This window comes from Nitratireductor kimnyeongensis, from assembly GCF_019891395.1.
GTDB lineage: Bacteria > Pseudomonadota > Alphaproteobacteria > Rhizobiales > Rhizobiaceae > Nitratireductor > Nitratireductor kimnyeongensis.
Map to the genome: position 1 here is coordinate 1,881,773 of NZ_CP078143.1, position 48,228 is coordinate 1,930,000.

Annotated in this window: 45 protein-coding genes (2 of these 45 only partly in view); 26 read left to right on the plus strand and 19 right to left on the minus strand. The window is 61.8% G+C overall.

The features are described from left to right. From KW403_RS08965 to KW403_RS08980, 4 genes are all read left to right on the plus strand, one after another. Positions 1 to 675: the 3' portion of a TRAP transporter substrate-binding protein gene (locus KW403_RS08965; RefSeq protein WP_223022349.1), read on the plus strand. It extends 345 nt beyond the left edge of the window; 675 of the gene's 1,020 nt are visible here — the last part of the coding sequence; its start codon lies beyond the left edge, outside the window; its stop codon occupies positions 673 to 675. Between the two features lie 84 nt (positions 676 to 759). After that, a complete protein-coding gene (locus KW403_RS08970; protein WP_246637936.1) occupies positions 760 to 1,350 on the plus strand; it encodes a TRAP transporter small permease in 591 nt (196 codons plus the stop codon). A 14-nt stretch (positions 1,351 to 1,364) separates the two neighbouring features. Continuing rightward, a complete protein-coding gene (locus KW403_RS08975) occupies positions 1,365 to 2,648 on the plus strand; it encodes a TRAP transporter large permease (RefSeq protein WP_223022351.1) in 1,284 nt (427 codons plus the stop codon). A 10-nt stretch (positions 2,649 to 2,658) separates the two neighbouring features. Further along, positions 2,659 to 3,096 (plus strand): universal stress protein, encoded by a 438-nt coding sequence (locus KW403_RS08980; RefSeq protein ID WP_223022352.1) that lies wholly within the window; start codon positions 2,659 to 2,661, stop codon positions 3,094 to 3,096. A gap of 101 nt (positions 3,097 to 3,197) precedes the next feature. Here KW403_RS08980 and KW403_RS08985 read toward each other — a convergent pair whose 3' ends face one another. Then, positions 3,198 to 3,377 carry a hypothetical protein gene (locus tag KW403_RS08985; protein ID WP_223022353.1) on the minus strand — a complete coding sequence of 60 codons (180 nt, stop codon included), beginning with the start codon at positions 3,375 to 3,377 and terminating at the stop codon, positions 3,198 to 3,200. A gap of 162 nt (positions 3,378 to 3,539) precedes the next feature. Here KW403_RS08985 and KW403_RS08990 point away from each other — a divergent pair, with 162 nt between their 5' ends. Then, complete coding sequence (locus KW403_RS08990) at positions 3,540 to 4,460, plus strand: LysR family transcriptional regulator (protein WP_223022354.1); 921 nt, start codon at positions 3,540 to 3,542, stop codon at positions 4,458 to 4,460. Positions 4,461 to 4,574: 114 nt separating this feature from the next. Here KW403_RS08990 and KW403_RS08995 read toward each other — a convergent pair whose 3' ends face one another. Genes KW403_RS08995 through KW403_RS09015 form a run of 5 tightly spaced genes read right to left on the minus strand, consistent with a single transcriptional unit; the run spans position 4,575 to position 9,858 of the window. Then, positions 4,575 to 5,402 (minus strand): ABC transporter ATP-binding protein, encoded by an 828-nt coding sequence (locus tag KW403_RS08995; RefSeq protein WP_223022355.1) that lies wholly within the window; start codon positions 5,400 to 5,402, stop codon positions 4,575 to 4,577. Beyond that, positions 5,399 to 6,259, minus strand: coding sequence for an ABC transporter ATP-binding protein (locus KW403_RS09000; protein ID WP_223022356.1), 861 nt, complete (start codon positions 6,257 to 6,259; stop codon positions 5,399 to 5,401). The genes KW403_RS08995 and KW403_RS09000 overlap by 4 nt, the downstream gene beginning before the upstream one ends. A gap of 1 nt (position 6,260) precedes the next feature. Next, a complete protein-coding gene (locus KW403_RS09005; protein ID WP_246637937.1) occupies positions 6,261 to 7,196 on the minus strand; it encodes an ABC transporter permease subunit in 936 nt (311 codons plus the stop codon). A gap of 2 nt (positions 7,197 to 7,198) precedes the next feature. Beyond that, a complete protein-coding gene (locus tag KW403_RS09010) occupies positions 7,199 to 8,203 on the minus strand; it encodes an ABC transporter permease subunit (RefSeq protein WP_223022357.1) in 1,005 nt (334 codons plus the stop codon). 59 nt (positions 8,204 to 8,262) lie between these two features. Beyond that, positions 8,263 to 9,858: an ABC transporter substrate-binding protein gene (locus KW403_RS09015; protein ID WP_223022358.1), complete on the minus strand. Its 1,596-nt coding sequence runs from the start codon at positions 9,856 to 9,858 to the stop codon at positions 8,263 to 8,265. Positions 9,859 to 10,087: 229 nt separating this feature from the next. On the opposite strand from KW403_RS09015, the gene KW403_RS09020 reads away from it, so the two are divergent. Together KW403_RS09020 and KW403_RS09025 are read left to right on the plus strand one after the other, a co-directional pair. Next, entirely contained in the window at positions 10,088 to 10,639 is a 552-nt protein-coding gene (locus KW403_RS09020) for a DUF924 family protein (RefSeq protein WP_223022359.1), read from the plus strand. Positions 10,640 to 10,848: 209 nt separating this feature from the next. Next, positions 10,849 to 12,744, plus strand: coding sequence for a long-chain-fatty-acid--CoA ligase (locus KW403_RS09025; RefSeq protein ID WP_223022360.1), 1,896 nt, complete (start codon positions 10,849 to 10,851; stop codon positions 12,742 to 12,744). Positions 12,745 to 13,000: 256 nt separating this feature from the next. On the opposite strand, the gene KW403_RS09030 is transcribed toward KW403_RS09025, so the two are convergent. Both KW403_RS09030 and murA read right to left on the minus strand, forming a co-directional pair. Next, positions 13,001 to 13,894, minus strand: a complete 894-nt coding sequence (locus tag KW403_RS09030) for a glucosamine kinase nucleotide-binding domain-containing protein (RefSeq protein WP_223022361.1) — start codon at positions 13,892 to 13,894, stop codon at positions 13,001 to 13,003. Next, positions 13,891 to 15,147, minus strand: coding sequence for a UDP-N-acetylglucosamine 1-carboxyvinyltransferase (murA, locus tag KW403_RS09035; protein ID WP_223019180.1), 1,257 nt, complete (start codon positions 15,145 to 15,147; stop codon positions 13,891 to 13,893). Before murA ends, KW403_RS09030 begins: the two co-directional genes overlap by 4 nt. A 164-nt stretch (positions 15,148 to 15,311) precedes the next feature. Between murA and KW403_RS09040 the strand changes: the two genes are divergently transcribed. Beyond that, positions 15,312 to 16,172, plus strand: coding sequence for a MurR/RpiR family transcriptional regulator (locus KW403_RS09040; protein ID WP_223019181.1), 861 nt, complete (start codon positions 15,312 to 15,314; stop codon positions 16,170 to 16,172). Between the two features lie 4 nt (positions 16,173 to 16,176). On the opposite strand, the gene KW403_RS09045 is transcribed toward KW403_RS09040, so the two are convergent. Then, positions 16,177 to 17,133, minus strand: coding sequence for an AraC family transcriptional regulator (locus tag KW403_RS09045; protein WP_246637735.1), 957 nt, complete (start codon positions 17,131 to 17,133; stop codon positions 16,177 to 16,179). Positions 17,134 to 17,331: 198 nt separating this feature from the next. Between KW403_RS09045 and KW403_RS09050 the strand changes: the two genes are divergently transcribed. The 3 genes from KW403_RS09050 (at position 17,332) to pyrC (ending at position 20,614) form a co-directional block, all read left to right on the plus strand. Next, complete coding sequence (locus tag KW403_RS09050; protein ID WP_007008783.1) at positions 17,332 to 17,784, plus strand: cupin domain-containing protein; 453 nt, start codon at positions 17,332 to 17,334, stop codon at positions 17,782 to 17,784. 143 nt (positions 17,785 to 17,927) lie between these two features. Further along, the gene (locus tag KW403_RS09055; RefSeq protein WP_223019183.1) at positions 17,928 to 19,418 is read left to right on the plus strand and encodes a flavin-containing monooxygenase; all 1,491 of its coding nucleotides are present in this window, start codon (positions 17,928 to 17,930) and stop codon (positions 19,416 to 19,418) included. A 143-nt stretch (positions 19,419 to 19,561) separates the two neighbouring features. Then, a complete protein-coding gene (gene pyrC / locus KW403_RS09060; protein ID WP_223019184.1) occupies positions 19,562 to 20,614 on the plus strand; it encodes a dihydroorotase in 1,053 nt (350 codons plus the stop codon). A gap of 2 nt (positions 20,615 to 20,616) precedes the next feature. Here pyrC and KW403_RS09065 read toward each other — a convergent pair whose 3' ends face one another. The 6 genes from KW403_RS09065 to KW403_RS09090 form a co-directional block, all read right to left on the minus strand. After that, entirely contained in the window at positions 20,617 to 20,862 is a 246-nt protein-coding gene (locus KW403_RS09065) for a formate dehydrogenase subunit delta (protein WP_223019185.1), read from the minus strand. Then, a complete protein-coding gene (gene fdhD, locus KW403_RS09070) occupies positions 20,852 to 21,679 on the minus strand; it encodes a formate dehydrogenase accessory sulfurtransferase FdhD (RefSeq protein ID WP_223019186.1) in 828 nt (275 codons plus the stop codon). The genes KW403_RS09065 and fdhD overlap by 11 nt, the downstream gene beginning before the upstream one ends. Before the next feature lie 16 nt (positions 21,680 to 21,695). Next, positions 21,696 to 24,584: a formate dehydrogenase subunit alpha gene (gene fdhF, locus KW403_RS09075; protein ID WP_223019187.1), complete on the minus strand. Its 2,889-nt coding sequence runs from the start codon at positions 24,582 to 24,584 to the stop codon at positions 21,696 to 21,698. A gap of 9 nt (positions 24,585 to 24,593) precedes the next feature. Beyond that, positions 24,594 to 26,150: a formate dehydrogenase beta subunit gene (locus KW403_RS09080; protein ID WP_223019188.1), complete on the minus strand. Its 1,557-nt coding sequence runs from the start codon at positions 26,148 to 26,150 to the stop codon at positions 24,594 to 24,596. After that, the gene (locus tag KW403_RS09085; protein WP_223019189.1) at positions 26,147 to 26,620 is read right to left on the minus strand and encodes a formate dehydrogenase subunit gamma; all 474 of its coding nucleotides are present in this window, start codon (positions 26,618 to 26,620) and stop codon (positions 26,147 to 26,149) included. Before KW403_RS09085 ends, KW403_RS09080 begins: the two co-directional genes overlap by 4 nt. A gap of 94 nt (positions 26,621 to 26,714) precedes the next feature. Beyond that, entirely contained in the window at positions 26,715 to 27,614 is a 900-nt protein-coding gene (locus KW403_RS09090; RefSeq protein WP_223019190.1) for a LysR family transcriptional regulator, read from the minus strand. Positions 27,615 to 27,745: 131 nt separating this feature from the next. Here KW403_RS09090 and KW403_RS09095 point away from each other — a divergent pair, with 131 nt between their 5' ends. Together KW403_RS09095 and paaG are read left to right on the plus strand one after the other, a co-directional pair. Beyond that, positions 27,746 to 28,921, plus strand: a complete 1,176-nt coding sequence (locus KW403_RS09095; RefSeq protein WP_223019191.1) for an Mrp/NBP35 family ATP-binding protein — start codon at positions 27,746 to 27,748, stop codon at positions 28,919 to 28,921. Positions 28,922 to 28,992: 71 nt separating this feature from the next. Further along, positions 28,993 to 29,790 carry a 2-(1,2-epoxy-1,2-dihydrophenyl)acetyl-CoA isomerase PaaG gene (paaG, locus tag KW403_RS09100; protein WP_223019192.1) on the plus strand — a complete coding sequence of 266 codons (798 nt, stop codon included), beginning with the start codon at positions 28,993 to 28,995 and terminating at the stop codon, positions 29,788 to 29,790. Between the two features lie 23 nt (positions 29,791 to 29,813). Here the strand turns inward: paaG and KW403_RS09105 are convergent, their stop codons facing one another. Next, positions 29,814 to 30,290, minus strand: coding sequence for an SRPBCC family protein (locus KW403_RS09105; protein WP_223019193.1), 477 nt, complete (start codon positions 30,288 to 30,290; stop codon positions 29,814 to 29,816). Between the two features lie 147 nt (positions 30,291 to 30,437). On the opposite strand from KW403_RS09105, the gene chrA reads away from it, so the two are divergent. Further along, on the plus strand, positions 30,438 to 31,646 hold the full coding sequence (chrA, locus tag KW403_RS09110; RefSeq protein ID WP_223019194.1) for a chromate efflux transporter: 1,209 nt from the start codon (positions 30,438 to 30,440) through the stop codon (positions 31,644 to 31,646). A gap of 12 nt (positions 31,647 to 31,658) precedes the next feature. On the opposite strand, the gene pdxR is transcribed toward chrA, so the two are convergent. Continuing rightward, positions 31,659 to 33,152, minus strand: a complete 1,494-nt coding sequence (pdxR, locus tag KW403_RS09115) for a MocR-like pyridoxine biosynthesis transcription factor PdxR (RefSeq protein ID WP_223019195.1) — start codon at positions 33,150 to 33,152, stop codon at positions 31,659 to 31,661. Between the two features lie 162 nt (positions 33,153 to 33,314). On the opposite strand from pdxR, the gene pgi reads away from it, so the two are divergent. From pgi to KW403_RS09155, 8 genes are all read left to right on the plus strand, one after another. Further along, positions 33,315 to 34,955: a glucose-6-phosphate isomerase gene (gene pgi, locus KW403_RS09120; protein WP_223019196.1), complete on the plus strand. Its 1,641-nt coding sequence runs from the start codon at positions 33,315 to 33,317 to the stop codon at positions 34,953 to 34,955. Between the two features lie 209 nt (positions 34,956 to 35,164). Beyond that, entirely contained in the window at positions 35,165 to 36,103 is a 939-nt protein-coding gene (murQ, locus tag KW403_RS09125) for an N-acetylmuramic acid 6-phosphate etherase (RefSeq protein ID WP_223019197.1), read from the plus strand. 67 nt (positions 36,104 to 36,170) lie between these two features. Continuing rightward, a complete protein-coding gene (locus KW403_RS09130) occupies positions 36,171 to 37,694 on the plus strand; it encodes an ABC transporter substrate-binding protein (protein WP_223019198.1) in 1,524 nt (507 codons plus the stop codon). Positions 37,695 to 37,857: 163 nt separating this feature from the next. Next, a complete protein-coding gene (locus KW403_RS09135; RefSeq protein WP_223019199.1) occupies positions 37,858 to 38,817 on the plus strand; it encodes an ABC transporter permease in 960 nt (319 codons plus the stop codon). Beyond that, positions 38,817 to 39,656: an ABC transporter permease gene (locus KW403_RS09140; protein WP_007010541.1), complete on the plus strand. Its 840-nt coding sequence runs from the start codon at positions 38,817 to 38,819 to the stop codon at positions 39,654 to 39,656. Before KW403_RS09135 ends, KW403_RS09140 begins: the two co-directional genes overlap by 1 nt. Then, a complete protein-coding gene (locus KW403_RS09145; RefSeq protein ID WP_223019200.1) occupies positions 39,653 to 41,398 on the plus strand; it encodes an ABC transporter ATP-binding protein in 1,746 nt (581 codons plus the stop codon). Before KW403_RS09140 ends, KW403_RS09145 begins: the two co-directional genes overlap by 4 nt. Positions 41,399 to 41,400: 2 nt before the next feature. After that, positions 41,401 to 42,414 (plus strand): serine hydrolase domain-containing protein, encoded by a 1,014-nt coding sequence (locus KW403_RS09150; protein WP_223019201.1) that lies wholly within the window; start codon positions 41,401 to 41,403, stop codon positions 42,412 to 42,414. A gap of 8 nt (positions 42,415 to 42,422) precedes the next feature. Further along, positions 42,423 to 43,550 (plus strand): anhydro-N-acetylmuramic acid kinase, encoded by a 1,128-nt coding sequence (locus KW403_RS09155; RefSeq protein WP_223019202.1) that lies wholly within the window; start codon positions 42,423 to 42,425, stop codon positions 43,548 to 43,550. On the opposite strand, the gene KW403_RS09160 is transcribed toward KW403_RS09155, so the two are convergent. Beyond that, a complete protein-coding gene (locus KW403_RS09160; protein ID WP_223019203.1) occupies positions 43,547 to 43,984 on the minus strand; it encodes a GNAT family N-acetyltransferase in 438 nt (145 codons plus the stop codon). The genes KW403_RS09155 and KW403_RS09160 overlap by 4 nt on opposite strands. A gap of 80 nt (positions 43,985 to 44,064) precedes the next feature. Next, positions 44,065 to 44,961 (minus strand): dihydrodipicolinate synthase family protein, encoded by an 897-nt coding sequence (locus tag KW403_RS09165; protein ID WP_223019204.1) that lies wholly within the window; start codon positions 44,959 to 44,961, stop codon positions 44,065 to 44,067. A 194-nt stretch (positions 44,962 to 45,155) separates the two neighbouring features. Here KW403_RS09165 and KW403_RS09170 point away from each other — a divergent pair, with 194 nt between their 5' ends. The 4 genes in view from KW403_RS09170 to KW403_RS09185 are tightly spaced (at most 56 nt apart) and all read left to right on the plus strand, a layout consistent with a single transcriptional unit that may run on beyond the window. Further along, positions 45,156 to 45,911: an FCD domain-containing protein gene (locus tag KW403_RS09170; protein ID WP_246637736.1), complete on the plus strand. Its 756-nt coding sequence runs from the start codon at positions 45,156 to 45,158 to the stop codon at positions 45,909 to 45,911. A gap of 45 nt (positions 45,912 to 45,956) precedes the next feature. Then, the gene (locus KW403_RS09175) at positions 45,957 to 46,919 is read left to right on the plus strand and encodes a sialic acid TRAP transporter substrate-binding protein SiaP (protein WP_223019205.1); all 963 of its coding nucleotides are present in this window, start codon (positions 45,957 to 45,959) and stop codon (positions 46,917 to 46,919) included. A gap of 56 nt (positions 46,920 to 46,975) precedes the next feature. Further along, complete coding sequence (locus tag KW403_RS09180; RefSeq protein ID WP_223019206.1) at positions 46,976 to 47,455, plus strand: TRAP transporter small permease; 480 nt, start codon at positions 46,976 to 46,978, stop codon at positions 47,453 to 47,455. Then, on the plus strand, positions 47,452 to 48,228 hold the 5' portion of the coding sequence (locus KW403_RS09185) for a TRAP transporter large permease (RefSeq protein ID WP_223019207.1). Its footprint extends 498 nt past the window's final position; 777 of the gene's 1,275 nt are visible here — the first part of the coding sequence; its start codon is at positions 47,452 to 47,454; its stop codon lies beyond the right edge, outside the window. The genes KW403_RS09180 and KW403_RS09185 overlap by 4 nt, the downstream gene beginning before the upstream one ends.

Below are 48,228 nucleotides of genomic sequence, written 5' to 3' on the forward strand. Positions count from 1 at the left end.
GATCTGGGAGATTTCTTCCGCAACTCTAAGGCCATCAATGAGATGTTCCCCGAGCTTTATGCGGAACAGGGTCTCGAGCTTCTGAAGATGTTTCCCGAGGGTGAAGTGGTGATGAACACCAAGGACCCGGTGGAAAAACCTGAAGACCTCAACGAGGTGAAGTTCCGTGTAATGACCAACCCGCTTCTGGTGGAAAGCTACAAGGCATTTGGCGCAACGCCGACGCCGCTTCCCTGGGGCGAGGTCTATGGCGGTCTCCAGACAAATATCATCCAGGGCCAGGAAAACCCGCTCTTCTGGGTCGAGTCCACGAAGATGTACGAGGTGACCGGCGCCATCACGCTGACCGGGCACAACAACTTCACCACCGCTGTCATGGCCAACAAGGAGTTTTATGACGGCCTGAGCGACGAGGACAAGAAGGTCATTCAGGACGCTACCGAGGCGGCGTTCGAACATATCCTCGAATACCAGAAGGGTCTCAGCGAGGAATCGCTCGCCAAGATCAAGGAAGCCAAGCCCGAGATGACAATCAGTGATCTCACCGAAGAGCAGCGCGCGCCTTTCAAGGAAGCGGCCGCCAAGGTGGAGGCCAAGTTCATCGAAATGACGGGTGATAGTGGCAAGAAGATCCTTGACCAAATGAAGGAAGACCTGAAGGCGGCCACGCAATAAGCTGCTGCCTTGAGCAAAAAATAATCTGGACCCTGCGGCCCGTATCGGCCGCAGGGTTCCGTCATCTCATTGAGGGGAATGAAGATGGGCAGTGAAGACGACAAATCTGACCCGCACAGCGAACACTATGACTCCACACTGCCTGGCGTGATCGGCATTTTCGACAATGCCATCAGTCGCATAGAATCGGTGATGCTCGCGCTCGGCGTGATGCTCATGGCGGTCAACACGATCGCCAATGTGGTCAGCCGGGCGATCGGCAGCACGATCTTCTTCTCCGAGGAACTCAACCGCATCCTCATCATTCTCATCACCTTTGCCGGCATCGGCTATGCCGCGCGTCATGGCCGTCACATCCGCATGTCGGCGATCTACGATGCGCTGCCGGGCAAAACCCGCAAAGTCCTGATGATCATCATCACGGTGATCACTGCGCTCACCATGTTCGCGCTCTGCTATTTCGCCGTCGGCTATATCAGCAAGGTGGCCACGTCCGGCCGTGTTCTCCCGGCCATGCAGATCCCCGTCTACTGGATCTATCTCTGGGTCCCGGTCGGTTTCTTCATCACCGGTGTGCAATATGCGCTCACCGCGCTGAAGAATGTCGTCCAGAAGGACATCTATCTCTCCACCCATGTGCTGGAGGGATATGAAGAAGACGAAATCGAGATCTGAGCGGGGCGACGACCATGACACTCAAAATATCCACCATCATGATCGTGTTGCTCTTGTTCGGCTTCCCGATGATGATCCCGCTCATTCTGGGCGCGACCTACGGCTTTTACGGCCTCTTCGGCGGCTTCGACCGCATGGATTTCATGGTGCAGCAGATGCTGGCGGGCATTCGCCCGGCCTCGCTCATCGCGGTGCCCATGTTCATCCTCGCCGCCGACATCATGACGCGCGGCCAGTCGGCAGACCGGCTGATCGACATGGTCATGAAGTTCATCGGCCACATCAAGGGCGGCCTTGCCGTCTCGACTGCCACTGCGTGCACGCTGTTTGGCGCTGTGTCCGGCTCCACGCAGGCGACGGTGGTTGCCGTCGGCTCGCCGCTGCGTCCGCGCATGCTGAAGGCCGGCTACAATGATTCCTTCGTTTTGGCGCTGATCATCAATGCCAGCGACATCGCCTTTCTGATCCCGCCCTCCATTGGCATGATCATCTATGGCGTCGTCTCCAAGACTTCGATTGCAGAGCTATTCATCGCCGGCATTGGCCCCGGGCTTTTGCTGCTGGTGCTGTTCTCGGCCTATTGCATTGTCTACGCCATCGTGAAGGGCGTGCCGACCGAGCCCAAGGCACCTTGGTCGGAGCGTGTGGCTGCGGTGCGAGCCGCCATTTGGCCCCTGTTCTTCCCGGTGATCATCGTCGGCGGCATCTATGGCGGCTTTGTCAGCCCTACCGAGGCTGCGGCCATCTGCGTAGCTTACGCGCTGTTCCTGGAATTGGTGATCTTCCGTTCGCTCAGCCTCTCCGACATCTACAAGATCTCCAAATCCACCGGGCTGATCACGGCCGTGGTCTTCATCCTTGTTGCTGCCGGCACGGCCTTTTCCTGGGTGATCTCCTTCGCGCAGATCCCGCAGCAGATCCTGGGCGCCATCGGTATTGATGAAATGGGCCCGAAGATGGTGCTCGCCGTCATCTCGATCGCCTTCTTCGTCGGGTGCATGTTTGTCGATCCGATCGTGGTCATTCTCGTTCTGGTGCCGATCTTCGCGCCGGTGGTGGATTCGGTCGGTCTCGACAAGGTTCTGGTCGGCACGATCATCACACTGCAGGTGGCCATCGGCTCAGCCACGCCACCCTTCGGGTGTGACATCTTCACGGCGATAGCCATCTTCAAGCGACCTTATATGGACGTGATCCGAGGCATTCCACCCTTCACGCTCATCCTGCTCGGCGTTTCGGCAGCACTGATCTTCTTCCCGCAGATCGCGCTGTTCCTGCCCAGTCTGGCATTCGATTAGGAGAGCCCCGATGTTCAAAAGGATACTCGTCCCGGTCGATGGCTCGGAAAATTCGCTCAAGGCGCTGAAGATGGCGGTCGAGATGCAAAAGACCACCGGTGCGGAGCTTATGACATTGACCGTGTTCCGGCATCACAGCCTGCTCGAGGCATCCATGTCCATGGTGCGGCCGGACGACCCCCAGAATCTGGACGATGCGATGCGGGACCACGCGAAGGAGATCGCCGATGCGGCCAAGAAGGCCGCGTTGGAGCTGGGGGCGCAAACCCCGCGCGCCTTCGTAAAAAGCGGTCAGCCGGCGCGCACCATCGTGAAGTTCAGCAAAGAGCGGGAGGCAGACCTGATCGTGCTTGGCAGCCGCGGGCTTGGCGATCTGGAAGGCTATTTGCTGGGCAGCGTGTCCCACAAGGTCACGAGCCTCGCAAGCTGCCCCGTCATGGTGGTGTGATCGGAACGGAACTCCAGATACAACAAGGGCCGGATCCGCTGGCGGGTCCGGCCCTTATTCGTCGTGTTCCAAAAGCGTCTCGGCGCTCTTTCCAGGCGGTCTCAAACCGGGTCAGCTCCACCAATTGGCGGCGTGCCTGTCGGCCTACGCCAGATGTGCCCGAGCCGCATGCCGAGAGCGGTCATGGCGTGCTTCAGCGCCGTGGAACGGGCCTTGTTCGCCTGCCGCGCATAGCGCTGCAATTCAGGGCTGGAACCAACGCCCACAGTGTAGTGTGACATCAGTACCTCCATGAGAGGGTTGGCAATGTAGAGAGTCTGTAGCGCTGTGCCGCCAGCTTCTGCCGGTCAACCCATCGCTACAATTCCTATTTGGTCTCTAAAGCAGATTTACACAATAGAAATTATTCTTCCCGTTGTGTGCGTTTATGTTACGCTAAGCGAATGAGACATCGTTTGCCCAATCTCAATGCCGTCAGGGCCTTCGATGCGGCAGCCCGGCACCAGAGTTTTTCGCGGGCCGCGAAAGAGCTTGGTGTTACCCACGCCTCTGTCAGCCGTCACATCAAGAACCTCGAAGCCGATCTCGGCATGCCCCTGTTCGAGCGGCGCCACCGGCAAGTGGCGCTCACTCCCGGCGGGGCCCGCTATGCGGAAATCGTCGCCGATGCCTTGATGCTCATCTCGCTGGACACGGGCACGCGGGCCACGCGCAACGCCAAAGGGCGGGTGGTGCTGGAGTCGGATTCCGATCTGGCTGCGCTTTGGCTCATGCCGCTTCTCACGGATCAGGTGCTGGAGGATCTGGGCATCGAGCTTGAACTGCGCTCCTATCCCGAACCGCCGCGCACTATTGCGCCCGACACCGATCTGGCGATTACCTGGGGGCGGCTGGATGTTCCCGGTTATACGCGCGAACCATTTCTGGATTTCACTATCTTCCCGGTCTGCGCGCCCCATCGCGCCGACCATGTGCGCACGCACGGCCTCATTGCCAACAAGCTGATCTATGATCGTGGGGTGAACACGTGGGACGAGCTTTTGCGGCGGCAGGGCACGAGCCTCAGCGCCGCATCGGGGCATCTCATTTTTCACCGCACGCAGCTTTGTCTGGAAGCGGCTGCGCGCGGGCTTGGCGTGGCGCTGGGCGACGATGTCTCAGCGGCTGCCATGCTGCGCGATGGTCGGCTGGTGCGCCCGTGCGGGCCATCGGTCGCCGGTCGCAACAGCTATTACCTTTCCTCCGTCTCGCGTGGGCCGGTCAGCCCTTCGGCGATGGCGGTGCGCGCATGGCTGCTGGAGAAGGCGGCCGAACATGTGCGCTGGGCCGAGGACGCAGGCTATGCGCTGCCCAAGGAGGGGTAGTGAACGCGGGGCCATGAGGCAGCGCACACGTCACCCCGGATCGCCCTTCGGCTTCCGGGTTGACGCTTTCGCAAGGCTTTCAGGGTTGCGCGCTCATGCCACCAGTTGGATGGTCTACGCTGCCTTCTCCGCCAGCCGCTTCCGAATGCTGTCCGCATCGGCGCGCGGCGTGGCAGCAAACAGCGTGCGGGTGTATTCGTGTTGCGGATCGGTAAACACCGCATCTCGGGTGCCATACTCCACCGCCTCGCCGAAATACATCACCATCACCTCGTCGGCTATGTAACGCACCACCGAAAGGTCATGACTGATAAAGACATAGGTGAGGCCGAACTCTTCCTGCAGGTCCGCCAGAAGGTTCAACACCTGCGCCTGCACGGATAGATCGAGCGCGGAGACCGGCTCGTCCAGCACGAGAAGGCGTGGCCTCAGCATCAGCGCGCGCGCAATGGCGATGCGCTGGCGTTGGCCGCCGGAGAACATGTGCGGATAGCGGTTGAAGTGCTCGGCCTGAAGGCCCACCTTCAAAAGCATTTCCATGGCGCGTTCACGCCGCTCTTTCACCGGAACGTTCTCGTTGATGACCAGCGGCTCCATCAACACATCGCCGATCTTCTGGCGCGGGTTCAGCGAGCCATAGGGGTTCTGGAAAACGATCTGCACCTTGCGGCGCATTTCCGAATCCACGCCCTTCTTGCCGATCTCCACCGGCTTGCCGTCGATCAGCAACTCGCCGGAGGTGGGGGCATCGATCATCGTCATGATGCGGGCAAGGGTGGATTTCCCGCAGCCCGATTCGCCGACGATGGCCAGCGTCTTGCCCTTTTCGACCTTCAGGTCGATGCCTTTCAGCGCATTGATGATGCGGCCCTTGCCGAAAAGGCCGCCGCCGATGTGATAGTCGCGCGTGATGCCGCGCGTCTCCAGGACGATCTCGCTCATGGGCGGGCTCCCGTCTGCGGCGCTTCATCGAACACGAAGTCGGAAACGGTCGGCAGGCGGTCGCCCGTCGCGTTCTCCGGCAGGGCCGAAAGCAGCGCCTTGGTGTAGGGGTGCTGGGGCTTTTCAAAGAGAGAGAGCACGTCGGCCTCCTCCATCTTCTTGCCCTTGTACTGCACGATCACGCGGTCAGCCGTTTCCGCCACCACGCCCATGTCATGGGTGATCATGATCATGCCCATGTTCTTCTCGGCCTGGATCGACACCAGAAGATCGAGAATCTGCTTCTGGATCGTCACGTCGAGCGCGGTGGTCGGCTCGTCGGCAATCAGGAGCTTGGGATTACAGGCAATGGCCATGGCGATCATCACGCGCTGGCATTGGCCACCCGACATCTGGTGCGGGTAGGCATTCACCCGGTCGGCCGCATTCGGCAGACCCACCGCCTCGAAGAGTTCCACCGTCCGGTCACGACGCTGGCGGGCCGAAAGATCGGTGTGCATCTTCAGTGTCTCGTCGATCTGGAAACCGACGGTGAAACACGGGTTGAGGCTGGCGATCGGCTCCTGAAAGATCATGGCAATGTCCTTGCCGACGATCTTGCGACGTTCGGATGGCGACAGGTTGAGAATGTCGCGGCCCTGAAAGGACATGGCGTCCGCCGTGACCTTCGCCGTCCAGGGCAGAAGCCCCATCACCGCCAGCATCGAGACGGATTTGCCCGAGCCCGATTCGCCGACAATGGCCAGCACTTCGCGCGCGTCGACGGATAGCGAAACACCATCCACCGCGCGCAGCGTGCCGCCCGCCGTTTCGAATTCGACGCTCAGATTGCGGATGTCGAGAAGAGCTTCACTCATGTCACGACCTCTTCAGCTTGGGATCAAGCGCATCGCGAAGACCGTCGCCCATCAGATTGATGGCCAGAACGGTGATCAGGATGGCAAGTCCGGGGAAGGTGACGACCCACCACGCACGCAGGATGAACTCGCGCGCTTCGGCCAGCATCGTGCCCCATTCGGGTGTGGGCGGTTGTGCACCCATGCCGAGGAAGCCAAGCGCTGCCGCATCCAGGATCGCGGTCGAGAAGGAGAGCGCCGCCTGCACGATCAACGGTGCGGTGCAGTTCGGCAGGATGGTCTTGAACATCAACCTGATGTTGCTCGCCCCGGCAACACGTGCCGCCGTCACATAGTCGCGTCCTTTCTCCGACATCACCGCAGCGCGCGTCAGGCGTACATAGTGCGGCTGCTGCACCAGCGCGATGGCGATCATCGCGTTGACGAGGCCCGGCCCCAGAATGGCGACCAGAACCAGCGCCAGAAGCAGCGAGGGGAAGGCGAGGATGATGTCCATCACGCGCATGATGACCGTGTCCACCGCGCCGCGGAAATAGCCGGCGATGAGGCCGATCAGAATACCCACCGAGACGGCGACCGAAACCACCACCACGCCGATGAACAGCGAGAAGCGCGCGCCATAGATCAGGCGTGAGAGCAGGTCGCGGCCCACCGCATCCGTGCCGAGTATGAACGACCAGCTTCCGCCTTCCTGCCAGACCGGGGGCAGGAGGAAGGAGCCGCGGTTCTGCATGCTCGGGCTGTGCGGCGCGATCACCGGCGCCAGAAGCGCGATGACGACGATGGCGAGGAAAACGTAAAGGCCGATCACGGCGCCGCGGTTCTGGCTGAAATAGTACCAGAACTCCGCGAGGCGGGCGCGCCGCGTGACCGCGATGACCGTGCCGCCTTCGAGACCGACGGCGGCATTCGGAACTTTTGTGTTTGTCGAGCTCATGGTCAGTGCCTGATTCTCGGATTGATCAGACCGTAGAGGACGTCCACGATCAGGTTCACGATCATGATGATGGCGGCAATGAGCAGAAGCCCGCCCTGCACCACGGCATAATCGCGTTTGAATACGCTATCGACCATCCACTTGCCGATGCCCGGCCAGGAGAAGATCGTCTCGGTGAGGATCGCACCGGCCAGCAGCACGCCCACCTGGAGACCGATCGTGGTCACCACGGGGATGAGCGCGTTGCGCAGCGCATGGAGGCCGATCACCCGGCGCGGCGGCAGGCCCTTGGAGCGCGCCGTGCGCACATAGTCCTCGCCCAGCACCTCAAGCATGGCCGAGCGCGTCTGGCGGGCGATCACCGCAAGCGGAATCGTGGCGAGCACGATGGTCGGCAGAATGAGATGCGAAAGCGCCGATCTGAACGCACCCGCCTGCCCCGAAAGAAGACTGTCGATCAGCATGAAGCCGGTGACAGGCGGGAAGAAGTAGAGCAGCGAGATACGGCCTGAGACCGGTGTCCAGCCCAGAATGCCGGAAAAGAAGATGATCAGGAGCAGGCCCCACCAGAAGATCGGCATGGAATAGCCGACAAGGGCCGCCCCCATCACCGTCTGATCAAGCCAGGAGCCGCGCCGGACGGCGGCGATCACACCGAGCGGAACGCCCACCGCCACCGCGACAATGATCGCACAGAGAGAGAGCTCGATCGTCGCCGGGAACAGGGTCAGGAACTCCTGCAGAACCGGCCGTTTGGTGACGATGGAGGTGCCGAAATCACCCTGCAGCAGGTCCGTCATGTAGTTGAAATACTGAACGAAAAGCGGCTGGTCGAAACCATAGAGCGCCTGAAGCTGCTGATAGCGCTCCTCGCTCATGCCGCGTTCGCCGGCCAGAAGCATGATCGGATCGCCGGGCAGGAGGCGAATGAAGGAAAAGGCGACGATGGACACCCCGATGAAGGTGGGGATCAGTAGCGCCAGCCTGGAGAGAAAGAAACGGAACATCTAATACACGACCGGCGACAGCTCGCGCTGCCGCCGGTTCCTGTTTCTGGTGAAGGGGCCTATTCGGCGATGTCGACGCCTTCAAAGGCGTGGCCGCCGAGCGGGTCCATCTTGTAGCCGGTCACTTCCTTGCGCATGGGCATATGGACGACCGAGTGAGCGATGGTTGCCCACGGAGCTTCACGCTTGAAGACGACCTGAGCCTCTTCATAGAGCTTGGCGCGCTCTTCCTGCGAGGAAAGCGTCTTGGCTTTCTGGATCAGGCCGTCGAACTCCTCGTTGCACCACTGGGCGCGGTTGGCACCGCCCACGGCATCGCAGCCGAGCAGCACGGCGAGGAAGTTGTCCGGATCGCCATTGTCACCGGTCCAGCCGAGCAGAACCGCACCGTCGCGGTCTTCCGCCTTGGAGCGCTCGAGATACTCGCCCCATTCGTAGGAAACGATCTCGACATTGACGCCGACCTTGGAGAAGTCCTCCTGGATCAGCTCGGCCATGCGGCGCGCATTCGGGTTGTAAGGACGCTGCACCGGCATCGCCCAGACCTTCATGGAGAGGTCCGAAACGCCCTCTTCCTCAAGCACCTTCTTGGCTGCTTCCGGATCGTAGCCATCGTCCTCGACCGCGTCGTTATACGACCACATCGTCGGCGGGATCGGGTTCTTGGCGGCCTGACCAGCACCCTGGAACACGGCGTCGAGAATGGCTTCCTTGTTGATGGCCATGTTCAGCGCCTTGCGGACCTTCGCATTGTCGAAGGGCGCAACCTTGGTGTTGTAGGCGAGGTAGCCGACGTTCAGGCCTTCCTGCTCGTCAACCTTCAAAGCCTCATTGGACTTCAGGCTCTCGATATCTGCCGGGTTCGGGTAAGGCGTGATGTGGCATTCACCGGCAATCAGCTTCTGCTGACGCACGGATGCCTCGGTGGTGATGGCGAACACGAGGTCGTCGATCGGCTGCTTGCCGTTCCAGTAGTCCGGATGCGCCTTGTAGCGGATCACGGCGTCAGGCTGGTAGGCCACAAACTGGAAGGGGCCGGTGCCGACCGGCTTCTGGTTCAGGTCCGAAAGATTGCCGGCCTCGGAAAGCTGATCGGCATATTCCTTTGAAAAGATGGAAGCAAAATCCATGGCCAGATTGGCGATGAACGGCGCTTCCGGTCGGTTCAGCACGAACTTCACCGTATGGTCGTCGACCTTTTCGATGGACTTCACGAGGTCCGGCATGGACATGCCGTTGAAGTATTCCCAGGAGGCACCCTCCACATAGGCGTGGTAGGGATGATCTTCCTGAAGCTGACGGTTGAAGGAAAACAGCACGTCATCAGCGTTGAAGTCACGGCTCGGCGTGAAGAAGTCGGTGGTGTGGAACTTGACACCCTGACGCAGCTTGAAGGTGACCTCGAGACCATCGTCGGACACTTCCCAGCTCTCTGCGAGACCGGGAACGGTTTTCGTTGTGCCTGCCTCGAACTGGACGAGGCGGTTGTAGACCGGCTTCGACGATGCGTCAAACGTGGTGCCTGCGGTGTAGAGCGCCGGATCAAAGCCTTCCGGGCTTCCTTCCGAGCAGTAGACAAGCGTCTTCGCGCCCGCCGCGCCGCTCAGCACCGTAGCGGCCAGCAGTGCAGCCGCAAAGGTCAATTTGCTTTTCATTGAGGTCTCCCTGATTCTCGCATGGGCCTACTCCCGAAGCCCTGGAAGCTGGCATATAAGCAAAGATCGAATTGAGAGGGAACACCCTCGATCACTTTGCCGCCGTAAATGCAATTATTTGTCGAATTTGAACCGATTAATGCAATAAAGCACCACGCGCGCTCTTGTACTGTGAGCGTAGGGGAAACCATATCAGCATCTAGGATCGTAGTTTCGAGGAGGAAAGCGTATGAGCGGCACATGGCAGCGCGAGGTACTGGAATTCTGGTTTGAGACGCTGACACCCAAAGACTGGTTCACGGTGAGCGAGAAGACGGATGCATTGATCCGTGACCGCTTTGGAGCATTGCATGAGCGTTTGGTGCGCGAACTCCCGCCGGAGGTGTTCGATGACCCCAAAGCTGCCCTGGCCGCGGTCATCGTGCTCGATCAGTTTCCGCGCAACATTCATCGCCGGCAGCCTGCCGCTTTCGCATCGGATGAGCTCGCGTTGAGTGTCGCCGGCAATGCTATCGAAAAAGGGTTGGATGAAGGGATGAGCGTTCCGGAGCGCCAATTTCTGTACATGCCTTACATGCATTCGGAAGTGCTGGCAGATCAGGAGCGCGCCGTCATGCTGTTCAGGTCGCTCGGTCAGGAAGAGGCGTTGAAATATGCGATCGAACACCGGGACATCGTTGCCAGGTTCGGGCGTTTCCCGCACCGCAATCGTGTGCTTGGCCGGGAGAGCGGGCCGGAGGAACTTGCCTTTCTGAAGGGGCATGAAGGCTATGGCCAGTAGAGCCCATGTCGCGTCCTGTGTTCAGGATGAGGCGCCGGCGCGTAAACGCACTTGTGGAGGTCAGGGATGAAGCCCTACACTCGCCTTTTTGAGGGGGGAGATCATCATGATGCAGTACGCTTGCCCAAACCTTCAATGACGGTTTGTGTTGCGTCTGGTATTACGTGAACGTAAACGTTATAACTGGTTTTTCGTTCTGGGAGGAGCAGTTGGGAAAAAGCGCAAAGACGCCCGCCAAGGGTGATGAGAAGGCCGCGCGCACCGCTAAAGGCGGATCGGGCAGCAAAACGTCAGCCAAGAAGGCGGCATCCACGGCAAAAAAGCCGGCCGCGAAATCGGCAGCCGGTTCATCAAAGAAGTCAGCACCGAAGGCAGCGGCTAAACCTGCGGCACCAGCCCGCAAGACCGCGCCGAAAAAAGCACCGGCATCCGGCAAGGCCAAGATCGCGCGGCCGTGGGTGGAGCATTATCCCGAGGGCGTTCCTGCGGAAATGGGAGACTTTCCCAACAGTTCGCTTGGCGAGTTGCTGGTGGATGCCTGCAAGAGCTTCGGTGATCGCCCTGCCTTCACCTGTATGGGCAAGTCGCTGAGCTACAGCGGCCTTGAGGAGATGTCGCGGCACTTCGCAGGCTATCTGCAAACGCTGGGGCTCAAACGCGGTGCGCGCATTGCGTTGATGATGCCCAACGTGCTGCAGTATCCCGTTGCCATGATGGCTGTTTTGCGCGCTGGTTATGTTGTGGTGAATGTCAATCCGCTCTACACGCCGCGTGAGCTGGAACACCAGCTCAACGATGCCGGCGCGGAAGCCATCGTCATCCTCGAAAATTTCGCCCACACGCTGGAAGCCATTGCTTCGAAAACGTCGGTCAAACACGTGGTCGTTGCCTCGATGGGCGAGCTTCTGGGACTCAAGGGCCACATCGTCAATTTCGTGGTCCGCCGGGTCAAGAAAATGGTGCCGGCATGGTCTTTGCCGGGACATGTCTCTTTCAAGGAGGCGGTCAAGAAAGGCGCTTCCACAGGCTACAGGCCGGTGGAGATCGCGCTGTCGGAGAATGCCTTCCTGCAGTATACGGGCGGCACGACAGGCGTCTCCAAGGGAGCGACGCTCACGCACAGCAATGTTCTGGCCAATGTAATCCAGAACGAACTGTGGTTCCGCAGCGCCTATATCGGCAAGGCGAAACCCGAGGCGCCGGTGCTCATCTGTGCCTTGCCGCTCTATCACATCTACGCGCTCACGGTGAACGCGCTGATGGGCATGAAGCTTGGCGGGAACAACGTCCTGATTCCCAATCCGCGCGACATTCCCGCCTTCGTAAAAGAGCTGCAGAAATACGACTTCCACATCTTTCCGGGGCTCAACACGCTGTTCAACGCGCTCCTGAACAATGAGGATTTCTGCAAGCTGCCTTTCAAGAGTTTGCTCGTCACCTTCGGTGGCGGCATGGCGGTGCAACGCGCTGTTGCCGAGCGTTGGCAGAAGCTCACCGGCTGCGTGATATCGCAGGGCTATGGTCTGTCGGAAACCTCACCGGTAGCGACGGTAAACAGCTTTGCGGCAAAGGAGTTCACCGGCACGATCGGCTATCCGATTTCGTCCACTGACGTCGTCATCCGTGACGACAAGGGCAAGAACCTGCCCTTCGGCAAGGTCGGCGAAATCTGCATTCGCGGCCCGCAGGTCATGGCCGGCTACTGGAATCGCCCGGACGAGACCGCCAAGGTCATGACCGAGGATGGGTTTTTCCGCTCCGGTGACATGGGCACGATGGATGAGACCGGCCAGGTCACCATTGTCGATCGCAAGAAGGACATGATCGTTGTCTCCGGCTTCAAGGTCTTCCCCAACGAGGTGGAAGACGTGATCGCCAATCATCCGGGCGTGCTGGAAGCGGCGATTATCGGCGTGGAGGATGAGCATTCCGGCGAGGTTCCGAAGCTCTTCGTGGTCCGCAAGGATGCGAACCTGACGGAAGAGGACCTCAAGGCGTTCTGCAAGGAAAACCTCACCGGCTACAAGCGCCCGAAATATGTTGAGTTCCGCGACGAACTGCCGAAATCCAATGTCGGCAAGATCCTGCGCAAGGAATTGCGCTGAAACGTAAAGGCCCGCGCCCGGTTTGAATTGACCCTTAAAGTTGCGCGGGCCTTCATTTTCGTGGCTCTGGCGTTGTGCGTGGTTCGACAAGCTCACCATGAGGGAGGATGAAGCTGGCGGGATCGGTGGCCACCGCTAGGAGCGTTTCATTTGCGTTGTCTCATGATCGGATTTCGCATGGCGCAACCAGCCACCTTCCTCATGGTGAGTTGTCGAACCACGCACCGCGTTGATGCAACGCGGTTGCCCTGATCGTTTAAAGCGCCACCCGCCCCTCCGCCGCCCTTCGAGCGAGAATGATCGCGCCGTCCACAGCATCGCCGTCGGCGGGTTTCAGGCGGCGGCGCACATCGGGCGAGAGCCAGGGCTCCAGCGGGCCTGAAAGCCCTCCAAGCAGCGTCACGCGCGGTGCGTTCTGGTCGAAAAGCGTGCGCACAAGCATGTCGATCTGCGCTGCTGCATTCTGCACGATGCGCCTGGCGGCGGCGTCGCCCTGATCGGCGTGGCGCAGCACCATGGGCGCGAAAGTGGCATAATCGGTTGCGCTTGCTCCGTCCATCCAGGCAACAACGTCTGCCGGATCATCCTCGAAGCGGCGCATCACTTCGGTCAGAAGCGCGCTTTGCGGAATGCGTCCGTCATGGCCCTGCAGTGCGGCACGCACGGCATTGAGGCCGATATCAGCACCGCTTCCCTCATCGGAAATCGGAAAACCGTAGCCGCCAATGCGCAGATGCTTTCCATCCACGATGCCAAGCCCCACCGAACCTGTTCCCGCAATGGCGATAGCGCCATCGAGACCCGAATGCGCGCCGAGACACGCCGTGTCGCTATCGCTGGCAAAAACGATGCTGGCGAAGGGGTGCGATAGCGCCTGAAACGCCTCGATGGCCCCCTTGCGGCGCATGCCGGCAAGACCGATCCCGGCATGAATGCGGGCGATCTCTGCCTCGCCAAAGCCCGCTTCCTCGATTGCGGCGTCCACTGCGCGCCGGACCGAGGCCCAGGCCGCTTCAACGCCGAGCCTCGTGGTGGCCGGGCCGGAAAGGCCCTGACCGAGCACGGCACCTGCTACATCCTCTATGCGGGCCCGGCAGCCCGTACCGCCACCATCGACGCCGAGATAAAAATGGCTCGTCCCGCCGCTCATTTCTGCAACCGCTCGATTGTCGCGCCGCATTGCGCCAGTTTTCGGTCAAGCTGCTCATAGCCGCGGTCGAGGTGGTAGACGCGGTTGATAATGGTTTCGCCTTTCGCGGCAAGCGCTGCAAGCACAAGGCAGACCGAGGCGCGCAGATCCGTTGCCATCACCTGCGCCCCTTTGAGCGGCTTGCCACCCCGGACCACGGCAGTCGTGCCCTGTAGGGTGATGTCGGCACCGAGCCGCGCCAGTTCCGGCACATGCATGAACCGGTTCTCGAAAATCGTCTCGCGGATGAGCGATGTTCCGTCGACGCAGCAGGCGAGCGCCATGAACTGCGCCTGAAGGTCTGTCGGAAAGCCCGGATAGGGTTCTGTGGTGAGGTCGGTCGTGCGCAGCGCGCCGCTTCTCGAAACCACCAGGCCCCGGTCGCTCGGCCACACATTCACGCCCATCACCTCCAGCGCCTGGATCACGGCAGCGAGGTTTTCCATGCGCGCGTTCACCAGTTCCAGCGCCCCGCCGGTGATGGCTGCCGCCACCGCATAGGTCCCGGCCTCGATCCGGTCGGGGATGACGTGATGCGCCGCCTTCTTCCATTGAGCGCCGCCCTCGATGATGATGCGATGAGTCCCGGCCCCGTCAATCTTTGCGCCCATGGCGTTGAGGCAGGCGGCAAGGTCAGTCACTTCGGGCTCGCGCGCCGCGTTCAGGATTTCGGTTTCGCCGTGCGCTGCAGTCGCCGCCATCATTGCCGTCTCCGTCGCGCCCACCGAAGGTGAACTCAGGATGACCCGCGTACCCCGCAGCCCGCTGGCTGCACGAGCGACGATCAGCCCTTCCTCAATGCCGATCTCCGCCCCCAGCATTTCAAGCGCTTTCAGGTGCATGTCCACCGGACGCGCGCCGATGGCGCAGCCACCGGGCAGCGAAACCCGCGCCTCGCCGAACCGCGCCAGCAATGGCCCGAGAAACAGGACCGTGGCCCGCATCCGGCGCACGGTTTCATAGGAGACTTCGCAAGAAACCATCGCACTGGCGTCTATCGCCGCCGAGTGGGCGTTGCGCTTCACCGACGCACCGTAGAGCTCGGCGACCCTGAGCATGTTCTCCACATCTGATACCAGCGGAAGATTCGACAGTTCCAGAGGGTATGGGCTCAAAAGCGCAGCCGCGATCTGCGGCAGTGCCGCATTCTTTGCACCGGCGATGGCGACGGTCCCGTAAAGCGGATGGCCGCCTGTAATTTTCAGTCTGTCCATGATCGCGGCTCCGAGAACGCCGAATGTCAGAGCGCAGTCTCTATCGGGGAATTCCTTTGATCAAGCCCATCTGGGAATATATTATTCCATTTCTCAATTCCTACGGGATTCCCCTGAGGACGAAACTGTTCTAGCCTCGCAACAACGATCCCCGAAAGGAAGCCATGTCTGTCCTGAAGATCATCGACGCGCAGCTTGAGACCATGGCGCCGGCCGACCGGCAGATCGGCCAGTTCATCGTCGACAATCCCGACCGCGTGCTCAGGCTCTCCTCCGCGGCCTTGGCGGAAGAGACCGGCCGCAGCCAGTCGAGCGTGGTGAAGTTCAGCCAGAAACTCGGCTTCTCGGGTTATCAGGATCTGAAGCTGGCGGTCAGCAAGGCCAAGGCGCAGGAATGGCAGGTGCCGCCGGGCATGATCCACTCCACCATCGAGATTGGCGACAGCCACGCCACGATTTCGCAGAAGCTGATCTCAAGCAAGCTTCTCTCCATGCAGCAGACCATCGCCGCCAATCACGAGCCGGAGATAGCGCGAGCGCTTGAGTCATTGGATGCCGCGCGCCGCATTCACATTGCCGGTGTCGGTGCGTCTTCACTGGTCGCGCGCGACTTTTCCTACAAGCTGCAAAAGCTTGGCCGCAATGCCCTGCATGACAGCGACAGTCACGTGCAGATGGCCAATGTTTCCTCGCTGGGCGAAGAGGATGTGCTCTTTGCACTGTCTTACTCCGGGACCAGCATCGAGACGGTGCGCATTGCCGAGCTCGCAAAGGCGCGCGGCGCGACTGTCATCTCCGTCACCGGCCTGCAGCAGAATCCGCTGATGCGCGTTGCCGACATTCGCCTGCACACGGTGGCCGACGAGGAACGGGTGCGCTCCTCCGCCATCACGTCGCGCGATGCGCAGCTCACTTTGATGGACTTCCTGTTCATCCTCATCCTGCAGCGCCAGCCGGATGCGAACGACTATGTCCACGACAGCGAAGCGTCGGTGTCCGCACTGAAGATGCCGGCGGCAAAGTAGAAGATCAGTAGGTGGCTTTGCGGGCGGTCTCGCTGGGGCGCTCACCGAAGGTCTTGCGGTAGTCGGCGGCAAAGCGTCCGAGATGGCTGAACCCCCAGCGCAGCGCTGTTTCCGTTACCGAAATTTCCCCTTGAGCATTTTCCAGATCGAACCGCACGCGGCGCAGACGCTCAAGCGTCAGCGCGTGCATGGGCGAAAGACCATGCGTGCGTTTGTAGGCAAGCTGCAGCGCTCGTGCGCCGACACCCGATGCCGCCGCGATGGCGGTCAGGGTGATCGGGCGGTGCGCATTCTCCCTGATGAACGCGTCGGCCCGCTTCACCTGCCGCGGCGCCGCCTCGTGCCTTGTGTCAAAGAAAGCGGAGAGATTGTGCGGCTGGAGTCTCAGAAGCGCCTCGAGAATGCGCTGCTCGTGGAACGCGGCGCAAAGGTTCAGAACCTGCTTTTCGGGCTTGTTGGCGGCGCGGAACATCGCATTGACCAGATTGCGCCATGAAGCAAGCTCGGGTCGTGTGAAATCGATCACCGGATCGAACACCACCGGTCCCGGCAGCGGGCGCTCGCAGAGCTGCTCGGCGAAGCCCATGAACGAGGCTTTGGGGATCTGCACCAGAACCTGTTCGCACCCGGCCCACCAGCGCATGGAGGTTTCGCGGTCGGCATTGAGCAACGCCGCCCTGCCGCCATCGCTCAGAAACTCCTTCCGGTTGTGTTTGATGGTCGCGCAGCCGGAAATCGGCAGTTGGATCAGATAGAAGGTTTCGAGCGCGCCGGGGTCGATCAGAACATCGGCACCGTAGCTGATATAGTTGAGGGAAACGAGGAGGCCCGGCTGGTGGTTTTGCTCCGCGCGAAACCGTCCGCCACCGACCACTTCCAGCCGGTGGTTGCAGAATTTCCGGGCAACCTTCTCCCGTGCACAGTCCAGATCGTCCGTTTGAAAAAGGGCGTGGCTGGACAACGGGCGGTCGCCCCACTCCTCCCGGGCGATCACCATTCCCGGAGTTTAGCAGCTGTTTTGGTTTCTCCAAGATTTGTCCTGGTTTCTCGCCAAAACCGGTCTGTTTTTTTCGTTTTTCGGATATTCGGTTCAGTTTCCGGATATTTTTCCCGATCGCTTACAGGCACCATGAAACTCCGTGATCAAGGGAGGAAAATCATGGAAAAGGAACTCGAAAAAGGCGTCACCGCGAACGGTGAAGGCTATGCCGGCAAGGAATGGAACATTCTCGGTCAGGTCTATTTTCCCAAGGCCACCTGCGATTCCACCTTCGCCTTTGAGACCAACAGCGACCCGGGCCAGTTCGTGCCGGTTCATGTTCATCCCACGCAGGAAGAGTTCATTCTTGTGCAGGAGGGCGAGCTGGATCTGAAGCTCGACGGCAAGTGGATGAAGGCAAAGGCGGGCGATTTGGTGCGCATGCCGCGCGGCGTTCCGCATGGCTATTTCAACAAGTCCGACAAGCCGGCCCGCGCTCTCTTCTGGGTTTCGCCGGCGCGCAAGCTCGAAGCCCTGTTCGAGACGCTGCACAACATGACCGACCCGGAAGAGGTGGTGAAGGTTTCGGCCCTTCACGAAGTGGATTTCCTGCCACCGGAAGCAAACGACTAGCGCCAGGCGCTTTGGCCGGGTCCTGAAGGGAGCCGGCCCGAACCCGATAACAATCAAGGCCGGCAAGGGACCTTTGGCGACGTGGCAACACGCGGCGCGGGGAGGCGCGCGTCCAGAATTTGCCGGACGGGAGGAACGACAACATGACAACACGAAAGCATGTCTGCGTGATCGGCGCCGGCGTCAGCGGTCTTGCCGCCGCCCGCTCCTTCAAGAAGCGGGGCCACCGGGTGACCGTTCTTGAACGCAGCCACGAACTGGGCGGGGTCTGGGAGCCCTCACGCTCCTATCCGGATGTACAGACGCAGAGCCCCAAGGATCTCTATCGCTACACCGACAAGGCGATGCCGAAGGATTTTCCCGAATGGCCGAAGGGCCCGCAGGTCTTCTCCTACCTGTCGGATTATGCAGACGACCACGGCTTACGACCGCTGATCCGATTCAACACCACAGTGTCGGCCATGCGCCGCCGCGACGATGGTGAACCCGGCTGGGAACTCGATCTCGAAACGGCGAATGGCGAGAAAGCCAGCGAAACCTTCGATTTTGTCGCCGTCTGCACCGGCCAGTTCAGTGAGAAGAACATTCTCACCCATCCGGGCCAGGAGGAGTTCGAGGCGGCGGGAGGGACCGTGATCCACTCGTCCGAATACACCGATCCAGAAATGGTGAAGGGTAAGAACGTCACGGTTCTCGGTTTCTCGAAATCGGCGACCGACATTGCCGTGAGCGCGGTGAAATCGGGTGCTCGCTCCGTCACCATCGTCTATCTGGAATCGGTCTGGCGCATTCCCTACTTTGTCGGCGGGCTGATCAACTTCAAGCGCATCCTCTATATCCGCGCGCAGGAGAAGATGTTTCCGGGCTGGAGCCGGAGCGGATTCGCCCGCTTCAACCATGCCGTTGCCCGGCCCTTCATCTGGGCCCACTGGCGCGCGCTGGAAGCGCTTCTGACCGTACAGCTCAAGCTCAACAAGACCGGGCTGAAGCCCAAAGAGCCCATCGAAGGTGGCGTGAACTGCTCGGTTCCCATCGCTACGCCGGGCTTTTTCGAGATGGTGGCAGACGGGCGCATCAAGGCCGTGCAGGGTACCTTCGCGAGCTATGAACCCGGCGCGATCAGGTTGACTGGCGGCGAGCTGATCAAGGCCGACATGGCGATCCTCGCCGTTGGCTGGAAACTCGGCGTTCCCTACCTGCCGGCGGAATACCGCGAAAAGCTGGTGGAGCCGGACGGGCAGTACCGACTCTATCGCCTGATTGCCAATCCGGACATTCCCGATCTCGGCTTTGTCGGTTTCAACTCGTCGTTCTGCACCGTTTTGTGTGCCGACCTCGCCGCCGAATGGTTGGTGCGCTACGCGGACGGAAAACTGGCGAAACAACCGACCCCGGAGGAAATGCGCGCCAACATGGACATGATGCTCCACTGGCGACGCAACGAGCGACCGGCCGCGAAAATCTATGGCGGCCTGTGCGTGGCGCCCTATCACTTCAAGCATTTCGACGAGTTGATCGACGACATCGGCGCGCGGGTGAAACGCCGCAACCCGCTGGCGGAAAATCTCTCGCCTCCGGATGCCGATGCCTATGCCCGCTATCTGCGCTCCGTACCTGATTATCAGGTGACGTGAGGCAGCGCCGCGCCGGCCTCCTCCCCGGCGCGGCGCAGCCCCCGTCTCTTTTGGCACACACTTGAAATCCATGGCGGCATGGGCGAAGGAAAAGGAAGCACAGACCGTGCGCAACGATTTTTCCTGTCCGGAGTAGACGTTCCGTGAAAACCCTGACCATCCGCCGCCCCGACGACTGGCATCTGCATCTGCGCGATGGCGCGGTTCTGGAGGCGGTTCTGCCGCATTCTTCCGCTGATTTCGCCCGCGCGATCATCATGCCCAATCTGGTGCCGCCGGTGGTGACGGTGAAGGATGCGCTGGCCTACCGCGACCGCATCATGGCGGCAAAGCCCGAAGGACATGACTTCGCGCCGCTGATGACGCTTTACCTGACCGAGCAGACGGATCCCGACGACGTGGCGGCCGGCCACCGAGACGGGCACATCACGGCGGTGAAGCTCTATCCGGCGGGTGCGACCACCAATTCCCAGAGCGGCGTGCGCGATCTGATGAAGGTGCAGCCGGTGCTGGAGCGCATGGCCGAGATTGGCCTGCCGCTGTGCGTGCATGGCGAGGTTACGGACGCCTCCATCGACATCTTCGACCGCGAGGCCGTCTTCATCGAACGGGTGCTCAATCCGCTGCGTGAGCGCCTGCCCGAGCTCAAGGTGATCATGGAGCATGTGACAACGAAAAACGGGGTCGACTATGTTCAAAGCGCGGAGAAGAACCTTGCCGCCTCACTCACCACGCATCATCTGATCATCAACCGGAATGCCATTCTGGCTGGCGGTATCCGCCCGCACTACTACTGCCTGCCCGTTGCCAAGCGCGAGGAGCACCGGCTGGCGCTGCGCAAGGCGGCGACATCGGGCGACAGCCGCTTTTTCCTCGGCACCGATTCGGCACCGCATCTCGACCCGGCCAAGGAATCGGCCTGCGGCTGTGCCGGCATTTTTACGTCCATCAACACCATGTCGTGCCTGGCGCATGTGTTCGAGGAAGAGGGCGCGCTGGACAAACTGGAGGCCTTCGCCTCCCTCAACGGCCCTGCCTATTACGGACTGCCCGCCAATGAAGACACGATCACACTGGTGCGCCGTGATGAGTCGGTGGAGTTCCCCAAATCCGTCTACAGCTCAGACGGTACGATCACCGTGTTTGATCCCATGTTCCCGTTGCATTGGGCGGTAGAGAAACAGCCGGCCGGCTGACATCAGGCGGCCTTGGGCCGATTGATCGTTTGCGATGCTTCCAGAACGAGCGGGGAAAGCCCATCGCCGCCCATCTCGATGATCTCGAACAGGCGGCTACGCATGCGCGGCTCCCAGAACTTGTTGATGTGATCGGCAACGCCTGCAACACGTTCGGCCTCCGGCTGCGAGGTGAAGAACGTGGCGATCTGATTGGCCATATAGACGAGATGCTCGTCGCCGGATTTGAACTTTTCGTCATGCGACATGTCTGGCCGCTCCAGTGGTCACGCGTTGGGGGTGGGTGAAAATGTCGAACTCCTCGCCGCGCACGAGGGCGACGAGGGTCATGCCGGCGGTTTCCGCCGTGCGAATCGCAAGCGCTGTGGGCGCTGAAACGGCAGCAATGAGCGGCGCGCCGATGGCGGCGGTTTTCTGAACCATCTCCACCGAAACGCGGGAAGTGACGATCACCGCGCCGGTGCTGCGATCAATGCCAGCCTTGACGAGCGCGCCAGCCAGCTTGTCGAGCGCATTGTGCCGGCCCACATCCTCGCGCGCGGCAATAATGCCCTTGCCGGGGATGTAGAAACCGGCTGCATGGACAGCACCCGTGGCTTTGTGAAGCTCCTGATGTTGGTGCAGATCGCCCACGGCACCGGTGACCTCGGCGGCTGTGAAGCGCTGCGCGGACGCGGTTTCCGGCACGGAGCGCATGGCTTCCTCGATGCTCTCGATTCCACAAAGGCCGCAACCGACCGGACCGGCCAGCCGCCTGCGCCGCGCCTCGAAGCGCCTGTTGGCGGTGTCGCGCAGGCGGATCTGCAGGTCGATGCCCGCACCCGGCTCCTGAACAGTGATCGTGTCGATCTCGTCGGCGCTGGCGATGATGCCTTCCGTAACACTGAAGCCCAGGGCGAAGTCTTCGAGGTCCGCCGGCGTCGCCATCATCACGGCATGGGTTGTGCCACCATAGGAAAGCGCCACCGGCGTTTCCTCGGGCACCGTGCGCGCGCTGACCTTCGTCCCGCCGGTTCGGCGGGCCGTTCTGGTAACGCGGGCTGTGGCTGGAACACCGCTGCTCATGCTGGAACCGGCGGGGTTATTCCGCCGCCTCCACATGCACGATGCGACGGCTCTGGCGCGCGTGCTCCTCGTAGTCTTCCTGCCACTCGGACGGACCGTTGGACGGGGCAATCTGCACCGCCGTGACCTTGTATTCGGGGCAGTTGGTGGCCCAGTCGGAATATTCGGTCGTCACCACATTGGCCTGCGTGGCCGGGTGGTGGAAGGTGGTGTAGACGACGCCCGGCGCAACGCGCTCGGTGATGGTGGCGCGCAGGCTGGTCTCGCCAGAACGGCTCTTGAGCTTCACCCAGTCGCCCTCGCGAACGCCACGGGTCTCGGCGTCGAAGGGATGGATCTCCAGGAGATCCTCGTCGTGCCAGACGACATTCTCCGTGCGGCGCGTCTGTGCGCCGACATTGTATTGCGAGAGGATGCGGCCGGTGGTGAGCAGCAGCGGGAAGCGCGGGCCGGCTTTCTCGTCGGTGGCAACATAGGCGGTGCGCACGAACTTGCCCTTGCCGCGCACGAAGCCGTCCATATGCATGACGGGTGTGCCGGTGGGAGCCTTCTCGTTGCACGGCCACTGGACCGAGCCTTCCTTTTCCAGAAGCTCATAGGTAACGCCGGCAAAACTCGGCGTTGTAGCCGCGATTTCGGCCATGATCTCGGAAGGATGCGTGTAGTTCCAGTTCTGGCCCAGCGCGCGGGCCATGTCCTGCGTGACCTCCCAATCGGCATAGCCGTTCTTTGGCTCCATCACCTTGCGGACGCGGTTGATGCGGCGTTCGGCATTGGTGAAGGTGCCGTCCTTCTCAAGGAAGGTGGAGCCCGGCAGGAATATGTGGGCGTAGTTGGCGGTCTCGTTCAGGAAAAGATCGTGAACGATGACGCATTCCATCGCTTCCAGACCGGCCGCCACATGATGCGTGTTGGGATCGGACTGGAGAATGTCCTCGCCCTGCACGTAAAGCGCCTTGAAGGAGCCATCGACGGCGGCGTCGAGCATGTTGGGAATACGCAGGCCCGGCTCGTTGTCGAGCTTCACGCCCCACAGGCTCTCATAGATCGCGCGGGTCGCATCCTCGGAGATGTGGCGGTAGCCCGGCATCTCGTGCGGGAACGAACCCATGTCGCAGGAGCCCTGCACGTTGTTCTGGCCGCGCAGCGGGTTCACGCCCACACCCGGCCGACCGATATTGCCGGTGGCCATGGCGAGGTTCGCAATGGCCATGACGGTGGTGGAACCCTGGCTGTGTTCGGTGACGCCGAGGCCGTAATAGATCGCGCCGTTACCACCGGTGGCGTAGAGACGTGCCGCGCCGCGGATCAGATCGGCGGAAACGCCGGACATTTTTTCGATGGCTTCCGGGCTGTTTTCCGGCTGGAGCACGAAACTCGCCCAATCCTGGAACTCGTCCCAGTCGCAGCGCTCACGGATGAAGGCTTCATCGAACAGACCTTCCGAAACGATCACATGGGCAAGGGCGGTCAGCACGGCGACATTGGTGCCGGGTTTCAGCGGCAGGTGATAGCTTGCCTCCACATGGGGCGTGCGCACGAGGTCGATGCGGCGCGGGTCGAGGACGATCAGCTTCGCACCTTCGCGCAGGCGCTTCTTGAGGCGCGAGCCGAAGACGGGATGGGCGTCCGTCGGGTTGGCACCGATGACCAGAACGACATCGGTGTGCTCGACAGAATCGAAATCCTGCGTGCCGGCGGAGGTGCCGAATGTGGTCTTCAGGCCGTAGCCCGTGGGCGAGTGGCAGACGCGGGCGCAGGTGTCGACATTGTTGTTGCCGAAAGCCTGCCGCACCAGTTTCTGAACGAGATAGGTCTCTTCATTGGTGCAGCGCGACGAGGTGATGCCGCCCACAGAGCCCCGGCCATATTTCTGCTGGATGCGGCCGATCTCGCTGCCGATATGGGCGTAGACCTCTTCCCAGGACACTTCGCGCCACGGGTCGGTGATCTTTTCGCGGATCATCGGGTTGAGGATGCGGTCCTTGTGGTTGGCATAGCCATAGGCAAAGCGGCCCTTCACGCAGGAATGACCGCGATTGGCCTTGCCATCCTTGTAGGGCACCATGCGGACGACTTCCTCGCCCTTCATCTCGGCCTTGAACGAGCAGCCAACGCCGCAATAGGCGCAGGTTGTGACGGCGGAATGGTCGGGCATCCCCATCTCGATGATGGATTTTTCCTGAAGCGCGCCGGTGGGGCAGGCCTGCACGCAGGCACCGCAGGAAACGCATTCCGACTGCAGGAAGGGTTCATCCATGCCGGCGGTGATGCGGCTTTCGAAACCGCGCCCTTCCACGGTGAGCGCGAAGGTGCCCTGCTGCTCTTCACAGGCACGGACGCATAGCGAGCATACGATGCACTTCGCCGGATCGTAAGCGAAATAGGGGTTGGAAACGTCCAGTTCCTTGAAGTTCACCCCGTGCTCGCCAATGGGCGAGGGCTCAAGGTGGTTTGCCCCTTCGTCGCCATAGCGGTTCTGTTTCAGGCCAACGGTCTCGGCCATGTTCGCCATCTCGCAATCGCCAGCGGCGCAGGCCGCGCAGTCTTCCGGATGGTCGGACATGTAGAGTTCCATCACGCCGCGGCGGATGGTGTTGAGGCGGTCGGTCTTTGTGTTGACGGAAATGCCGTCCATGGCCGGCGTGGTGCAGGAGGCCGGCGTGCCGCCCTTGCCCTCGATCTCGACGAGGCAGAGGCGGCAGGAGCCGAAGCTCTTGACCATGTCGTTGGCGCAGAGCTTCGGCACGGCGATACCGGCCTGGCGTGCGGCGCGCATGATCGACGTGCCTTCCGGAACGGTGACTGACTTTCCGTCGATGGTCAGCGTTACCGTCTTGTCAGAGCGGACAGCGGGTGTGCCGTAGTCGATTTCTTCTACGAAACGCTTGTCGGTTCCACACATGGTGTCCTCCTATTCCGCTGCTTCGCGCACCGGCGCGGGGCGGAAATCTTCCGGGAAATGGGTCAGGGCGCTCATGACGGGGTAGGGCGTGAAGCCACCCAGTGCGCACAGCGATCCGAACTTCATTGTGTTGCAGAGATCGGTCACGGTCTCGATCTGCTCTTCTGGCGCGATGCCCAGCTTCAGCCGGTCGAGCACTTCGACGCCGCGCGTCGAGCCGATGCGGCAGGGCGTGCACTTGCCGCAACTCTCCACCGCGCAGAACTCCATGGCAAAGCGCGCCTGCTTCAGAAGGTCGACCGTATCGTCAAAGACGACGATGCCGGCATGGCCGATCAGGCCATCCTTGGCGGCGAATGCCTCATAGTCGAATGGCGTGTCGAACAGTTCGCGCGGCCAATAGGCACCGAGCGGGCCACCCACCTGCACGGTGCGTACGGGGCGACCCGTGGCGGTGCCGCCGCCGATATCGTCCACCAGCTCGCCCAGGGTGACGCCGAAGGCGGTCTCGAACAGCCCGCCATGCTTCACATTGCCGGTGATCTGGATGGGAATGGTGCCGCGCGAACGGCCCATGCCGAAATCGCGATAGTAAGCACCGCCCTTGTCGAGAATGATCGGCACTGAGGCGAGCGAGATCACATTGTTGATGACGGTGGGCTTGCCGAACAGGCCTTCATGCGCGGGCAGCGGCGGCTTGGCGCGGACCTGGCCGCGCTTGCCTTCCAGACTGTCGAGCAGCGCCGTTTCCTCACCGCAGACATAAGCACCGGCGCCCACGCGCACTTCCATGTCGAAAGCGTGGTTCGAGCCGAGCACGCTCTTGCCGAGCATGCCGGCGGCGCGGGCGGCGTCGATGGCCTCGTTCAGGATCGTGTGAACATTGGGATATTCGGAGCGCAGATAGACATAGCCCTTCGTCGCGCCTGTTGCGATACCGGCAATCACCATGCCCTCGATGAGCACGAAGGGATCACCTTCCATGATCATGCGGTCGGAGAAGGTGCCCGAATCGCCTTCATCGGCATTGCAGACAATGTATTTTTGCGCGCCCTCGGTGTCGTGCACCGTCCTCCACTTGATGCCGGTCGGGAAGCCCGCGCCGCCACGGCCGCGCAGACCGGATTCGGTGACTTCCTCGACGATGCCGAGCGGCGTTTTTTCCAGCGCGTTGCGCAGGCCACGGAGACCACCATGCGCCTCATAGTCCTCAAGCGAGACCGGATCAATGATGCCGCAGCGCGCGAAGGTCAGGCGGGTCTGTTTTGCAAGGAAGGGGATTTCCTCGGGCTTGCCGAGAGAAAGATCATGGGTGCCGCCTTCGATCAGGCCGGCATCAAACAGGTCTGCCACGTCGCCGGGTTTCACCGGACCATAAGCCACGCGACCTTCGGCGGTTTCCACTTCGACCATGGGCTCAAGCCAGAACATGCCGCGCGAGCCGTTGCGGATGATGGTCGCGTCGAGACCGCGCTTTTCGATTTCCTCACGCGCGGCGGCAGCGACCTTTTCGGCGCCCAGCGCCAGCGCTCCGGCATCGCGAGGAATGTAGATCTTCACACTCATGCCCGCACCTCCTCAGCGATCTCCTCGGCCCGCGCATCATCGATGCGGCCAATAACCTCGCCGTCGAGCATGGCGGAGGGCGCGCAGGCGCAAAGGCCCAGACAATAGACCGGCTCCAGCGTCACCGCGCCATCGGCGGACGTCTCGTGAAACCTGATGCCGAGCAGTTTCTGAAGTTTTTCGGCAATGGCATCGCCGCCCATGGACTGGCAGGCCTCGGCCCGGCAAAGCTTCAGCACATGACGGCCAGCCGGCTTTTCGCGGTAGTCGTGATAGAATGAGACAACGCCATAGACTTCAGCACGGGAAAGGTTGAGGGCCTCGGCAATGATGGGCAGGCTTTCACGCGGCACATGGCCGAGCTCCCGCTGAATCCCATTGAGAATGGGTAATAACGGGCCCTCTTCGTCTTTCCACCGATCGATGATCGGCTCGACGGCGGACGCAATTTCGGTACGTGCTTGCTGCATCTCGCAGCGCCCTCCCTAACGATGCTCGTTCTGAAGGGGAACAAATCCACTGTGAAGGATCAATATAGCATATTCGTCATACGATAGAAATTCTCTATCGTTGCGAATTGTAGCGTTCGGCGAGCTGTCTTGCTTCGTAAAGCAGCGCGGAGACAAGCGGGGTGTGTGGCTCGCGCTTGACCGCCACCAGCCCGACGAGATGACTTGCGTCCGGTTCGACGATGGGGATAGCGCGGATAGGCTCGGCAAAACCCAGAACTTCCGCAAGGTTGAGCGGCATGATGGAGGCCCATTTGCCGGTGCGGATGTGGGAAAAGAGCACGATCATAGAGTTCGATTCGAGCGTGGGATGCGCCGTCGCGCCCACCTCCTCCAGATGCTTGTTGATGATTCGCCGGTTCTGCATGTCAGGCGTGAGAAGGCAGAGCGGCAGTTCGGCCACTTCCTTCCATGTGACCGTTTCGCGATCTGCGAGACGGTTGGCGGCGGCGGTGATGAGCTGGTAGCGCTCGGAATAGAGCGGTACGGATGCAACGTGACCGAGCGGCTCATTGTCGAGATAGGTGATGCCGATATCGATCTCGAAATTCTCCAGAAGTGAAAGTACCTCCAGCGAGGTGCGCGAAATGATGGAGAAGGTGACTTCGGGGTGCTTTTCGCGAAAGGGCGTGGTCAGTTCGGGCAACATGGCGAGCGCTGTGGGGATGGCGGCGATGCGCACATGGCCGGCCAGGCCGCGCCGCGCTGCCCTCATCTCGGCTCGCATGGTCCGAGTATCGCCGACAATGCGCCGCGCCCATTCCAGCACGCGCTGGCCCTCCGGGGTCAAACCCTGAAAACGTGACCCGCGCTGAACCAGCATCACACCGAGCTGATCTTCAAGTTGCTTGATGGCTGCGGACAGGGTGGGCTGCGTGATGCCGAGCTCGGCGGCGGCGCGGCCGAAGTGCTGCTCCTTGGCGAGCGCGATAAAGAATTCCAACTTGTCGATCATGGCGTGACGCTACATCGGTGAAGCGCGAGCGGCAATGTGCAAGACACACCAATGAGGGGTTGCCCTTTTTGCCTCTCTTGGCCCGCGCGCCCATCTGCATTATCTGAAGGAAAACACAAAGGCACGTGCACATGACTCTCGACAGACAGACCGTCATCGACCGCTTGCGGTCCGTGAAGGGCCCCGACCTGGAAGGCGATATCGTTTCTCGGGGGCTGGTTTCTGAGATCTTTATCGCAGACGGCAAGGTTTTCTTCTCGATCACGGTTCCGGCAAAACGCGCGCAGGAATTAGAACCATTGCGGCAGGCGGCGGAGAACGCCGTCAAAACATTGCCGGGTGTCAAGGGCGCGATGGTCGCGCTGACGGCAGAAAAGGCAGGCGGCGGCATGGGCACGACACCGCCGCCACGGTCAAATTCGACCCCACCACGGCCCGCCCCGCAGCGCCCGGCGCCGGGTGGACCTGCCGCTCCGGCTGGCCAGCAGCCGGCGAAACAGGATGTGCCCGGCATCAAGGCGATCATCGCCGTGGCGAGCGGCAAGGGTGGTGTCGGCAAATCGACAACGGCTGTGAATCTTGCGCTGGGGCTGAAGGCGTTGGGCCTGAAGGTCGGCATTCTCGATGCGGACATTTACGGACCCTCGATGCCGCGCCTACTCGGGCTCAAGGGAAAGCCGGAAACCGCCGACGGAAAGACGCTGAAGCCTATGGAGGCGTTCGGCGTGAAGGTCATGTCCATGGGCTTCCTCGTGGAGGAAGAGACGCCGATGATCTGGCGTGGCCCGATGGTCGTTTCGGCGCTGCGGCAAATGCTGCGTGACGTAGCCTGGGGTGAACTTGACGTGCTCGTGGTCGACATGCCGCCCGGCACGGGCGACGCACAGCTCACCATGGCCCAACAGGTGCCGCTCGCCGGTGCGGTCATTGTTTCCACACCGCAGGATCTGGCCTTGATCGACGCGCGTAAGGGGCTGAACATGTTCAGGCGGGTGGATGTCCCGCTACTCGGCATTGTCGAGAACATGAGCTACTTCGTGGCCCCTGACACAGGCAAGCGCTATGACATTTTCGGCCATGGCGGCGCGAAGGCGGAGGCGGAACGGCTGGGCGTGCCCTTCCTCGGCGAAGTACCGCTGACCATGGATGTTCGCGAGACCTCCGATGCGGGAACACCGGTTGTGGCATCAAACCCCGATGGCGTGCAGGCCGGGGTTTACAAGGAAATCGCCAACCGTGTGCAAATGCATCTAGCTGCTGCCATGCAGAATGCTGCGAATGAAGCGCCGGCCATCGTTTTCGAGTAAAGCAAACGCCACGATTGATTGATTGCGTTGCGCGTGTAACAAAGCGCTCCATCCAATCAAGGGGGATTTCCATGGGCGCCGCGACCTCGCAGACCGTGCTTCACGAACGCCATGACGGATGGCACCGCATCACGCTCAATCGGCCAGAAAAGCTGAACTCCTTCAACGAGGAACAGCACACGGCATTGCGCGAAGCGCTGGAAGCCTGTTCGGCAGACGATTCATGTCGTGCGGTGCTTCTGACCGGTGCGGGTCGAGGCTTCTGCGCCGGGCAAGATCTGGGCGATCGTGATCCTGCCAAGCGCGAGGAGAGACCGGACCTCGGCTATACGATCGAGAATTTCTATAATCCGCTGGTGCGCAAGCTTCGAGGCATGAACAAGCCCATCGTTTGTGCGGTGAATGGCGTGGCCGCAGGTGCGGGTGCCAACATCGCGCTGGCCTGCGATATCGTACTGGCCGCAAAATCGGCGAAGTTCATCCAGGCCTTTGCGAAGATCGCGCTGGTGCCGGATTCCGGCGGCACCTGGTTCCTGACGCGCATTCTGGGCGAGCCGCGCGCCAAGGCGCTGGCGCTGACGGGTGAGCCACTTTCGGCGGAGGATGCGGCCAACTGGGGCCTGATTTGGCGCGCAGTCGACGATGATGCCCTGATGAGCGAGGCGGAGGCGCTCGTGGAGAAACTGGCCAGCGGACCGACCCACGCCTATGGGCTGATCAAGAAGGCGATCCACGCCGCGCCGGGAAGCTCGCTCGACGCACAGCTGGAGCTGGAGCGCGAGTTGCAGCGCGAAGCCGGCCGCTCGGACGACTACCGCGAGGGTGTCTCAGCGTTTCTCGAAAAGCGCAAGCCGGTTTTCAAGGGCTAGGCCTTGGGCCAGAGAACCTTGGGTCAGGAGACCTCGGCGTCCGCAGTATCGCCACCGGTAACGCGGGCATTGAAGTCCGAAAAGAACTGGCCGGCCAGCTTCTTCGACGTGGACTGGATGAGGCGGCTGCCGAGCTGTGCCATTTTGCCACCGACATCCGCCTTCGCGCTGTAGCTCAAGATCGTGGCATCCGGGCCGTCTTCCTTTAGCGAAACATCGGCGCCGCCCTTGGCAAAGCCGGCAACGCCGCCCTTGCCTTCGCCGGTGATCGTGTAGGAATGCGGCGGGTTGAGATTGGTGAGTTCCACCGCGCCGTTGAATTTCGCCTTGATGGGGCCGATCTTCAAGGTGACGACAGCCTCGAACTCGGTGTCGGACGTCTTGTTCAGCTCCTGACAGCCGGGAATGCAGTCCTTCAGGACCTCGGGATCGTTTAGCGCCTGCCAGACCGTTTCCACCGGCGCTTCGATGCGTTCCTCACCTTCGATGACCATGGCCATGGCGCGTTCCTCCTGAGACGGTTTTCCCAATCTGGCTAACCCAGCCATGGCGTCTTGTCCATCCATGTGGCAACCCAGCCTGTTGTCTTGTGTGTGACATGTGTCGCATTTATTCGACAGCGAATCGGTCGAAGGGTGAGGCAGGCGATGAGGGGGAGCGAAACGCAGCATGGGGAAAGGGCGGGGACACCCACGGAGGTTTTCGGAGCGTTTCTCCGGCTGGGCCTGACTTCTTTCGGTGGCCCGATCGCACATCTCGGCTATTTCCGCGACGCGCTCGTCCTGCGGCGGAAATGGCTGGATGAAAAGGCCTATGCCGACCTCGTGGCGCTCTGCCAGTTTCTGCCGGGTCCGGCGAGCAGTCAGGTGGGTTTCGCGCTGGGCTATATGCGCGCAGGGCCGCTGGGTGCGGCGGCGGCCTGGACAGCCTTCACGCTCCCTTCTGCGTTCCTGCTCTTCGTGTTTGCCATGTTTGCCTCCGCACTCGACAATCCGGTCGGTCAAGGGTTGCTGCATGGACTGAAGATCGTGGCCGTCGCGGTGGTGGCGCAGGCCGTGTGGGGCATGGCGCGCACACTGTGCCCGGATCGCGAGCGCGCCGGCATCGCTCTTGCCGCGCTTGTTCTGGTGACGCTCTCGGCAAACGCGTTTGCACAGATCGGCGCCATCGTGATCGGTGCGCTGTTTGGCTGGTTTCTTTGCCGTGACAAGACGGGAGCAGAGAGCGCCTCGGTTTCATTCGGTGTGTCGAAGCGGTCCGGGGTGATCTGCCTTTCGATCTTCGTGCTTCTGCTTTTCGGGATGCCGCTGGCGGTGCCTCTGGCGCAGGGGCTGTCGGTTTTCGACACGTTCTATCGAGCCGGCGCGCTTGTTTTCGGTGGCGGACATGTGGTGCTGCCACTCCTTGAAGCGGGTGTCGTTGAACCCGGCTGGGTGACAGGCGAGGCTTTTCTCGCAGGCTATGGTGCTGCACAAGCCGTGCCCGGCCCGCTTTTCACATTCGCGGCCTATCTGGGTGCGGTTCTGGGGCCCGCACCAAACGGGCTTGCCGGCGCTGCGATTGCGTTGATCGCCGTCTTTCTGCCGGGGTTTCTTCTGCTTCTGGGCGTCGCACCCTTCTGGGACCGGTTCCAGAAATTCGATGCGGCGCGGGCCGCAATGATGGGAACGAACGCCGCCGTGGTCGGCATTCTTGGGGCGGCCCTTTACGATCCGCTTTGGACAACCGCCATTCTTGCGCCCGCAGATTTTGCCGTGGCGGTAGTCGGCTTTGTCCTGCTCACCGTATGGAAAGCGCCACCATGGATTGTGGTGGCGCTTTGTGCGGTGGCAGGAGTGGGGTTCGCAGCGCTCTGACAGTACCGGCTTCTAGGCCGCCACGCGCCGATATTCGGATGCGGCTGCTGCCAGCTCGCGTATGCCGGGCTCGATCTGCTGCGCGGCAATGGACGAGATGCCAAGCCGCATGAAGGGTGTCGGCTGGGTGCGTCCGAGGAAGAAGCGCGCACCCGGCTCGATCAGCACGCTGCGGCGAGCTGCTGATTTTGCAAGCACGGCCGAATCGAGACCGGGTGGGCCTTCGAGCCAGAGCGAGGTGCCGCCACGAATATCGGCGGCCTTCCAGTCGGGCAAGATTTCGCCCACGGCCTGATAAAGCTTCTCTCGCCGCTCCTCGAATGCCGAGGAGATCCGCCGCACCAGCGTGTCGTGGTGTCCGAGAGACAGGAACAGTGCCACGGCGCGCTGGTTGTTTGCCGGGGGGTGGCGCAGCATGAAGCGGCGCAGCGCGCGAAGTTCGGCGATCAGGTCCGCCGGTGCCACGATGTAGCCCATGCGCAGGCCGGGCGCGAGCGTCTTGGACATGGAGCCCAGATGCACAACGCGGCCATTGCGGTCGAGCCCCTTGAGTGCTGCCTGCGGGCGCTCGTCGGCAAGCTGGCTGTCGTAATCATCCTCGATGACGATCCAGTCATTGCGTTCCGCTTCCTCAAGCAATGCCTCGCGGCGGGCCTGGCTGAGCGGCACCATGGTCGGACAGTGATGGCTGGGCGTGGCGAAAACAAAATCGGCATCCTGCGGGATCTGGGCCACGTCGATGCCCTGTCGGTCGACGGGAACGGGAGCGATCTGCGCGCCGGCAAGCTGGAAGATTGAGCGCGCATCGGGATAGCCGGGGTTCTCCACCGCGACCTTCTTGCCGCGGGCCATGAGGAGCGTGGCGAGCATATAGAGCGCGTGCTGCGAACCGAGCGTGACGAGAATCTCGTCGGGATTGGCGAAGATACCGCGCCGGGGCAGAAGCCGCGCCTGGATCTGCTCGACCAGCAGCGGGTCGTCACGATCGACCATGTCTGCCGCCCAGTTGCGGATTTCCAGAACGGCCAGCGCCATGCGGTTGCATTCGCGCCACTCGGCGGTCGGGAAAAGCGAGGGATCGAACTGACCATAGACGAAGGGGTAGGAAGCCTTCATCCAGTCTTCATTCTTGCGTGGCTCGGGCATTTCGCTTGCCAGAACCTGAAACCGGCTGTTCCAGTTCACGCCGTTGGCGTGATCCTGCTTGCGTGGCGGGCGCGGTGGTGCCGCCAGCACTTCGGGATTGACGAAATGACCACGCCGTTCACGGGCGATCAGGAAGCCCTGATCGACGAGTTGCTGAAAAGCGAGCACCACCGTACCGCGAGCAACGCCGAGTTTCTCAGCGAGAATGCGGCAAGACGGAAGCGGCATGGAAGGCGCGATCTGTCGGTCGAGAATGGCCGACACGATGGCCTGACGAATCTGTGCCTGAAGGGTCTGCCCCGATTCGGGGGAAATCTTGAACAGGCCCGTCCACAGGGCGGTATCATTTCTGGCTGGCATTTGGCTTTCCTCTCCGGCGGGGGAGCCTACCCTTGGGTCAATGCATGTCAACCCTGGTACAATTGATTGTTCCAACAAGAAAATTGATGAATGCCAGCAAACCCCTGTTTCACTTCGTTTTGTTTGCTAAAAGAACTCCGTTTCTTTTCGCAGGAGGCTCCTATGGACACGGATTTTCAAAATGCACTCGCTGCCCTTCGCGAGCATCGCGCGAAAACCGCGCCCATGGACATGCGCGCGGTTTTCGTTTCGGATCCCGAGCGGTTCGATCGCTTCTCGCTTTCACTGGACGATCTCACGCTGGATTTTTCGCGTACGGCAGTGGATCAGACAGCGGTGGACCTGCTGATCAAGCTGGCCGAGGCGGCGGGGCTGAAGACCGCGCGTGACGACATGTTTGCCGGCAAACACATCAACGTAACCGAAGACCGCGCCGTGCTGCACACCGCCTTGCGAGCGCTTTCGGGCGGGGCCATCGAGAATGATGGCTATGATGTCATGCCCGAGGTGCGTGAGGTGCTGGAGGCGATGGATGCCTTTGCCGACGGCGTGCGGAGAGGGGCGATCTGCGGGGCGACGGGCAAAGCCTTTACCGATGTGGTGAATATCGGGATCGGCGGCTCCGATCTTGGCCCGGTGATGGTGACGCGGGCGCTCTCGCCCTATCGTGACGGCCCGCGCCTTCATTATGTGTCCAATGTGGATGGCGCGCATATCGCCGATACGCTGGCCGGGCTCGATCCGGAGACCACGCTCTTCATCATCGCTTCGAAAACCTTCACCACCATCGAGACGATGACCAATGCGCGCACCGCGCAGAAATGGATCGCGCAGAAGCTCGGCCAGTCTGCCACGGGCGACCATTTTGCAGCCGTTTCCACAGCGCTCGACAAGGTTGCCGCTTTCGGCATCGACGAACAGCGCGTGTTCGGCTTCTGGGACTGGGTCGGCGGGCGCTATTCGCTCTGGTCTGCCATCGGCCTACCGATCATGATCGCGATCGGTGCCGATGATTTCCGCCGGCTGCTCGCTGGCGCGGAGGCGATGGACCGGCACTTCAAATCGGCGCCGTTGAGAGAGAATTTGCCGGTGATGCTCGGCCTGATTGGCTATTGGCATCGGGTCGTGTGCGACTATCCGGCACGGGCCATCATTCCCTACGATCAGAGGCTGGAGCGGTTGCCTGCCTATCTGCAGCAACTCGACATGGAATCGAACGGCAAGGGCGTGCAGCTTGACGGTTCTCCGGCAGTCACCCCCACGGGGCCGCTGGTCTGGGGCGAGCCGGGCACGAACGGGCAGCACGCTTTCTTCCAGCTTCTGCATCAGGGCACCGACATCATCCCCGTGGAGTTCATGCTGGCGGCGGAAGGTCAGGAGACAGGGCTCGGACATCACCACGATCTTCTTGTCGCCAATTGTCTGGCGCAGGCGGAAGCCCTGATGAAGGGCCGTACCCTAGAAGAAGCCGAGGCTCAGCTTATGGCGAAGGGCGTGCCGGAAGCGAAGGCGAAGCAGCTGGCGCCGCACCGTGTTTTCACCGGCAACAGACCCTCGCTCACCATTCTCTATCGCAAGCTCGATCCGTTCGCGCTGGGTCGGCTGATCGCGCTCTACGAACATCGCGTTTTCGTGGAAGCGCAGCTCTTCGGCATCAATGCTTTCGACCAATGGGGCGTGGAGCTGGGCAAGGAACTGGCGACCGAGCTTCTGCCCGTGGTGGAAGGCAAGGCCAGTGCGGACAGCCGCGATGCGGCGACTGCGGGCCTGGTGAATCAGGTGATGGAGCTCCGCAAGGGCTGAGAGACCCGCCGCCGGCATCTCAATACCAATCCTGATGGCATTCTCGCGGGCGCGACACGTGCCCTCACCATCGTTCTTTCCTCAGGATGGAATATATTATTCTTAATTGGAATTGACTCTTGGAATTATCAATTTTAACACTTCGGTAAGGCGTCAGGCCTGCGGGATGCGGGCTCCGCCATAGGCAGTGTGGTTATTTCGGAGTGTCCATGAACGCGCAGACGCTGATGTCGGAGCTTGAAAAGCTTGTATCGGAGGGCCGCAATCCGGACACGATGCAGATCGATCTGCAACCGACCGCGGAAATCCTCAAACTCATCAACAGTGCCGACAGGGACGTGCCGCTGGCGGTCGAAAAGGTGATCCCGCAGATCGCCGAGGCTGTCGACCGCATTGTCGAGGCGTTTCAGAATGGCGGAAGGCTCATCTATATGGGTGCGGGCACGAGCGGACGGCTCGGCGTGCTTGACGCTTCGGAATGTCCGCCCACTTTCAGCGTTCCCGAAGATATGGTGACGGGCGTGATCGCCGGCGGCGACCATGCACTTCGGCACGCCGTGGAAGGGGCAGAAGATGACCCGGCTCAAGGCCGGCAGGCGCTGGACAAGCGCGGTCTGACGGGCAAGGATGTCGTGGTGGGCATCGCCGTCAGTGGCCGCACGCCTTATGTGATCGGCGGGCTGAATTACGCCAAAGAGATTGGCGCGACGACCGTCTCGCTTTCCTGCAATCCGGATTCGGCCATCGGCGCCATTGCCGATATCGCGATTGCGCCTGTCGTGGGACCGGAAATCCTCACCGGCTCCACGCGGATGAAATCCGGCACGGCACAGAAGCTTATCCTAAACATGCTCTCCACGGCGAGCATGATCCGCATGGGCAAGATCTATCAGAACCTTATGGTGGACGTTAACATCAGCAACCAGAAGCTCATGGCGCGTGCCTCGCGCATCGTCATGGAGGCGACGGGATGTTCTGCCGATGAGGCTGAAACGCTGCTCGAACGCAGCGGCCACGATGTGAAACTGGCCATCTTCATCGCGCTGACGGATATGGACGTGGCAGAGGCGCGTGCGGCCCTCACAAAGGCTGGCGGGTTTCTGCGCAAGGCAATAAACGAAAGGCAGCCGAAAGCTGCAAGAAAGTGACGAAGCCGGCCATGCGGTGGCTCAATGGGCGGTCGCAGGCCTGAAAAGCTCTCGGAGGGAGAAGCTCATGGGAAAGACTTTTATGAAGAATTTCGCGGCGTCCGTGGCGCTCGCAACGGTTCTGGGGGCTACCATGGCGGTGGTGCCGGCATCGGCTGAAACGCTCCGCATGGCCTGGTCGCAGGACGCGACCGGCCTTGACCCGCACAAGCAGACGGCGTTTTCCTCGCTGCGTCTTCTGGAACTGGTTTACGAGCCGCTGGTGCGTCTGAATACCGATCTGGAGATCGTGCCGGCCATTGCCGAATCCTGGGAGTTCTCCGAGGATGGCAAGACGCTGACCTTCAAGCTCGACGCGGATGCAAAATTCCAGAACGGCGAAAAGGTAACGCCCGCGGATGTAAAGGCTTCGTTCGAGCGCATTCTGGACGAAGCGACGGGCGCTGCCGCCCGCGCCAACTTCACCTCCATCGAGAGCATCGATACCCCGGACGAGACGACCGTTGTCTTCAACCTTTCGCAGCCGGACGTTCCGATGCTGACGGCGATGACCAGCATCAACGCTGCTGTGGCTCCGGCGAGCGAAATCGAGGCAGGCACGATCGGCACGAAGGCGATTGGCTCCGGCCCGTTCAAGCTGGATAGCTGGGAGCCGAACCAGAAAGAGGTTCTGATCGCGAACCCGGACTGGGCCGGCGGCGAGGTGAAGGTGGACGGCATCGACATTTCGGTCCTGCCGGACGAGACCGCCATTCTTGCGGCACTGCGCACCAAGCAAGTGGATTTCGCGCTGATCAACGATCCGCTCGTGGCCACGCTGGTGCCGAACGAGGCGAGCCTGGAACTGAGCCGCACGCCGGTTCTTGCCTATCACGTGCTGCAATTGAACCCGTCGCGCGAGCCGATGACGGAACTGGCCGTTCGTCAGGCGATTTCCTGCGCCATCGACCGTCAGGACGTGCTCGACACCGCGCTTTTGGGCGAGGGGGCGGTGACCGGCCCGCTGACCATGCCGGCCTACCGCTCTGATCCGGGTGCGCTGTTCTGCTATGAGCGCGACGTGGAAAAGGCCAAGCAGCTCATGGCCGAGGCCGGCTATGAAGATGGCTTCTCCGCAACGGTGATCGCCGCCACGGGCGAGCCGCCGACAGCCGCCGCCGAGGCGCAGGTCATCCAGTCGCAGCTTGCGGAAGTCGGCATCAAGCTCGACATCAAGATGATGGAGCTCAACGTCTATGTGGACACCTGGCTGAAGGGCGATTTCGACATGGCGGTGGCGCTGAACGGCGGCCGCGCGGACCCCTATTCCATGTACAACCGCTACTGGACCAAGGACGGCAATCTCCAGCACGTCGCCAATTATATCGACGACACGCTGGACAGCCTGATGCAGGAAGGCCGCGTTGAGACCGACCTCGACACGCGCAAGGAGATCTTCGCGAAGTTTGAGACGCATCTTGCCGAGGTTTCGCCGTGGATCTGGCTCTATACGGGCTACACCTACACCGCGCAGCAGAAGAACGTGAAAGGCTTCGTGCCTTCCCCGACCGGCACGCTGTTTGGCCTGACCGAGGTGAGTGTGGGCGAGTGATTGTGATGTGGGGCTGCACGTTCAGGTGTGGCCCCGTTTCCGCCCGGCACCATAATGGTGCGCGGTGCGCGGATCGTGGTTCGACAAGCCATGAGGGATGCGGCGGCCCTCAAACCCACGGCACAAGACGATTGCAGCAAGAAGGACACGGAGTGAAAGCTTCATGAATTACCTGGCCCGAAGGCTGATGACTTTTCCATTGGTCATGCTCGGGGTGTCCGTCCTCGTCTTTGTTTCGATCCGGCTGGTGCCGGGCGACGCCATCACCGCCATGCTGGGAACAGAGGCCGGGCTTCTGACGCCCGACCAGCGCGCAGCGCTCGAAACCTATTTCGGCATCGATCAGGGCTGGTTCACGCAATATTGGCGTTGGCTCGCGGGTGCGGTTCAGGGCGATCTCGGCGTTTCCGTGACCTTCGGCAAGCCTGTGCTCGACGTGATCCTGGAACGCTTTCCCCTGACGCTGGAACTGGCGCTACTCTCCATGCTGATTGCGCTCGCTATTGGCCTGCCGGCGGGCATTTTCGCCGCCACGCGCAATGAAAAGCCTTCCGATCTCGCCGTGCGCATCTTCGCGATGATCGGCCAGTCGACGCCGAATTTCGTGTTCGCGCTTCTGGCGATCTATGTGCTGTCGGTGGGCTTCGGGGTGCTGCCGGCCATGGGCGAGTTCACGCCCTTCCTTGAAAACCCGCTGCGCAATTTGGGGCAGATGATCCTGCCGGCGCTGACGCTGGGCTTTGCTTTCGCGGCTGCCGTGACCCGCATCTCGCGCTCGGCCATGCTCGACATTCTGAGCGACGATTACATCCGCACGGCGCGCGCCAAGGGCGTGCCGGCGCGCAAGGTGATCTGGCGGCATGCGCTTCCCAACGCGCTGATCCCGGTGGTGACGCTGAGCGGCGTCGAGTTCGGCTATCTCTTGGGCGGCGCGGTGATCGTGGAGCAGATTTTTGCGCTGCCGGGCCTCGGGCGCATGGTGCTCGACGCCATTCTCCAGCGCGACTACGCGCTGGTGCAGGGCTCGGTGCTGTTCATCGCGCTCAACTTCATGATCGTGAATCTTCTCGTCGATCTCGCCTATGCGATGCTCGACCCGCGCATTCGGCTGGGGGGCAAGTGATGCAGTTGCTGCGCGCCATTTTCAGCCATTCGAGTGGCCGCATCGGCGGCGCCATCGTTGGCCTTTACATCATCATCGCCATTCTCGGGCTTCTCGGCATCACGCCGCATGACCCGCTGATGCAGTTCCGCGTCGACCGCCTGCATGCGCCCGACGCGACCTACTGGATGGGCACAGATCTGTTCGGCCGCGATGTGGCGAGCCGGTTGATGCTGGGCATCAGCCAATCCTTCATCGTCGCCTTTGCCTCGGTGGCGCTGGCCGCCGTGGCGGGCATCGTGCTCGGTCTTGCGGCCGCATGGTTCGGCGGCTGGTGGGACGGCACGATCATGCGTTTCATGGATGTGCTTCTGGCCTTCCCGGCGATCCTTCTGGCGTTGCTCATCATCGCAATCGTGGGGCCTGGCACCTGGACCAGCGTGATGGCCATCGCTATCGTCTACACACCGATCTTCACCCGCGTGGTGCGCGGGCCGGCGCTCTCCCTGAAGACGCGCGACTTCGTGGACGCCGCGCGCACTTTCGGTTCGAGCCGCAATTACATTCTGACGCGCCATCTGATGCTGAACCTCGTCGCGCCGCTGACGGTGCAGGTGACGCTGGCGCTCGCATGGGGGCTTCTGACGGAGGCGGGCCTGAGCTTTCTCGGCCTCGGCACGCAGCCGCCGGCCTCGTCGCTCGGCCTGATGCTGGCCGACAGCCGCAATCTGATGGAGATGGCGCCCTGGCTTCTCATCTTCCCGGGCATTGCGATCATGATCGGCATTCTCGGCTTCAACCTTCTGGGGGATGCGCTGCGCGACATTCTCGATCCCAAGACGCGGAGGTCGGCCGCATGACATCGCTTCTGTCCGTTTCAAACCTGCGCGTCGGTTTCGGCCGCAAGCCCGAAGACAATGAAATCGTCCATGGCGTGAGCTTCGATCTCGCTGCCGGCGAGACGCTGGCCATTGTCGGCGAAAGCGGCTCGGGCAAATCCGTCACCGCGCTGTCGATCAACCGGCTGGTGGATTTCGGTGGCGGCCGCATCATCGACGGGTCCATCCGGTTCCGGCGCGAGGATGGCAGCATGCTCGATCTGGCAGAAGCCGGTGAGCAGGAACTGACGAAGATCCGCGGCGGCGAGATCGGCATGATCTTCCAGGAGCCGATGACCTCGCTCAATCCGGTTCTGACCATTGGCGAGCAGATCGAGGAATCGTTCCGCCTGCATCGTGGCCTGACCGGCCGGCAGGCGCGGGAAGCGGCGAAGGACGCGCTCGACCGGGTGCGCATTCCCGATGCCGCGCGGCGGCTGAAATATTGTCCTCACCAGCTCTCCGGCGGCATGCTCCAGCGCGTGATGATCGCCACGGCCCTGTCGTGCAATCCGCGTCTTCTGATCGCGGATGAGCCCACCACGGCGCTCGATGTGACGGTGCAGGCGCAGATCATGGCGCTGCTCGCCGAGCTGAAGCGCGAGACCGGCATGGGCATGATCTTCATCACCCATGACATCGGGCTGGTGGCCGGCATCGCCGACAAGGTGATGGTGATGCAGAATGGCGAGGCGGTGGAGCAGGGACCGCTCGACGCGGTGCTCGATGCGCCGCAGCATCCCTATACGAAGCATCTTCTGAGCGCCGTGCCGCATTTCGAGGCCGGCCGCGCCACGCGCACCGACTATCGCCGGGCCGACGAGCCAAGCGCCGCGCCGGCGCTTAAAGTGGAGGGGCTGACGGTTCGCTTTCCGGTGACCGGTGGTCTCCTGCGCCGGCAGACCGGTGCGGTTCATGCGGTGGACGGGGTGGATCTCGACCTGATGCCGGGCGAGACGCTGGGCATTGTCGGCGAAAGCGGCTCGGGCAAATCGACCACGGCGCGCGCCATTCTGGGGCTGGTCGAGCCGACGCGCGGCACCTTCTCCGCCAACACGAATGGCGCGGCGCGGCAGAGCAGCAAGCCGGTGCAGATGGTGTTTCAGAACCCCTATGCCTCGCTCAACCCGCGGCTCCGGGTGGACAGCATTCTGGCCGAGCCGGTGATCGCGGCAGGTGGCAGGCTGAATGGTGAAACGCAGTCGCGCATGCGCATGTTGCTCGACCGGGTTGGCCTGCCGGAGAATGCGCTGGAGCGCTATCCGCACGAGTTTTCCGGCGGCCAGCGCCAGCGCCTGTGCATAGCCCGCGCGCTGATGCTGAACCCGTCCGTGGTGGTGCTGGACGAGGCCGTCTCGGCGCTCGACGTTTCGGTGCAGGCCAAGGTGCTGGAGCTGCTGGTGGATTTGCAGCGCGAGTTCGGCCTTGCCTATCTCTTCGTCTCGCACGACATGGCGGTGGTGGAGCGCATCGCGCACCGCATCGCGGTGGTCTATGCGGGGCAGATCGTCGAGATCGGCGATGCGGCATCGGTTCTTTCCGACCCGAAACACGCCTATACGAAACGGCTGATCTCGGCGGTGCCGAGCGTCGACCGGCGCAAGGAGACCTTCGAGGTGGACACGCGGCAGGTGCCCTCGCTCGTGCGGCCGCTGGGCTTTGAGCCGGAGCCGGCCAACTGGCAGAGCTTTGGCCCCGACCACATGGCGCGGGCGGAGGCATGAGCATGACAGACACGCCTGCGTTTGCGCCGCGCTTCGAGCGCGCCTTTGACCTGCTGAACGCTTCGGTGGGGGCGGGGCGCATTCCCGGCGGGGTGCTTGGTGTGATCGACCGGGATGGCGGGCGCATGGTGCGCGCCACCGGTTATGCGCAGCGCGTGCCGCGCGAGCGCGAAATGCGCACCGACACCTGGTTCGACCTCGCATCGCTGACCAAGGTGATCTTCACCACCACGCGCATTCTCGAACTGGCGAAAGAGGGCGTGATCGATCTCGATGCGCCGCTCACCACGCTTTTGCCGGATCTGCGGCAATACGATCCGGGCGCATGGGAACGGCAGGTGACGTTTCGCCAGTGCCTCGGCCACCAGACGCCGTTTCCGGCGGTGGAGCCGATCTACACCTATGGCCGCGATGCGGACCTTTTGCGCGCCTTCATTCTCCAGCGGCGCTGGGAAAAAGGCCCGCCGGTCTATTCCGACATCAATTTCATTCTGCTCGGCTTCGCGCTGGAGCGGCTTGCGGGCAAAAGGTTGCGGGAATTCGATCCGGGGCCGGGCTTCGCTTTCGCCGCCGATCCCGAAAAGGCGGCGGCAACCGAGGACTGCACATGGCGGCACCGGGTGCTGTGCGGCGAGGTGCATGACGACAATTGTTCAGCGCTTGATGGCGCGGGGCATGCCGGACTGTTCGGCACGGCCGATTCAGTGCTCGATTTCGCGGCCGGGCTTTTTGCGGGTGACACGGAAGGTGATGAGACGGTGGCGCTGATGCGCACGCCGCTTTCCGAAAAACGCACCCATGGCTGGGAACGGCCATATGAAAACTGGCCCGGCGGGGCGCTGGCCAGCGCCGGCACGATCGGGCATACGGGCTTCACGGGAACAGGGCTGTGGGTCGATTTCGACAATGGCCTTGCGTGGACCCTTCTCACCAACCGCATACATCCGACCCGGCATTTCGACAGCGGCATCGCCACCTTGCGACAGGCGGTCGGCGATTGCATGAACGCAGGATAGGAGCGCAGATGGCTGAAGGATTTGAACCGATATGGGCCGTCGGTCTGATGACCGGAACCGTGCTCGACGGAAACATCGACGTGGCGCTTCTGAAAACGGATGGCGAGCGCATCGAAGCGTTCGGTGCCTACACGCTGGCGCCTTATCCGCAATCGACGCGCGACCTCCTGGAAGAAACGCTGCAGCAGGCACGGGCCTGGAATTTTAAGGGCGATGAACCTGCGATCTTCGCGAAGGCGGAAGAGGTTTTGACGCGCGCACAGTCAGAGGCCGTGCGTGCGCTGGTGGAAAGCCATGGTCTGACCATGGCCGACATCGGCGCGGTCGGCTTTCACGGGCAGACGGTTCTGCACCGTGCGCCGCAGGAAGGGCGTCTCGGCGAGACGCGGCAGCTCGGCGACGGCGCGCTGATGCATTCCATTCTGGGCTGTCCGGTGGTCTATGATTTCCGCTCGGCGGACATGCGCGCCGGCGGGCAGGGCGCGCCGCTTTCGGCAGCCTATCACGCGGCTCTTTTGCGCGATGTGGATTCGAGCGGCGAGACGGCGGTGCTCAATCTGGGCGGCGTGGCCAATGTAACCTGGTGGGATGGTGCGGACCGGATGATCGCGTTCGACACCGGCCCGGCCAATGCGCCGATCAACGATTTTGTCAAGGCACACGGGCTTGGCGAGATGGACCGCGACGGCGCGCTTGCTGCTTCCGGCACGGTGGATGAGGCGCGGCTTGCGGAGCTGTTGAAGCATCCCTATCTCGCCTCGCCATATCCGAAATCGCTCGACCGGTTCGACTTCGGCGCCTCCATGGCGGATGGGCTCGATGCCAAGACGGGGGCGGCGACGCTGACGGCCTTCACCGCATCGGCGGTCGGCAAGGCGCTCGATCTTCTGCCGGTTCGGCCCAAGCGGCTTATCGTGTGCGGCGGTGGCCGGCACAATCCGACCATCATGAAGATGCTGGGGGAACGCGCGGGCGTGGAAGCAGCCCCCGCCGAAACAGTGGGCTGGCGTGGCGACGCCATCGAGGCCGAGTGCTTTGCGTTCCTGGCGGTGCGCGTGCTGCGCGATCTGCCGATCAGCTTCCCGACGACGACGGGCGCGCCCGAGCCGCTGCGCGGCGGAAAGGTCGCCCGTTAATCGCTGGTCGCTGGGCCAAGCCGTTTCTGAAGAAAAATGCGGCTGCGGCCTTTCGGAAAGTCATCCATCCGGCCGAACTCTTTATAGCCCTGGCGCGTATAGGCCTTTTCCGCGCCAGGATTGAACGTGTCGATGAAGGCGCCGTGGCAGCCGCGCCGCTCTGCCTCTTCTTCCGCCGCAGTCAGCATACGCCCGGCCATGCCCTGCCCGCGCAGGCTTTCATCCACCCACAGTTTCTGAACGTAGAGCCAGCCCCATGCGGTGTAGCCGGAAATACCGGCGACCACCGCACCGCGTTCATCGCGCACGATGATGGCGAGCGTGGCTTTTTCGGACGGACCCACATCGGCGTCGTTGAATGCGGCGAGTTCGGTTTCCACCCGTGCGAGCGCGGCCTCATCCGGCGTATCGGTGATTTCGATTGTCACGCTCATGGTATTCCCGCCTCTGCGAAAACAGTGCCGATTGTTCTAACCGTCGAGCTGGAAACGGCAAGGCGCGGAGAGAGCGAAAATCAATCCACCCAGGTAGCGATTTCCGGATCGGCCAGAATGGCGCTTATGCGCGCATCGCAATCGTCGACCAGCGGGGCCAGCGGCAGGCGCGTCGGGCCGCAGTCGACCCCGCGTTGACGGAGTGCTGCCTTCATGCCCGGCAGCACGCCGGTTTCCATCAGGGTTTCCACGAAGCGCTGCGAGATCGTCTGCAGTTCCTGGGCGCGCTCCAGCGAACCTTTCTTCACTGCCTCGTTGAGCGCGGCATAGAGCCTGCCAAGCAGATTGTAGGTGGTGCCGATGCCGCCATGCGCGCCCATGACCGCGCCTGAAAGATAGACTTCGTCGAAACCGAAGAAAAACGTCTTCTCGGGAAACCGCCGCCGCAGTGTGGCAAACTTGAAGAGGTCCATCGAGGTGAACTTGATGCCACCGACGCCGGGGAGGGTGAGAATGCGTCCGAGCAGGTCAAGACTGAAGGGACGTCCCGTGCGGACTGGCACTTCATACACAATGAGCGGCAGGTCGGTGGCGGCTGACAGCGCTTCGTAATAGGCGAAAATCTCGCGATCCGAAAAAGGGTAGGAATGCGGTGGCAGGGCCGAAAGGCCGTGATAGCCAAGCTTCTGCGCATTCTGTGCAAGCCGGATCGAATCGCGAAGATTGGGAACGCCCACATGCGCGATTAGCGTTGCGGCAGCGCCTTGCGCATCTTCGGCGACGACCGCCTGCTGCGCCAGAAGTTCATCAACGCCCAGAAGACCCGATTCGCCACTGCTGCCGCCCACATATAGCCCGTCGAGCCCCTGCCCCAGCACATAGGCATCGATCGCCTTCTGGCGTCCGGGATCGAAATCGCCCTTGTCGCTGAGGCCGGTGAGGAGGGCGGCATACATGCCCGCCAGCGGATTGGTCATGCGGCTGTTCCTTGCGTTCTGGAAGCGGCGTTCTTGTCCTGTCTGCCGTGGAATCGTCCCTTTGGCAGGCTGCATCAGCATAGAAGGGGATTTTTGTTTGACAAGAATTATGTTTGGTAATACCAAAAAATGAGTTTGGACAAGCAGACCTGCCGTTCAGTGAGGGAGGCAGGGCTATGTGGGAGTTGAGAAACGTGTCCGCTGCCCAACCGGAAGACATGGTCGAAACGCGGCGCGTCTCCGACGAGATCGCCGAAGCGTTGATCGAGGAAGCGCGCGAGGGCCGTCTGGAAACCGGAACGTTTTTGCCGACCGAACGGGAGCTCTGCGAGCGCTTCTCCGCTTCGCGCCCCACGGTGCGTGCAGCGCTCCAGCAGATGCAGGCGCGGGGCTATGCGGAGGCAGGTGCGGGGCGCCGCCCGCGTGTTGCGCGACCATCGCTGCAGACCGTGCTGCAACTCGCCGGCGATCACATCCGCGACATTTTCGGCGATGCGGAAAGCGGCGCGCATCTGGAGCAGATGCGCCAGTTCATCGAAGCCGGTGCGGCCCGCGAAGCCACCAAGCGGGCAGACAATGTGCAGATCGCGAAGCTGCGCGCGGCGCTGGAGGAGAATTTCGAGGCAATCGGCACGAGCGAGTTTGCCCGAACGGACAGCGCCTTTCACCGTGTACTGGTGTCGGTCGTGGGGAATCCGGTGATTCTCAGCCTGCATGACATGTTTGTCAGCGCCATGCTTGCGCAGCGGCCGCCGACGGATGACCCGGCCAAGCACGACACGGTCGCCTATGAAGAGCACCGGGCGATCTATCAGGCCATTATCGATGGCGACATCGTCACCGCGACGGACGTGATGGACCGGCATCTGGCGCGCTCCTATCGCGCGCGGTTGAAAAGCCCGCGAAAGGTCTCCGACTACTTCCAGAAAGAAGCAGACAAAACCGACTGACACGACAGGCCGGGAAGCCTGTTCAACATTCCAAGGGAGGATTGCATGAAACTGATTTCGAAACTGATGCTCGGCGCGGCCGCTCTGGCTCTTAGCACCGCTGCACTGCAGGCGAAGGAACTGACCTTCGGCATGCAGGACAATGAAGTCTCCAATGTCTATCGTGGCGCGCAGGCGTTTCAGGAAAAGCTTGCCGAAATCTCTGGCGGCGAGATGACGGTGAAAATTTTCCCGTCCTCGCAACTGGGCGACTTCAAGGCCATGGTGGCGCAGGTTCAGGCAGGCGAGCTCGACATGGTCATGACCGGCTATCCCGATATGAGCTATGTCATCCCCGAGCTGAAGCTGATCGGCGCGCCCTATGTGGTGCGCGATTTCGATCATCTGCAGAAGATCGTTGCGGGCCCGTGGGGCCAGAAGATGGACGAGAAGTTCGAAGCTCAGGGCATCGAGCTGCTCGATACCTGGTACTATGGCACGCGCCAGACCACCTCGAACAAGGCGATCGAATCCATGGACGACATGAAGGGCCTGCGCATGCGCACCCCGAACGTACCGTTCCTCATCGCCTATGCCGAGAATGTGGGTGCGACGCCGGCGCCGGTGGCGTTTCAGGAGGTTTATCTCGCGCTCCAGACCAACCAGGTGGATGCGGAAGAAAACCCGCTTCCGACCATCGAGGCCATGAAGTTCTACGAGGTGCAGAGCCACATCGCGCTCACCAATCACTTTGTGGCGTCCTCGGCGGTGCAGATTTCCAAATCGGTCTGGGATGGCCTGTCCGATCAGGAAAAGGAATGGGTGCAGACGGCTGTCGAGGCCGGTGGCGACGCCTCCGACGAACTGACCTTCAAGGCCGAAAAGGATTTGCTGGAAACGTTCAAGGAGCGCGGCCTGACCATCACAGAGCCGGATCTCGAGCCCTTCCGCGCCGCCATGAAGCCCTATTATGACGAGCTCGAAGCCGAGTTCGGCGAAGGGTCGATTGCCGAAGTGATCGGCGACTGAAGCATGGGGCGGGGCATGCGCCCCGCCACTTTTCCCTCGATAGCTGGGGTCATCGCATGTCGTTTCTGCGCAGATACAGCCTCGAAGGCTCTGTCGCTTCCATGTTCTTCATCATTCTGTTTGGCGTGCTTCTGATCCAGATCTTTGGCCGCACACCGCTTTTCACCGGGCCGGTCTGGACGGAGGAGGCGGCGCGCTGGATATGGGTCTGGATGGCTTTCATTGGCATTGCAGAAGTGGAACGCCAGAACGGGCAGCTGCGCATGGGCTTCATCGCGGACGCGCTGCCACGCTCCTGGCGTCGTTTGCTCTTTGTCCTGATTGATCTGGTCTATCTGGCGCTCGTCGCCCATCTCGTCTGGATCTCCTACAAGACCGTGCTGCGGACCTGGAACAATGAAGCGGTGACGCTGCCCATGAGCGATGCGGTTCTCTACGCATCCGGGCTGGTGGCCTCGGTCCTCATTCTGCACCGCATTGCGCGGCGGCTTGCCATGCTGGTGCGCGGCGGGGATGCCGGGGAGGTCCATCAATGATCCTTGCAACGATTGGTGCCGCCTGGCTCGTCATGGTGCTGGTGGGTGTGCCCATCGGCGTGGCCATGATCTTCGTCTCGATGGGCTATTTCTATTATTCGGGCATGGGCATTTCCTTTGCCATGCAGCGCATGGTGGACGGGCTGAACAGCTTTCCGCTGCTGGCGGTTCCGCTCTTCATCCTGGCGGCGGCGATCCTCAATTCGGCAGGCATCACACGCCATCTCTTCGGCTTTGCGCGCGCGCTGGTGGGGCACATCACGGGCGGGCTCGGCCATGTGAACGTGCTCGCCTCGCTCTTCTTCTCAGGCATGTCCGGCTCGGCGCTTGCCGATGCGGGCGGGCTTGGCAAGATGGAGATCGAGTCCATGCGGGAGGCCGGCTATGACGACGATTTCTCCGGTGCCGTCACCGCAGCCTCCTCAATGATCGGCCCGCTGGTGCCGCCATCCATCACCATGGTGCTCTATGGTGTGGTGTCGAACACCTCCATCGGGCGGCTGTTCCTGGGCGGCATCGTGCCCGGTGTTCTTTGTGCTGCCTCGCTGATGGTGATGGTCTATGTGCTGGCCAGACAGCGCAACTACCCGCGTGACACATGGCAGGGCATGGGCAATGTCGGCGTCCTGTTCGTCAAGTCGTTTCCCGCCCTTGCAACCCCCTTCGTGATCGTCGGGGGCATTTTCAGCGGCCTGTTTTCGCCCACGGAAGCGGCGGCGGTGACCGTGCTCTATGCCATCCTGATCGATCTTGTCTTCTACCGCGAACTGACC

Coding starts and splice junctions, on each gene's coding strand:
- KW403_RS08970 (WP_246637936.1), top strand. CDS start 760: ATGGGCAGTGAAGACGACAAATCTGACCCGCACAGCGAACACTATGAC.
- KW403_RS08975 (WP_223022351.1), top strand. CDS start 1,365: ATGACACTCAAAATATCCACCATCATGATCGTGTTGCTCTTGTTCGGC.
- KW403_RS08980 (WP_223022352.1), top strand. CDS start 2,659: ATGTTCAAAAGGATACTCGTCCCGGTCGATGGCTCGGAAAATTCGCTC.
- KW403_RS08985 (WP_223022353.1), bottom strand. CDS start 3,377: ATGTCACACTACACTGTGGGCGTTGGTTCCAGCCCTGAATTGCAGCGC.
- KW403_RS08990 (WP_223022354.1), top strand. CDS start 3,540: ATGAGACATCGTTTGCCCAATCTCAATGCCGTCAGGGCCTTCGATGCG.
- KW403_RS08995 (WP_223022355.1), bottom strand. CDS start 5,402: ATGAGCGAGATCGTCCTGGAGACGCGCGGCATCACGCGCGACTATCAC.
- KW403_RS09000 (WP_223022356.1), bottom strand. CDS start 6,259: ATGAGTGAAGCTCTTCTCGACATCCGCAATCTGAGCGTCGAATTCGAA.
- KW403_RS09005 (WP_246637937.1), bottom strand. CDS start 7,196: ATGAGCTCGACAAACACAAAAGTTCCGAATGCCGCCGTCGGTCTCGAA.
- KW403_RS09010 (WP_223022357.1), bottom strand. CDS start 8,203: ATGTTCCGTTTCTTTCTCTCCAGGCTGGCGCTACTGATCCCCACCTTC.
- KW403_RS09015 (WP_223022358.1), bottom strand. CDS start 9,858: ATGAAAAGCAAATTGACCTTTGCGGCTGCACTGCTGGCCGCTACGGTG.
- KW403_RS09020 (WP_223022359.1), top strand. CDS start 10,088: ATGAGCGGCACATGGCAGCGCGAGGTACTGGAATTCTGGTTTGAGACG.
- KW403_RS09030 (WP_223022361.1), bottom strand. CDS start 13,894: ATGAGCGGCGGGACGAGCCATTTTTATCTCGGCGTCGATGGTGGCGGT.
- murA (WP_223019180.1), bottom strand. CDS start 15,147: ATGGACAGACTGAAAATTACAGGCGGCCATCCGCTTTACGGGACCGTC.
- KW403_RS09040 (WP_223019181.1), top strand. CDS start 15,312: ATGTCTGTCCTGAAGATCATCGACGCGCAGCTTGAGACCATGGCGCCG.
- KW403_RS09050 (WP_007008783.1), top strand. CDS start 17,332: ATGGAAAAGGAACTCGAAAAAGGCGTCACCGCGAACGGTGAAGGCTAT.
- KW403_RS09055 (WP_223019183.1), top strand. CDS start 17,928: ATGACAACACGAAAGCATGTCTGCGTGATCGGCGCCGGCGTCAGCGGT.
- KW403_RS09065 (WP_223019185.1), bottom strand. CDS start 20,862: ATGTCGCATGACGAAAAGTTCAAATCCGGCGACGAGCATCTCGTCTAT.
- fdhD (WP_223019186.1), bottom strand. CDS start 21,679: ATGAGCAGCGGTGTTCCAGCCACAGCCCGCGTTACCAGAACGGCCCGC.
- fdhF (WP_223019187.1), bottom strand. CDS start 24,584: ATGTGTGGAACCGACAAGCGTTTCGTAGAAGAAATCGACTACGGCACA.
- KW403_RS09080 (WP_223019188.1), bottom strand. CDS start 26,150: ATGAGTGTGAAGATCTACATTCCTCGCGATGCCGGAGCGCTGGCGCTG.
- KW403_RS09085 (WP_223019189.1), bottom strand. CDS start 26,620: ATGCAGCAAGCACGTACCGAAATTGCGTCCGCCGTCGAGCCGATCATC.
- KW403_RS09090 (WP_223019190.1), bottom strand. CDS start 27,614: ATGATCGACAAGTTGGAATTCTTTATCGCGCTCGCCAAGGAGCAGCAC.
- KW403_RS09095 (WP_223019191.1), top strand. CDS start 27,746: ATGACTCTCGACAGACAGACCGTCATCGACCGCTTGCGGTCCGTGAAG.
- paaG (WP_223019192.1), top strand. CDS start 28,993: ATGGGCGCCGCGACCTCGCAGACCGTGCTTCACGAACGCCATGACGGA.
- KW403_RS09105 (WP_223019193.1), bottom strand. CDS start 30,290: ATGGCCATGGTCATCGAAGGTGAGGAACGCATCGAAGCGCCGGTGGAA.
- chrA (WP_223019194.1), top strand. CDS start 30,438: ATGAGGGGGAGCGAAACGCAGCATGGGGAAAGGGCGGGGACACCCACG.
- pdxR (WP_223019195.1), bottom strand. CDS start 33,152: ATGCCAGCCAGAAATGATACCGCCCTGTGGACGGGCCTGTTCAAGATT.
- pgi (WP_223019196.1), top strand. CDS start 33,315: ATGGACACGGATTTTCAAAATGCACTCGCTGCCCTTCGCGAGCATCGC.
- murQ (WP_223019197.1), top strand. CDS start 35,165: ATGAACGCGCAGACGCTGATGTCGGAGCTTGAAAAGCTTGTATCGGAG.
- KW403_RS09130 (WP_223019198.1), top strand. CDS start 36,171: ATGGGAAAGACTTTTATGAAGAATTTCGCGGCGTCCGTGGCGCTCGCA.
- KW403_RS09135 (WP_223019199.1), top strand. CDS start 37,858: ATGAATTACCTGGCCCGAAGGCTGATGACTTTTCCATTGGTCATGCTC.
- KW403_RS09140 (WP_007010541.1), top strand. CDS start 38,817: ATGCAGTTGCTGCGCGCCATTTTCAGCCATTCGAGTGGCCGCATCGGC.
- KW403_RS09145 (WP_223019200.1), top strand. CDS start 39,653: ATGACATCGCTTCTGTCCGTTTCAAACCTGCGCGTCGGTTTCGGCCGC.
- KW403_RS09150 (WP_223019201.1), top strand. CDS start 41,401: ATGACAGACACGCCTGCGTTTGCGCCGCGCTTCGAGCGCGCCTTTGAC.
- KW403_RS09155 (WP_223019202.1), top strand. CDS start 42,423: ATGGCTGAAGGATTTGAACCGATATGGGCCGTCGGTCTGATGACCGGA.
- KW403_RS09160 (WP_223019203.1), bottom strand. CDS start 43,984: ATGAGCGTGACAATCGAAATCACCGATACGCCGGATGAGGCCGCGCTC.
- KW403_RS09165 (WP_223019204.1), bottom strand. CDS start 44,961: ATGACCAATCCGCTGGCGGGCATGTATGCCGCCCTCCTCACCGGCCTC.
- KW403_RS09175 (WP_223019205.1), top strand. CDS start 45,957: ATGAAACTGATTTCGAAACTGATGCTCGGCGCGGCCGCTCTGGCTCTT.
- KW403_RS09180 (WP_223019206.1), top strand. CDS start 46,976: ATGTCGTTTCTGCGCAGATACAGCCTCGAAGGCTCTGTCGCTTCCATG.